Here is a 57,483-nt window from a genome sequence, read left to right as displayed (position 1 = left end):
GCGTCGGCACGATCACATGCTTCTCCGACGTGGCACCTTCGCGAATCTGCTCAATCAACAGATTGGCGGCCGCGACGCCCAGTTCGTAGATATGCACATCGACGCTCGTCAGCGACGGGTTGGACATTTCCGTCAATCGCACATTGTTAAACCCTACCACCGCAATGTCTTCCGGGATGCGGTACCCAAGCTCTCCCGCCGCACGCATCGCACCGAACGCGAACAGATCGTCGGACGCGACCACAGCGGTCGGGCGGTCCGGCAGCGCAAGCAAACGCGTCATGCCGTGATAGCCGCCCTGTTCCATAAACGAACTCGCAAACATCAACCGCCGGTCCGTCGGAATTCCCGCTTCGTCGAGCGCTTGGTTATACCCTTGCAACCGGTCCCGCGTGACCACAAAGCTCTCGTCGCCCCCCAGAAACCCGATGCGCTGGTGTCCAAGCTGAATCAGGTGGCGCGTTGCTTCATAGCAAGCGGCTATGTTGTCGTTGTTCACCCACGCAATCGGCAATTCCACTTCCGGGCGGCCGATCATCGAGACCGGGAAGGGATTCTCCCGCAACACTTGCATCAGCGGGTCCTGCATGCGCGATGACAACAGCAACACGCCGTCGACTCGTTTTCCGTGAATCATGCGCGTGAGGGAACGAACATCCTCTTTGCCCGAATCGGACGTCGAGAGCAACAGGTCGTATCCCTCTCGCTTTGCCACATCGGTGATGCCGCGCAAGACTTCCGGAAAGAACGGGTTCATAAAAAACTCCTCGGTCGTGCTCGGAATCAGCACCCCGATCGCTTCTGAACTTTTCTTGGCAAGACTGCGCGCCAACATGTTGGGGTGGTACCCCAATTCCTCCATCGCCTCCCGAACAGCACGCTTGGTCTTTTCAGAGATGCGCGGATGGTTGGAGATGACGCGCGAGACGGTGGAAGGGGATACCCCAGCACGCGCCGCAACGTCTTTGATCGTAGCCGTCACGTGTGCCAGCCTCCTCTCCCTGTGAAACCTGATTCTAAATTATCCCTTGACGGAACCCGCCATGAGACCGCCGGCAATCCAGCGTTGCATCAGCGAGAACACGATGACAACCGGTACGGATGCCATGACGGCCGCCGCTGCGAATTGTGTCCAGTTCGCCGCAAACTCGTTCTTAATAAATTGTTGCAAACCGACGGCAAGTGTCAAGTTCTCCGGCGATTTCAAGAGCGCCGAGGACAGCACGTACTCGGAGAAGACCCCGATGAACGAGAACAGGAACACCACCGCCAGCATCGGCAGAGACAGCGGCAAAATCACGCGCCAGAAGATCTGCCAAGAGTTCGCGCCGTCCACGGTCGCAGCCTCGTCCAACTCGCGAGGCAAAGAGTCGATGTAGCCCTTCATCAGCCAAATGTTGAACGCGTTCCCGCCGGCAAAGACGAGAATCAGCGCAGCCAAGTGGTCCATGAGGTCGAGTTTGACCAAGATGCCGAAGATCGCGGAGACTGCCATGAAGTTCGGGAACATCTGCAGAATCAGCAGCGCCATCAAGCCGTACTTGCGTCCGAAAAAGCGCAGACGCGAAAACGCGTACGACGACAACGCGGTGAGGATCGTTTGCAAAACAGCGACAGAGAAGCCCAAGATCAACGAGTTTTTCATCCAGGTCGGGAAGTTCGTCGACGTCAGGACATGCGAGTAATTTTCAATCGTAAAGGATTTTGGAATGAGGTTTTCCGAAAAAAACGCTTCGCCCGACGAGAACGAGGCGGTCAAGACGAAGAACAGCGGCAAGATGGAGGCCAACACCGCAATCCAGATGATGATGCGGGAGATCCACAAGTTAAACGCGTCATATCCCTTCATCTCAGTCCACCTCCTCGAAAGCTTTCGTGAATTTCATATTGATGAAGCTGAGCGTGCCGACGATCAAGAAGATGATCAGCGACAGCGCAGACGCGAGATCGTAACGGTTGAAGGTCAAGGTCATCGAGTACGCAGACGAGACCAAGATGTCGGTATATCCGGCAAACTGCGTGTCCGGACGCGGCGGTCCGCCGCCGGTGATCAGGAACGCGGCCCCGAAGTTGTTGAAGTTAAACGCAAACGAAGAAATCAGGAGCGGCAAGGTCGAAGAGGTCAGACCCGGCAGCGTGACGGAGGTGAACTTCTTCCAACGGCCCGCCCCGTCGATGTCCGCCGCTTCGTAGAGGTCTTTCGGAATGGCTTGCAACGCGCCCAAGCAGACGTTCATCATGAACGGATAGCCAAGCCAGATCGTCGTCAAAACGATCGCGAATTTCGCCCAGTACGGGTCGGAAAGCCACGGAATCTTGGAGATCCCGATCTTGGAGAGCAACAGGTTGATTTGACCAAAAGACTCGTTGTACAGCCCTTGCCATGCGAGGATGGCGATCGCCGCCGGCAATGCCCACGGAATGACGAGGATGGCGCGGTAGAAGTTCGATTCCTTCATCCGCTCGTTGTTCAGCAACACGGCGAGAAACAAACCGGCTAAATACGCGATGCCGGTTGACAACAAAGCATACACGACCGTCCAGATGAAGACCGGCCCGAACACTTTGAAAAACGGACCTGCGATGATTTGCTTGTAGTTCTCAAACCCGACGTATTGGAACGTGTCGAAGTGGTTCAAATTGAAGTTGGTAAACGACAGATAGATCGTGTAAATCACCGGCCCCAAACTGAAGACGGCAATCGTCAGCAGCGCCGGGGACAAGTACGCAAATGGAACCCAACCGCTTTGTTTTTTTAGTTTCTTTGTTCTGGCCACGCGGGTTCCCTCCCTTCTCCTAACGAAATAAGGAGCGAGGCACCAAGTGATGCCCCGCTTGTGATTGTCAAAAAGTGACGTGTGCCGTTATTGTTGCGTTGCGATGCCCTCTTTGATTTGGCTCAGGATGTCAGCCGCTGCTTTGTCAGCCGCGGACTTGCCGGAGGTCACCAGTTTGAGGTTGTTGCCTTCCGGGGTCCATACGGAAGCCATTTCCGGGATGTTCGGCATCGGTTCACCGTTGGACGCGATGTTTGCAAACGCGACTGCGGTGGTGTTGTTTTTGAAGGACGGATCTTCAAGCTGTTTCTTGACAACCGGGATACGAGCGCCCGCGTCGAGGAATTTCTTGGAGCCGTTTTCGGAGATGTACTTCAGCAGGTCCCAAGCTTCTTTTTGATGCTCGGACTTGGTGGAGACGATACCGGTTTGGATGCCGACGAAGGTTTTCGGAACGGTGCCGCCTTCAAGAGCCGGAAGCGGAGCGACGGCGAAGTTCACGCCTGCTTTCTTCACAGCTTCTACGTCCCACGGTCCGGAGATGTAGTACGCGGTCGCTTTGGAAGTGAACTTGCCTTTCGCGATGTCGCCGTTCACGTCAGCCGGCATGAACTTGTATTTGTTGACCATGTCGCTGAGCAACTGGTAGCCTTTTTTCGCACCTTCGTTGCCGAGGCCGATGTCGTTGACGTCCAAAGTGCCGTTGTTGTTCTTGAAGACGTAGCCGCCGTTGCCTTGGATGAACGGATAGGAGAAGTAGAAGTTGTTGATGTCGTACATGAAGCCGTTTTGTTGAGCGGATGCGACGAAATCAGCCCAAGTGGTCGGCGGGGTTTTCACTTTGTCGGTGTTGTAGTAGAGGCCGTAGGTTTCCATGGAGATCGGCATTGCGACTTTCTTGCCGCCAACCGTCGTGCCTTGGAACGCTACCGGCGCGTAATCGGATTCGTTGACTTCGCCGGACGGCAGTTCTGCGAGCAGGCCTGCTTTGGCGAAGGAGCCGAGGTTGTCGTGCGGGAGACCGAAGAGGATGTCCGGACCTTTGCCGGAACGAGCTGCGGTCGCGTAGTTTTGGAATTCCTTGTCGTTGTCAATTTGCAGGGTGACTTCGTTGCCGGTTTTCTGCGCCCATTCTTGCGCAACCGATTTCAGAGCTTCGAACTCGGATTCTTTCCAGTAAGACCAAACGGTCAGCTTGACTTTGCCGCCGGTGGTTTGGCCGGTTTGGGTGCCTTGATCGGCTTTCTTGTCATCGCCGGAGCTTGCGCAACCGACCAGCAAAGAAGCCATGACGCCAGCCGTAGCCAGCACGGATACTGCTTTTTTCCAAGACGTGTTCATCTCGTAATTTCCCCCTTAGACAATGGTACAGCCTGTGGTCTGTAGTAAACGTTTTCACTATATCTGATAGATATGCGCGGGGAGGCAAGCGTTTGCACACCCCGCGAAATTTTTTTGAAACCGCTTCCCTATCTTTCAGTGATAGCGTCGAACGTTCTTCTATCTATGAGTATAGACCGCACGTTTGGTTTGGTCAACGGTTCCGGTCCGCACTTTTTAGTGCAAACGATTTACAGCAGTTGCACCGCTGGAAATCAACACCTGTAGTATGCGAACCGGATCTGTTTTCTATGCAAGGCTTGTTCAAATGGGGTCGAACGGCCAGACCGGACGCTTGATTCGGTGGTACGTAAACCGCGAAAGATCAGGCGAGGCGGGGCCTGGAGCGTCTACTTCAAGGATTTGGCGGGCAAACGGTTCGAACGATGCGCGGAAGTGCCCGCGCGATTTGACGACGATCAGCGGCGTGTCCAGCGGATCGATTCCCGCGTGCCGCAAGAGGTCTGCGTCGTTGCACGGATAGCGCACAGACGTGCACACGATTTTCACGCCGTCGACTTCGAGAACGGCCGTTCTTCCCAGGTGCAAAGTCCCCGGTGCCCAAGGGCCGCGCGCGTGGAATCGCCCGTCGGTCAGCACGCGCACCGTCGCCTGCACCCGCAAAGGCGCGCCGTATTGCGGAGCGAATTTCCCGCCGATCCAAAACTCCCCTTGCGCCCCCACCCCGGCTTCGATCGCCCGCTGCACCGTTTCCGGGTCGTAGATGGCGGCGACCACGGCTCCCTGCACCGGGCGTTTCAGCAGTTCGCCGAGCAAGCCGGTCGTTTCGGACGAGCCTCCGCCAAACGCGTTGTCGCTGATGTCGGCGACGACGATCGGCCGCACCAGCGGGCGGGCGAACAGGGCGTCGTAGGCAGAAAGAGGGTCAACAACATCGGAAGGAGCGACTCCGTACGGCACATTTACGCCGGTCGACAGGCCCGCCCTCCCTTGCGTCCCTTGCGTCCCTTGCGTCCCTTGCGTCCCTTGCGTCCCTTGCGTCCCTTGCGTCCCTTGCGCGTCTTCACTTGCAGGTTCCGCATTCTCCTGCTGCAAAAGCCCCTCGATCACCTCCATCGCCCGCTCCACCGGGATCACGTCTTTCAAAAATTGCTCGCGAATCTCCCACGCCCGTGCGGCGATTTCATCGGAGCACTTCTGCGCGAGTTCGCGGTCTCCGTCGGCGGTCGTGACGACGGAAAGCCCCGCGCCGGGGAAGTCGCAATACGGGAAGCCGCCGAAGATCGACACGTTCACGATGCCCGGCTTTCGCTCCCACTCCTGCGCCAACGCAAACAGCTCCCTCATCGGCCCTTCCGCCGTGCGCATGTTGATCGTCGGCGGCATCATCGGCGGATGCGCGGACGCCGTCACCGGATTCGCCTCCCCCGCAAAGATCCGGCGCAGACATTCCGCCGCTTCCCACGCCCGCTCCATCACGTCCACATGCGGGTTGGTTTTCAGCGCGAACACCCCGTCCGCATGCGCCACCATCTCCGGCGTGATGTTCCCGTGCAGATCCATCTCCAGCAGCAACGGTCGCTCCCCGATCTCCGCCTTGATCGCCCGCGCCAAATCGCCCTCCACATCGTCGACATCCTCCGCCATCATCGCCCCGTGCAAAAACAGAAACACCGCGTCCGGCTGCTCCCGCCGAATCGGCTCCAAAATCCGCTCCTTCATCCACGCGTACATCTCCCGGTCGGTCACGCCCGACGAGCCCGCTGTCGCACAGAGCGTCGGAATCAACTCCCACCCCTCGCGCTCTGCCGTTTGCATGAAAGCTCCGACCGGCGTCTCGGAGCCGGGATACAACTCCAAAATCTCCTGCCCCGTATACAACACCCGCCACACATCCCTCGTTGACCCGATCGGAGAGAAATAATTCGTCTCTTGGTTGATGATCCCGACTGCTATCCGCTTCTTCACTGCAACCAACCCTCCCGTAAAAAATTACCAACTCACTTCGCCGCCGCTCCCCCAAACCCCTTGCCCCAAAAGCGACAAAAAAAGGACAAAAAGGCACGCAGCCCTTTTGTCCTCCACACTCCGGTTCTACTTCACCAAAAAAGGAATCGTCGGCGTATCCGCCCACTTCGTCAAACTGAGCGACGCGACGGCGTTGAGGTCGAGATCGTGAAAACGTCCCGCCTCATACATCGGAAACGCGGCGGCGGCGATCATCGCGGCGTTGTCGGTGCACAGGTCGAGCGACGGGAAGTGCACGCCGAACCCCTCTAGCTCCGCCCGCTTCTGAAGTGCGGCGCGCAGTCCGCGGTTCGCCGCCACACCGCCCGCCACGACGACGTTGCGAACGCCGGTCTTGCGGACGGCACGGACCGTTTTTTCCACGAGAACTTCCACGACGGCCGCTTGAAACGATGCCGCGATGTCCGCTTGCTTCCATTCCTCTCCGCGCTGTTCGGCGTTGTGCATCGTGTTCAGCACCGCCGACTTCAAGCCGGAGAAGGAAAAATCCATCGACTCGTCGTCGATCCACGCTCTCGGGAACGGATACGCTTCCGGGTTGCCCTCTTGCGCGAGACGGTCGACCACAGGACCGCCGGGGTACGGGAGTCCCATCGCCCGGGCGACTTTGTCATACGCTTCTCCCGCCGCATCGTCGCGGGTGCGCCCGAGAAATTCAAACTCTCCGTGTGCCGGCATGTGCACGATCTCCGTGTGCCCGCCGGAGACGACCAGCGCCAGCAGCGGCGGCTCCATGCCGCCGGAGAGGAAGTTCGCGTAGATATGCCCCGCGATGTGCTGTACGCCGATCATCGGAATGCCTTTCGCAAAGCAGAGGCCCTTCGCCCACGCGACGCCGACCAGCAGGGCTCCGACGAGACCGGGGCCGTAGGTGACGCCGACTGCGGAGAGGTCGTCGAGCGTCACGCCCGCTTGCGTCAGCGCTTCTTCGACGACGCCGTTGACGTTCTCCACATGGCGGCGCGACGCCACTTCCGGGACGACTCCGCCAAAGCGCTTGTGAATTTCAATCTGCGACGAGACGACGTTGGAGAGAATCTCCCGCCCGTCGCGAATGACCGACGCGGACGTCTCGTCGCAGGAAGTCTCGATGCCGAGGATGACGACCGGCTTTCCGGACGCGCGGTCGGCGTTGTATTTGTCACGCACTCGTTGTTGGTATCCCATATCGCTTGTTACTCCATTTCCACATCCGACGCGGGATCAAGCGCGAGGCGCGGCAGTTCGGCCCACATGATCATGGCGTCTTCGTTGTTGTCGGTGTAGTAGCCCTTGCGGATGCCGTGGGAGAGGAAGCCCATCTTCTCATAGAGATTCTGGGCCACGAGGTTTGATACGCGCACTTCCAGCGTCATCCGATCCGCTCCGTGCGAGATCGCAACCGCCATCAACTGCCGCATCAACAACTCGCCGATGCCGTGCCCCCGATAGTCGGGATGGACGGCGACGTTGGTGACGTGCGCTTCGTCGATGATCACCCACGTCCCGCCGTAGCCGACCACGAGATCGTCCACGACCGCCACCACATACTTCGCAAAGTGGTTCTGCGTCAATTCCAACCGGAACGCTTCTTCCGACCACGGCAGCGTAAACGATTTGTGCTCGATTTCCAAGATGCTCGGGATGTCTTCAAGCGTCATCCGGCGGAATTCCAACGTGCCGGTCATGACGGCTCGCCCTCCTTCGCCGCCTGTTGCGCGGCGAGCCACTTCGCTTCCGCTTCCACCAGTTGCAGGTATTCCGGAGCAAACGTCGCCGGGTCGTGGACTTCGCCCGCTTCCAACAGCGGAATGCCGACATCGAGCAGATGAGCGGCGCGCACGAAATTCTGGGCGGGCGACGTGGCGAAGCGCGCTTTGTCGCCGAGCTTCTCTTGCAGCTCGTCGCGGTGGTTTTCCGCGCCGTCGCCGAGCAGCAACACTTGCGCGGGCTTGGTTTTATCCAAACGGCGCACGACCATCCGCGAGTTGATCGCCCGGATGATGTCGTCGAGCACCAAGAGCTTGTCCTCTTGAATCTTCACAAAAAACCCGTTCTGGTTCTCATACAGCGCCGTGTACGACTGTCTGCGGCGCGCGTCGAGCATCGGCACGACCAGCGCGTCGGAAACCGCGCCGTGGCGGGCGAGGCCGTCGAGCGTCGAGACGCCGACGAGCGGCAGGTTCAGCGCAAACGCCATCGCTTTGGCGGCCGTGACCGCGATGCGCACGCCGGTGTACGAGCCGGGGCCGCGCCCGATCACGAAGCCTTGGAGCTGTGTCGGATCGAGATCGAGGTCGGCGAGCAAATTCTCCACCATCGGCATCAGTTTCACAGAATGGTTGCGCGAAAGTTGCGTCGTCGCTTCGCCAAACAGCTTGCCGCGCTCTCCGACGGCAACGGAAAGCGAAGTCGTGGCGGTATCTAGTGCGAGGTAGGGCACAGTTGTTCCAACTCCTTTAGTCGTGCAGTGGCGTGCGGACCGGTTGCGGTGAAGCGCAACCGGCGGCCGTCGCCCTCGGCGAGCGTGATGTGCAGTTCCAGACGGTCTTCCGGAATCAACTCTTCCAAAAACCCGTACCACTCGATCACAGAAACCCCTTCGCCGTAAAAATACTCGTCATAGCCCAAGTCTTCCTGGACAGCAGCTTCTCCCAGCCGGTAGATGTCCATATGATAGAGCGGGATGCGCCCGTCGTCGTATTCCTTGATGATCGTAAACGTCGGCGAAGAGACAGGCTCTTCAATGCCGAGCCCGCGCGCCAACCCTTGGGTGAACGTCGTCTTGCCCGCTCCCAAATCGCCGGAGAGGCACAGCACGTCGCCACTTTGCACAATCTCGCCGAGTCGTGCCGCCAGCGCTTGCGTCTCCCCGCTCGATGCCGTTTCATACTTCAATGCTTGTGTCACTGCTGCATCACTCCTTAGCCGAAATGGTTGAACCCTCTCGGCTTCAACTCCTGCTTCTGCGCGTTCCGCACCAACGTCACGCCGGGCGTCCCCGCCTCGTCGACGCGCCCGATCACGGTGATCGACAGGGCGTTTTTTGCAAAAAGCGCGGTGAGCGGTGCGACGCCCTCCGGTTTCATGGTTCCGACCAGTTGATAGTCTTCCCCGCCAAAAAGCGCCCACTCCAGCGGGTCTTGCCCCCGCGACGCCGCGTAGCGCCGCACGCTCTCGTGCAAGGGAACACTCTCCCCTTCAAGCACCAAGCGCACGCCGCTCTTCTCGGCAATTTCGTTGCATTCGCTCGCCAGTCCGTCCGACACGTCGTTGAGCGACGTGCAAAACCCCGACTCCAAGAGCAACCGTCCGGCCGACACTTGCGGGCGCGGCTCTTGATGCGCTTGGAGGAGGTGCCGAAGGTCCTCCTCTGCCGCCTCGACGCGCGGTTCGGCTTGCAAGAGACAGTCCAGTCCCGCCGCCGATCCTCCGACAGTGCCTGTCACGAACAGCAAGTCGCCGGGTCGCGCACCGGAGCGCAGCAAAGCCCGTCCCGCTTCGACTTCGCCGATCAACGTCACGGAAATCACAAACGGCCCGCTGGTTTTCACGATGTCGCCGCCGACCACGTGCGTCTGATAGTCCCGGCACACGTCCGCCACGCCCGCATAGAGGTCTTGCAAACGCTCCACTTCCATCTCGACGGGAATCGCCAGCGAGATGACGGCGTGCTTCGGGATGCCGCCCATCGCGGCGATGTCGCTGATCGAGACGGCCAGCGACTTGTACCCGAGCGAGCGGTCGCTGATCGTGTCGCGGCGAAAATGCACGCCCTCGACCAGCATGTCGGTCGTCGTCACCACCTGAGAGCCTTTGGAATAGGCTGTAACAGCCGCATCATCTCCGATGCCGACGACCACGCTGTCGTCTCCTTGATCCAGAAGACCTGTGATCGCATCAATCAAGCCAAATTCCCCGATCTCACGTATCTTCACAAACACTCACCCGCCCTTTACGAACCTTTTCCTATTATACCTATCCTTGCCTCATAAAAAAACATCTGCGAACGAGCGCAAAAAAACGCTTTCCACCGCAAAATCCCGGATGTATTTTCAAAAAATTGCACATTTTGCCCATTTTATTTTGGCGAATCTTCGCGTAAAGTAGAAGTACCTATAAAAAATCTAGGAAACTTATGACGAGGTGAACTTTTTTGGGCAGTATAGGGATGTTTCTTGCAGAGTTGTTTTTCATGGGATCGGTTCTTGCAGGTGCGGGGTTGTTGACCCGGTATGCACTTGAGCAAGCTTTGGATCACAAGGAAACGGGGGTCCGGTCACAAAAGCCGCACCGCTGCTCGTAAACACCAGATCAGCCAGTAACGTCGTCGAGTCTTTGGTCGAAGCAGTCTCTCGCTTGCGGGAGGCTGCTTTTTTTCGTTTACTTTAGAAACATCTCCATCAAATCTTAATTCTCTCCTCATACTTCCTCCCGTGCTGCTTTGCTATCCTGATTTTGACAAGCCACAGTCCCTACATCAGGAGGTGCCAACGAGTTGAATGCTGTCGTGCGCGCGCGACGACGGGGCCGGGAGTTGTGGTCCGCCGGTCCTTTTCTCGCGCCGTCGCTGTTGTTGTTTGCGCTGTTTTTCTTCTATCCGCTCGGCAAGACGGTCTACTTGAGTTTCTTTTTGACCAATGCCAAGGGCGAGGCCAAGTCGTTTGTCGGCTGGCAGCAATACGCGGAGTTGTTCGCATCCCCCGACTTTCAGCACAGTTTGTGGACCACCTTGCTGTTTGTCTTGCTGACCGTCCTGCCGGGGCTTCTGCTCGCGTTGCTCTTGGCGTTGCTCGTGGAAAAACCGCTTCGGGGCATGGCGTTTTTTCGCACGCTGATCATCTCGCCGGTCACCGTTTCGGTCGCGACGGCGTCGACGATCGGACTGCTGTTGTTCAACCCGAGCATCTCCCTGCTTACATACGGTTTGAAATTCTTCGGCGTACCTGACATCGCGTGGTTGACCGATCCGTTCTGGGCGATGATCTCCGTTTCGCTCGTCACGGTCTGGATGGGGCTTGGCTTTCACACGATCCTCTTGCTCGGCGGGCTGCAAGCGATTCCGCAAGAGCTGCTGGAGAGCGCCAAGATCGACGGGGCGGGCTACCTGAAGCGCCTGCGCCATGTCGTGTTGCCGCTGCTCTCGCCAACGTTGTTCTTCGTGCTCGTCGTGTCGGTGATCGGCGCGTTTCAGTCGTTCGGACAGATCAACATCTTGACGGCGGGCGGCCCGTCGCGTTCAACGCACGTCTTGGTGTACTCGATCTACCGCGATGCGTTCTTCAATTTTCAATTCGGCTCGGCCTCCGCGCAGGCGATCGTGCTGTTTGCCATCTTGCTGCTCTTAACTCTCTTGCAATTCACCGTCGTGGAGAGGAAGGTGCACTACCAATGAGCACGCTGCAACCCGCTCTGGAAAAAACAGCCCTGTCTCCCGCCGTTCGCCGCCGCCCCCGAACCAAGCAGGTCACGACGGCGGCGCACTATCTCGTGCTGCTCATCGTCTCGCTGATCATCGCGTTTCCGATTCTGTTCGCGCTCTCCACGTCGCTGATGACTCCGGCGGAATCGCTCTCTTCCCCGCCGCATCTCGTGCCGTCGCACCTCAACTTCACATCGTATCACAACGCGCTGCAAGCAGCGCCGCTCGGGAAGTTTTTGCTGAACTCGGTGATCGTCTCCGCCGTCATCGTCGCCGGTCAGTTGCTCACGTCGTCGCTCAGCGCCTATGCGTTTGCGTTTTTGCGCTTTCCGGGACGCAATCTGCTGTTCTATCTCTTTCTGGCCACGATGATGATCCCGTGGGAAGTCACCCTGATTCCGAACTACTTGACGATCAAGCAACTGGGTTGGCTCTCCACGTACCAAGGTCTCGCCGCTCCGTTTCTCGCGACGGCGTTCGGAACGTTTCTGCTGCGGCAGTTCTATCTGCAAATTCCGCGCGACCTCTATGAGGCGGCGGTGCTGGACGGCTGCGGGCATTGGCGTTTTTTCCTGACGGTGGTGGTGCCGTTGTCCCGTCCGGCCCTGGGGACGCTGGGGGTCTATGCGTTCTTGCAGGCGTGGAACATGTATCTGTGGCCGCTCTTGATCACGAACAAAACCGGGATGCGCACCGTGCAAATCGGCATCTCCATGCTGCAAAACGAAGAGCAACTCGCGTGGAACTTGATCATGGCGGGCGTCGTGCTCGTCTTGCTCCCGACGGTGCTGCTCTTGATCATCGGCCAAAAACAATTGGTCAAAGGTCTGCTGGCGGGCTCCGTCAAAGGCTGACGACCGTTCCAAACTCATCACTCACTCTTGAGGAGGTTTCTCCCTTATGAAAAAAGCTCTGCTCTCCGGTATGCTCGCTCTCTCGCTCGGAACCGCAAGCGTGCTCGTCGGCTGCTCCAACTCCGAAGAAACGTCCGCCGACGCGGCAAGCAACGGCGTCGTGGAACTGACCTTGTGGCACGCGATGGGCGGTGGGGCCGGCAAAGGGTTGGACGCGATCGTCCAAGCGTTTAACGACTCGCATGACAAAATCAAAGTCAACGCGGTGTTCCAAGGCTCCTACGACGACGAATTCAACAAATACAAAACCGCCCAAGGCTCCGATACCGCCCCGGCGCTGATGCAGGTATACGACATCGGCACGCGCTACATGATCGACTCCGAAGCGGCGGTACCGGTGCAGAAGTTTATCGATGCAGAGAAGTACGACACCTCCGACTTCGAGAAAAACATCCTCAACTACTACACGCTCGACGGCAAGCTCTACTCCATGCCGTTCAACTCGTCGAACCCGATTCTCTACTACAACAAGGACGCGTTCAAAGAAGCGGGCCTCGACCCGAACCAACCGCCGAAAACGTGGGCGGAAGTCAACGAAGACGCCAAGAAGCTCACGAAAAAAACAGGCGGCGGCCAAACGGAGCGCTACGGCATGTCGATGGCGATCTACGGCTGGTTTTTTGAACAGTATATGGCGAATCAATTGCAACTGTACGCCAACAACGGCAACGGTCGCCAAGGCCGCGCTACGCAAGCGGTGTTCAACAATGACGCCGGCGTTGCGTTCGTGGATTGGTGGAAGCAAGGCGTGGACTCCGGCACCTTCGGCAATTTCGGGCGCAAGACCGCCGATACGCAGGCGGCGTTTGCAGCGGGCAAGACCGCGATGTTCATCGACTCGACGGCGGCGGTGCGCGGCGTGGTCGACGGTGCGCAAGGCAAGTTTGAAGTCGGCACGGCGGAACTGCCGAAAACCGACGGCGCGCCGGGCGGTGTGATCATCGGCGGAGGGTCGATGTGGATTATGAAAGACCAACCGGAAGCCAAGCAAAAAGCGGCGTGGGAGTTCATTAAATTCATGGCCGACCCGAAAACGCAAGCGGTGTGGCACACGGCGACAGGCTACTTCCCGATCCGTACCAAAGCGTACGACGTGCAAGAGCTAAAGGACTTCGACGCGAAATACCCGCAGTTCCAAACGGCCGTCAACCAACTGCACAACACCAAGCCCTCAGAAGCGACGTCCGGCGCGGTGATCGGCGTGTTCCCGGAAGCGCGCGCGACGGTGGAGACCACCATCGAAGACGTGCTGCTCGGCAAGAAAACCACCAAGGACTCCCTCGACGGCGCTGCCCAAAAAGTCACGGACGCGCTCGGCAAATACAACCAACTCTACGCCAAATAAAACGAAAGCTCCCGACAGCACAGCGATTGTCGGGAGCTTTCGTTTTGAGTTGCTGCAAGCAGGCTTACTTCTTGCCTTCGATGTAGGTGAACTTCAAGTCCATGTCCGGGCCGGAATAACGCGGCGTCCAGTTCTTGACGTACGGCTTCATCGCGAAGGACGAAGCGCTGAAGTAAACCGGGCCGATCGCCATGTCGCCGATCAACATCTTCTCGGCGTCGTACAGCTCTTGCATACGTTTCTTCGCGTCCGGTTCGTTTTGAGCCGCTTTGATCAGCTCGTCGTACTTCGGGTTTTTATACTGCACGTCGTTGAACGCACCGCCGGACACCCACATGTCGAGGAAGGTCATCGGGTCGTTGTAGTCGGCGCCCCAGTTCGCCAGCGCGATGTCGTAGTCGTGCGAGCGGGTTTTTTGCAGGCGCAGTTTGAACGGAACGAGTTCGATGTCGACATCGATGCCGAGGTTCGTGCGCCATTGCTCCTTGATGAACTCCGAGCCTTTCTTGGAGGAGGAGGAGTCGGAGCAGAGCAGTTTGAGCTTCGGCAGTTCGGTGAGGCCCAGTTCTTTCAGGCCGTCTGCCAGCAGTTGCTTCGCTTTCGGCAGGTTTTCCGCGCGCTTGATGAGGTCGCCGTTGTGTTCGCGGAAGTCGCCGTTGCCGTCGGAGATGCCGGTCGGAACCAAACCGGTCGCGCCGGTGGAACCGTCATGATAGACGACGTCGGAGAACTTTTCGCCGTCCATCGCATAGGTGAGCGCTTGGCGGATCTTGACGTTCGCCAGCGCTTTGTTGCTTTCGTTGTAATCGAGGTAGCCTGTAGCGAGGTCGGAGCGGCGGGAGAACTCGCCTTTCTTATCCTTGAAGCGGTCGACTTGGTCTTCGAGGATCCCGATGCGGTCGACTTGGCCGGATTCGTAGAGGTTTTCACGCGCCCCTGCGTCTTTGACAACTTGGAAGTTGACTTTGGTCAGCTTGACGTTGTCTTTGTCCCAGTAGGTGTCGTTCTTCACGATTTCTACCGACTGTTCGTGCGTCCAAGCGGACAGTTTGAACGGACCGTTGGAGAGGACTTTGTCCACGTCGCCGCCGTACTTGTCGCCCGCTTTCTCGACGAATTCCTTCTTCTCCGGGAAGAACGTCGGGAACGCCAGCTGTTCGAGGAAGAACGGCTTCGGAGCGGTCAGGGTGACTTCGAGGGTTTTGTCGTCCTTCGCTTTGACAGCGACCGCATCGGCCGAGCCTTTGCCGGAATTGTACTCGTCGCCGCCTTGAATCCACGCGAGGATGAACGCGTAGTCCGACTTGGTGTTCGGGTCCAAACCGCGCTTCCATGCGTATTCGAAGTCTTGGGCGGTCACTTTGGAGCCGTCCGACCACTTCGCGTCGTCGCGCAGGGTGAAGGTGTAGGTTTTGCCGTCGTCGGAAATCTTCCATTCCTTCGCGACGGCCGGCACCGGTTTGCCTTTTTGATCGAGACGGACCAAACCTTCGTTGATCTGTCCCATTATCGTAAACGAAATCGAGTCCGTGCCGCGCACCGTGTCCAGAGACGGCACTTCGTCGCCAATCGTCAAGTTCAACTCTTGCGGTTCTGCTGCGCCCGTTTTGTCTGTAGTCGAGGAAGCATCGTCCTTGCTGCCGCAACCAACCAGTGCAGCCGACAACATCGTGACGGTCAAGCCTACGCCCATCCATTTGCGTTTGTTCATACACAAGCCCCCTTTTAGATTACTAATTTGTATCTGAAAACTTAGACAAATATACCAAAATTCTGCTTTTTATACAATCATAAAATAGCCGGCAGTCAATCTACTGCCGGCTTTTTTGGATGCTGTTACAGAATTAAAAGATTCGTTTCGCTCCCATGTACTTCGGAGCCCAGTAGGAGTTGCCAAGCGACTGCGTGTAGATGCCTTTGGAAGAAAGCGCCGAGATGAATTGGCCGTTGCCGACATAGATCCCAACGTGCGAGACTTGCCCGTCCATGTTCAGAGAATAGAACACCAAGTCGCCCGGCATCAGTTTGTCTTGCGCCACCGGAGTGCCCCACGTGTACATCGTCGCCGAAGTCGAGCGCGCGATCGACACGCCGTGGGTGGCGAACATGTAGGAGACAAAACCGGAGCAGTCAAAGCCTGCGGTCGTGGAGCCGCCCCATTTGTACGGGATGCCGATGTACGAGGCCGAGTCGGCGACGAGGTTTCGTTTGACCAAAGCGCGGGCGATGTTCTGCTGCGTGATCGGGCCGGCGATGCCGTCGACGCCGAGACCGTATGCCGACTGGAAGTCCTTCACAGATTGCGCGGTGACGGTGCCGAAGTAGCCGGTGATGCTCGGGTAGGTGTAGTAGCCCAGCGTGTTCAGATTCGTTTGCAGAGCGGAGACGGACGGACCGCTCATGCCGATGGAGAGGGAGGCGGCGGGTGTTTCGGCATGGGCTGCCTGCGGGTGCAGGGCCTGTGCCGCCGGAGCGAGTGCGAGCATGGCAAGCGATGCGAGGACCAAGTTGCGAAGACTTTTGTTCATGCGAGGGCTTCCTCCTCTGGGAATCTTGCATAATGAGTGCATACTTGGATTCTAGCACAATTGTTTGGAAGAGTTAGCTAGCAGATTCTTACAGAGAAAATTCTGAACCTTGCCGATTCCGGAGTGTGTATTTTTTTACAGAACGATGCCCCGGCTTTCGAAGACTTCCCGGCTGTAGCGGCGCATCTCGTCAAGCAAACGGTACGCATCCCGGTAGTTCTCGACGCTCAAGTGGTACTCGACGATCTCGTACATCGTGTCGTCCCACTCGCCCGCTTCGCCGAGCCGCTTGAAGACGTCCGCCGCTTTCTGCAAGCGGCGCAGACCCTCTTCAAAACGGCCCCTGCGCAGTTCGATGCGGCCAAACACGCGGTTCACCCAGCCTTGGTGAAGATGCAGCTCCGGGAGCAAGTTGCGCGCCGTCTGGCAGACTTCTTCCGCATGTTCAAGCTCGCCTCGCAACAAGTGGACTTTGGCGAGTTCGACGCACGCGATGCCTTGTTCCTCCCGCTGGCCCAGGGAGCGGAATTCCTCGACCGCCTCTTGGATCTGTTTCACGCTCTCTTCGGCTTGTCCGATGCGGGCAAACAGCACGGCGCGGGTGACTTGGATGCGCAACGTCATCAGCGTGTTGTCGAGTCCCTCGAAGATCGCCAACGCTTTCTCCGAATACTCTTGCGCCCGCTTGAGTTCGTGCATGCGTTGGTAGGTCAACCCCAAGCCCATGTAGACTTCGCCGATCTCCTGCAAGTTCTCAAGCCCTTCATAGAGGGAAGTGGCTTCGTTGTAAAACGCGATGGCGTCGTGCATCAAGCCGAGTTTGGCGTGCGCCGACCCCAAGTTGTGGTAGAGCGTGGCGCGCAGGGAGGAGTCCGCGTCCGGCAAGCGTTCCGCCGTCTCCAGCGCCCGTTGCCAATGGTAGACGGCCAGTTGGTACCGGTGGCGCTTGAATTCCAGTTGGCCGAGGCAGCGCAGGACGCTCAGCATCAGCGGATGGTCTTTGCGCAACATCGCTTGCTCCATCACCGCGTGAAACGCCGCTTCCGCCTCTTCCAACTGTTCCGTGAACAGGTAGCACTCGGCGAGGTCGTACTGGATTTCCAGCATCGGAATCTGCGGGCGCGGGGTGTCGACGAGCTCTTGCAAAAGCGGGATGGCCGACGCGTACTCGCCCGCCGAGACCATCGCGCGCGCCATCTTGTAGGTGGAGATGTACTCCAAGTTGAGGTCGACGTCGACGAGCAACCGCTCCAGCGGAACGTCAAGTTTTTCCGCAATTGCGTAAAGAATCGTGTACGACGGTCGTGCGCGGTCCGATTCGATCTGGGAGATCATGCTCGGCGTGCAGATGGTGCGGGAGAGTTCGATCTGCGTCAAACCTTTCTTCAAGCGGAGTTCGCGGATTCGTTGGCCCAGAGAGAACATGGAAGTGGACACCTGCCTCGTGTTCGGATTTGGTTTGTCTGAATTATACAGTAGAGTAAAATAGCCGTCTAGATTTTGGTTAATAATTTTTATCTTCATCAGAGATGCGGACTTAAATAAAAAAGAATTCAGCGCACACGGTACGGATTGTATCGGATCATTTACAGTTGTGCGCATAAAAAAAGGCCCCTGGTCGCGAGGCCGCGTCCCAAGGGCTGATCAAAGGAAAGTTGTGGTGTGATTCCGTCTCTTTTATCCTACTCAACTTCTAGAAGCAAGTCAATATATTTTCAGAAAATTTACGTTTATTACGAACTAGTTACGCTCATGTTACGGAGTTACAACGATGTGGAAACCGCATCCGGGGTGAGATTGCGGCGGCTGAGCGAGATGCGGCCTTTTTTCAAATCGACGCCGAGGACACGCACGTCGACGATATCGCCGACTTGGACGACATCCATCGGGTTTTTGACGAAGCGGTCCGCCAATTCCGAGATGTGCACGAGTCCGTCTTGCTTGACGCCGATGTCGACAAACGCGCCGAAGTCGACGACGTTGCGGACGGTGCCTTTGAGGATCATGCCCGCTTGCAAGTCTTCCATCTTCAGCACGTCTTTGCGCAGCAGCGGCGGTTCCAGTTCGTCGCGCGGGTCGCGGCCGGGCTTTTGCAGCGCTTCCACGATGTCCTTGAGCGTCGGCACGCCGATTTCAAGCTTCTCGGCCGCTTCTTGCAAGTTGAGGCTCTGCATGCGTTCGTGGACGACGTCGCGCTTGCCGGGGTTGGTGACGTCGGCGACGGCTAGTCCGAGCATGGCGAGCAGTTTCTCCGCGGTGTCGTACGACTCCGGGTGAATCGGCGTGTTGTCCAGCGGATACTTGGCGTCCGGAATCCGCAGGAAGCCGACCGCTTGCACGTACGTTTTCGGGCCGAGGCGCGGGACTTTACCGAGCTGCTTGCGCGAGGTGAATTTGCCGATCTCTTCGCGGTAGGCGACGACGTTCTTGGCGACGGTTGCGGAGAGGCCGGAGACGTAGGAGAGCAGCGACGGCGACGCGGTGTTCAAGTCGACGCCGACGGAGTTGACCGCCGACTCGACGACCGCGCCGAGCTGTTCTTCGAGGCGCTTTTGCGACACGTCATGCTGGTATTGGCCGACGCCGACCGATTTCGGGTCGATCTTGACCAGTTCCGCCAGCGGGTCTTGCAAGCGGCGGCCGATCGAGATCGCCGAGCGTTCGGCGACGTCGAGCGACGGGAATTCTTCGCCCGCCAATTTGGATGCGGAGTAGACGGAAGCGCCCGCTTCGTTGACGATCAGGTACGCCAGTTCGCACCCGGACAGTTCGCCGATCAGCTCGGCGATGAACGCTTCCGTCTCTCTCGATGCGGTACCGTTGCCGATGGCGATGACGGAGACATTGTGTGTTTCGATCAGCGCTTTGAGCGTTTTCTTCGCTTCGGCGGTTTTGTTGTGCGGCGGAGTCGGGTAGGTGACGGCGATGTCGAGCACTTTGCCGGTCTCGTCGAGCACCGCGACTTTGCACCCCGTCCGGTACGCCGGGTCGACCGCCAGCACGGTTTTGCCGCGCACCGGCGGTTGCAAGAGCAAGTTGCGCAGGTTTTGCGCAAAGACTTTGATCGCTTGCTCTTCCGCTTTTTCCGTCAACGCCGCGCGCACTTCGCGCTCGATGGACGGCGCGAGCAGGCGTTTGTAAGCGTCCTCCAGCGCGGCGCGCAAGTGCTCGCTCGCAGCGGTGTTTTTTTTCGGGAGGTGGAGGCGTTCGAGCAGTTGGTGCACGTCGCCCGTCGGCGCGACGATCGAGACGCGCAGCGCCTCTTCGCGCTCGCCCCGGTTCATCGCGAGGATGCGGTGCGGCGGGACTTTGGCGAGCGGTTCTTCGTAGTCGGCGTAGATCGCGTAGACGTCCGTCTCTTCGTCCGCTTTGCCTGTGGCGGCGCTTTTGACCGCGCCTTTTTTCAAGGTGAGTTCGCGGACTTTCTGGCGGGTTTCGGCGTGATCGGACACTTCTTCGGCGAAGATGTCGAGCGCGCCTTGGAGCGCTTCTTCGGCGGTGGCGACCCCGAGGTCATCGTTTATGTAGCGAGCGGCTTCGACAAGCACGTCGCCGGTTGCCGATTTCAAAAGCCAGTGCGTCAGCGGTTCGAGACCTCTCTCCCGGGCGACGGACGCTCTGGTTTTGCGCTTCGGCCGGTACGGGCGGTAGAGGTCTTCGAGTTCGGTGAGCGTTTTGGCGCTTTGAATGGCGGCGGCGAGCTCCGGCGTGAGTTTGCCCTGCTCGTCGATCAAGCGGTGCACTTCTTCTTGGCGCGACGCGAGGTTGCGCATAAATTGCAAGCGTTCTGCCACATCGCGCAGTTGGTTTTCATCCAGTTCGCCGGTCATCTCTTTGCGGTAGCGGGCGATGAACGGGATGGTATTGCCTTCGTCGAGCAACCCGACGGCCGCTTCGACTTGGTTGTGCCGCAGATGGAGTTCCTCGGCGATGCGGCGGGTGAATGTCTGTCGTTGGTCTGTCAAACCTGTTCCTCCTTCGAGCCAAGGGCGTTCGTTTCTGCTGCTTACTCGCCGTGCGTCGGGATGCGCAGCGGGTTTCGCTTGGCGCCCCGGTACATGAACTGGAACACTTCTTCCTTGGTCGGCAGCGCGGGAATCGCGCCGACTTTGGAGACGGTCAGCGCCCCGACCGCCGCTCCGTAGCGGGTCATCTCTTCGATCTCTTCGTGCATCGACAGGGAGTAATCCAGCCCCCGTCCTTGGATGCGGTCCGCCAGTTGGCGCAGGAAGCCCGCGACGAAGCCGTCGCCCGCGCCCGTCACATCGACTTGCTGCACGCGAAACGTCGGGACGCGGCGCCGGTGCTTGTCGGTGATGTAGTACACGCCCTGTCCGCCGAGCGTGACAAACACGATCTTCGGCCCCATGTCTTTGAGCATCTTGGCACCTTGCTCCACGTCGCTTGTGCCGGTGAGAAACGCCATCTCCGATTCGCTGACTTTCAAAACGTCGGTCAAGCCAATCGTGTCGAAGATCTTCTGCTTGCCCTCTTCCTCGCGCCCGCGCCAGATGCCGAGGCGGAAGTTCACGTCAAACGACGTCACCACGCCGTGTTTGCGCGCCAACTCCAACGCTTTGCGCGTGGCGGCAGCGGCTTTGGGCAGCACTTGCGTCACGGAGCCGACGTGCACGATGCGGGCGTTTTGGATCCATTCTTCGCGGATGTCTTCTTCGCTGAGCAGCATGTCGGCCGACGGGTCGCGGTAGAAGTGGAACTCATGCTCGCCGTTGTCGCCGAGCGCGATGAACGCCAGCCCCGTTTTGGCTTGCTCCGTGCGCGCGCAGCCGACCGTGTCCACGCCGTACTGTTCCAGCGTCCCGATCAGAAAGTCGGCAAACGGGTCCTTCGCAAACTTCCCGAGAAACGCGGCGTTGCCGCCGAGCTTCGCCACGCCGACCGCCACGTTGGCGGGTGCGCCGCCGGGCTTTTTTTCAAAAGCGGGGACGTCCGCAAGACCCACGCCGCGCGCGGACGGCGTGAAGTCGATCAGCATCTCTCCGATCGCTAACACGTCAAACATGGGAATCTCCTCCTGTTTTGCTTGCTACCCACCAGTATACCACGCTTGTCCGAGCGCCGCCCCCAAGAGCCCGCAGAAGGACGAGCCGAGCAGATAGAGCAACGCGAGCAGGGGGGTTTTTTGTTCAAAGAGGCCCGCCGCCTCCACGCCGAACGTGGAGAACGTCGTAAACGCGCCCAATACCCCCGTTCCCACCAACAACCACGCCGTCTCGCCTGCCTGCGCGCCGTACAGCGCGCCAAGACAGAACGAGCCGACCACATTGATCCAAAACGTCCCGAGCGGGAACTTGTGCTTCCAAAACTTCGCCGTGAGCCGCGTCGCCCCAAAGCGCAGCGGAGCCCCCAGCATCCCGCCGAGCAACACCCAAAGTACGGCCATCAGGAGGTCACCTCCCGTGCGGGCTCAGCGCCGCCGCCGCGCCGTCCGAGCGCCAGGCCCGCCCACGCGAGCAGGACACCCCCGGCGAGGCTCGCGGCCACGTACAGCGCCATCTCCGCATAGCGGTCTGCATGCAGAAGATTCACCGCTCCCACGCTAAACGTCGAGAACGTCGTAAACCCGCCGAGCACCCCGGTTCCAAGCCCGACGCGCACCCACTCCGGCATGCCGGTGCGGGCGGCCCGCGCGTTTAGAAACCCGAGCAAAAAACAGCCGAGCCAGTTGATCCCCAAGACTTGCCACGGGTCGGCCGCGATCCACGCGCTGACGCCGTAGCGGGCGAGGGACCCCAGCGCCCCGCCGACCATGACGGCGAGATAGTGTTTGGCCATCTGTGTGTCACATCCTTTTTTCCGAAAAAAACGAGCCCGCACGCCTGTTGTGCGGACTCGCTGCCTCTACTTCGCGGACCAGATCGTCCAGCGGTCTTGCTCCGCGATCTCTTGCGGCGGCAGTTTGTCTACGATATAGTCTACCAAATCCGCCAGCTCTTCGTCGTCCAACTCATGCAAAATCGAGCGTCCCGTCCGCGCCAAGAGGTCGGCGCGCAGCTCCTCCGCGGACGCATACACGCGGCGCGTCTCCCAGACCTGTTGCACCGAGATGTCTTGAAACCCCGCCTCGCGCAACGCGGCTTCCATCGTCAGGGCGTCATGCCGCCGTCCGACTTCCTTGTCGCGCAGCCTCGGGAACTTTTCAAAAAAATACCCGCGCACGTGCGTCTCGCTGCCCGCCAGCAAGCAATCCTCCGGCGTGCGGTTTTGCACCAGCAAGACCCCGCCCGGCTTGAGAATCCGCTTCGCTTCCGCAAAGCATGCGCCCAAATCGGACGGCGGCAGGTGGTGTGTCAACGCGCGCTCCAGCACGACGTCTGCTTGTCCGCTCGTCAACCCGGTCGCCAGCGCGTGGCCTTTGACGAACTGCACTTGCGGATACCCGGCGCACTTCTTGCGCGCCGCCTGCAGCATCTCGTCGGAGAAGTCAACGCCCGTCACCTGCGCCGCTCCCAAATCGGCGAGCGCTTTGGAATAGATGCCGCCGCCGCACCCGATGTCGACGACATGCTGTCCCTCCAACGAGATCAAACCGCGCAGGAGATCTCCCCACGCGGCGCTGGCGTCTCGCTCGGCGTATGTGTTGCGGTTTTTTTCGGCATGAAAGTCGATCGGCATGCTCCTCACACTCCTTATTCTTCCAGTTTATCACGAACGGGAGATTCTGAGGAGTTTGCGCTGGCGCTCCAAGCAATATTGGACGATCCGTTTGCGGTGCGCGTCGAGGATTCGGGTGAATTGCAACCCGTGCAGATACAGGTTCGGCTGTGCCAAAAACTCCACCCGGCGCACATGCGCGGTGAATTCCAACTCGATCCCGCGCGCCAACCGGATCATCCCCGCCGCTTCCTGCCCCACGGTCAACAGGGGGGCCCTGCGCTTAAACGAAAACCCGCCGCCGCTCAAGTCGCTGACGGCCACCACCGTGTTCGACCCGTCCTCTCCTTGGATCACGACATCGACTTGCACCGGCACCCGGAAGAAATTTCGGCGTTGCAGTTTGCGTATCTCCTCGGGGCGCGGACGAGACACGAACAATTGCTGCAGTCCCTCGCCCCCCTGTCCTTGCACAACGCTTTCAAACAGGTACAGCGCGCGGTCTGCAATCGAGTAGCCCACCAGCACCTTCGCGCCGGGCGAAAGGAACACGGGATCTGCTTTCGGCCCCAGCGGGCTGTCGAGGACGAGCGTGTCCGGCTGAATTTCCTGCACGCGAACACGGTAGAGAACCTCGCCTCCCTCCGCGTCCCCTTGTAGGTGATACAACGTCACGACTTGCAACGGTTTGGGCAGGGTCATGCGCGCAAGCCTCCTCCTGTATGGTTACAGCAATTCGATCTTCGTCCCGCCTCTGTCAGAGGTTCCCTTGATCCACGCCCGGATCGCATAGGAGCCCAGCGGCACGAGTTGGTGATCGAAACCCCGTTGGTCCCACTCCACTTTGAAGACGCGCGAGTCACCCGGCTGGATGACCAATGTGGAGAGCACTTGCGCAAAAAACTTCCCTGCGCTCCACTGCCATACCACCTGCCCGACCCGTTCCACCGCCACGTCAAAGCGCTGCGCGCTTGCAAACGTCACTTCCTGCGGCACCTCGCTGTCGTTGGTCCACGAAAGCTGGATGCGCACGATCTCGTCCCGGTGGTACACCGGTTTGTCGGTGCGTACGATGAGCATGTCTGCGTCCTCCCTTCTCTTTTCAGACATCCTATTTCGGCGCATGAAAAAAGAGAACTGCCCGGAAGCAGTTCTCTGGAAGAGGACTTATTACGTTGTCGGGGAATTGCTCGACCCCGGTTCCACACAGCGCCACACGCGCCAGGTGCCGACACAACCCATGACCAAAAGCACGACGGCGACCAATCCCCCCAGCGGAGCGGACAAGCGGTGGTGATGACCGACCAGCACGTCTGAAACGGTGTCGCCGCCAAGCAATGCGACCGCCACGCTGCAGGCAGTGCCCAGCAGGAAGACGGCGAGACCGGATCGGCTGCCTCCGAGAATGGAGCGCATCGCCCTACGCAGCGGGGAGGCTTTTTCCGATTTCAAGAACAAGTACACCGACCCCAGCAGCAGCACCGCCAGCAAGCCGAGGAAGAGTTTCATCTCCAAGCCGTGCGGGATGCGGATGTGAAACAGCGTCGAGAGCCATGCGACGACACCAAAGCGCACGCCGCGCCCGATCAGCGTCCCGATGAACAAGGTGGAACGGCGCATCTGAAACACGCCGGCGGAGATCGTGAACAGTTTAAACGGCAGCGGAATCAAACCGGCGACGATCACGGCCCAGACGCCGTATCGGTCGAACACCGCGCGGATTTTGCCGATGCGTTCCTCGCGCATAAATTTGCGCAAGATCGGATACCCGGCTTTCGACCCGAGAAAGTGTCCGAACCAAGCGCCTGCCAAAGAACCGGCCAAGGCGAGCAGTGCATAGAGCAAGGCGAGTCTGTGGTGGGAGCCCGCGATGGGGATCAACAACAAGTCCGGTGCGACCGGCAGAAACGACGCCTCGGCGAACGAGACGAACAACAACCCGATCCAACCGTATTCCAACAAGACGCCCAACATGGCACACCCCTCCCTCTGCGTACTTTATACTCTCTCTATTCTAGCATTGTTTCGACAGCATTCGATACGCAGTTCCGGTAGTCATCCTTGAATTTTTTCTGATACAATGAATCTAGAGCATAGTGTGCCCCACTGGGCGAAAAAGGATGAACGCGGATGAGCCTCGAGATCAAAAAAATAGACGTCTGCATCGGCAACACCGACAAAGGCACCGATTGGGTTCTCGAAGAACTCAAGAAGGAGCACCCGGAGCTCAAAGGCCAACGCTGGGGATGCCTTGGCAACTGCGGGAACTGCTACAAAAAACTGTTCGTGATGGCGAACAACCGCCACTTGATCGAAGCGGACACCAAGGAAGAGCTTTTGGAGACGTTGAAGTCGCAGATGGCAGAAAACAACTGAAGCACACCAGAAAAACGCCTGTCGGGTAGACCGACAGGCGTTTTTGGTGTGCTTATCGAGCATTAGCAACCACAACCGGTTGCCCCGGCACCGTAGCCCGGAACAAGCAGGAAGAACAGGACGAAGATGATCAAGAAGACCACCGCCCAACGGGTGTAACCGCCGAATACGCCGTCCATGAAACAGACCCCCTTTCCGTGATCCATTTCTCAAGCGTCTTCGCGCACTCGCGTCAGCTTGAGTCATGCAATCAGTAGATGCAAAAGGGGGTCGTTTCGTAAGGGACAGGCACCCAAATTGTACCCGTTTGGGCGCCTGTCTTCTCGATCTTAGTTGATCAGGTGGGCTTTGTTCAAGAGGTTGAACAAAACGATTGCAGCAGCTTCACGGGTGGTGGAATCGCCCGGATGGAACTCGAAGCCGCCGTTGACCGCTTCACCGGTCATCAGGCCCGCTTCCGTCACGTTCGAGATGCTGTCCTTCGCGTAGTCGGAGAAGGAAGATGCGTCTACGTACGGTTGGTGCGACGGAGCCGGTGCGCCGTTTTGAACGCCCAAAAGCTTCAGCGCTTTGGAGAGCATGACGGTCAGATCTTGGCGCGAGATGTCCGCGTTCGGATCGAATTGGTCGTTGCCAACGCCGTTGACGAGACCTGCTTCATAAACTGCCGCCACGTCGTTCGCAAACCAGTCGGATGCGCTCACGTCGGTGAACGGAGCCGCTTTGGTTGCGTTCAAGCCCATTGCGCGGGTCAGCATCGCTGCGAACTCCGCACGGGTTACATGATTCTCCGGAGAGAAAGTCGACGTCGAGGTGCCGTAGAGCAGGAACTTGTTGGCGAGGGACTCGATGTTCGCCTTCGCGTAGGAATTGCCGATGTCGTTAAACGCCACAGCATGAGTTGCCACCGCATAGGTGGAGAAGCCAGGGCGCTTGATGGTCACGGTGAACGTGCCGTCATCGTTTTTGGAGAAGGTGGCCGGAACCGAGCGAACTTTGCCGTTCTCGATGAACAGCACACCCGCGTTGGAGAGGTCCGTGTTGCCGTCGACAACGAAGGAACGCTTCACGAAGTCGGTGCCGTTGACGGTGATCGGAGCGGAGTTGCCGCCGGTCATGACGTTCACTTCGTACGAAACCGGAGTGCCGACGACCGTTGCGCCTGCCACTTGGTTGGAGAATGTGCCTGCTTGATCGGCTGCGTTGTTCACCGTGATGCTGATGTCGGAGCCTGCCGGAACGTTTTTCAGAACGGAAGCCGGCAGAGCAACCGAGGAGGTACCCGTAGTGAAGACGACGGAGTTGCCTGCGTTTGCAGCAGAGATCAGGCCGAGTTGTTCAGCGGTCAGCGTGAGTTGCGCTTGCTGGTCGCCCGTTGCCGGAACGACGATGACAACCGCTACAGCGCCGGTAGCGCTGTTCAAGGACGCTTTGAGGTCATCGTTCGTGACCGTTCCCTTGACGGTTTTGCCGTCGACTTTGACGGTGGTTTTCACTTCCGATTTCGATTGGCCCGGTTCTACGACATGATCGACGTTGATCGGCTTGCCGTGGTTGCCGTTGTTGTCGCCGCCGTTGTTCGTGCCGCCGCCGCCATTGTTCGTGCCGCCTCCACCGCCTCCACCGCCGTTGCCGCCGCCGTTTCCGTCCGTGGGATACGGGGTAACTGTAAACGTATCCGTGGCGATGACGGTACTTTGACCGACGACGATCTTGTACTCACCGACAATCGTGTCAAACGGAAGGGTGATGGTTTCCGAGTACATGCCGCCGATAACCGCGACGTCATCATAGAACAGCAAGGAGTTGTCCGGGCGGAACACTTCCACAATCACGTCCGTCAAATTGGTAGCCGTGCCCGCGATGGTGATCGCTTGCCCCTGCATGTGGTTCTTGACATCATTGAGGGTTACGCTTGCGGGCGTACCTGCAAACGCAGGAACGGAGGCCGTCGCCGCCAGCAAGGCTGCGCCTGTAACAAGTGCCAAAAATTTCTTTTTCAAATTGCTTCAACCTCGCTCTCGTAAAACCAATCGAACCTAGTACGTACTAGGTTCGATTGAGTTTTAATTGGTTCTCTACTTGAGGACTTGCGTTTCAGCCACAGCGTTTCCAACGTCGGTCAGATTGCCGGTAAGGGAATCCGAAGCCGAAACTTTGATCCAGTAGTCGGAACCAGCAGCGCTCGGGAATTGTGCCACAACTTCTTCATCCAGATGTACACCGTTTACAGCGGTGATCGCAATCGGGGTGTTGCCCTTCATCAGTTGGAAGACAACCACGATGTTGCCGTTGTAGTTGCTCGGAGTTTCGAGGAACGGAGAATCCTGAACCTTGACGGAAGCGCGCAGACCGAACGTGCGGTCCAGCTTGTTAGCTTTCACGTACAGCGGCTTCGGAGAAACTGCGGTCAACGTAACGGTTGCGCGAGCCGTCGACTTGACTTTCGGGTCGGTTGCGGAGGAAACGGTGACGGTCAAATCGACAGTCGCGTTGCCGGCTTTCGGCAGGGATTTGAGAACGCCGTCGTTGGAAATCAAGGTCGGGTTGCTCGAAGCGGTTACCGCATATTTGAGACCAGCGGTTTCCGGCAGGGTCAACACCGGTTGGTTGATCGCCGTGATGTTGGTCACGTTCGCTTGGAAGGATTCCGCTGCAGCGACGACGGTTTCTTGAGCAGTCGAGTTGTTGGTGATGCCGAAGGAATGCCAAACGTCGTACGAGGCAACGAGGTTGCCATTGTTGTCGAGGACCAACTCACCGTCCTTGTCGATTTGGGTGCCCCAGACCGCAATTTTGTAGGTACCCGGTGCGAGAGTTTTGAGATTGCCTTTCGCGTCGTAGTATTTGTCGGTCAACGGACCCAATTGAATGAGGCCCGGTTGGAACATCGGGTACTCCCCGTTTTGATCCTGTTTGTTCGTTTTCACCAGCATCGTGCCGATGAATTTATCGTCAAGACCGAAGACTTCGACGTCCAGGTAGTTCACGTCGTCCGCCGACAAGTTGACGGTGAGGTCCGTGCTATCCTTGATGCCGTCGCCGTTCGGGGAGATCGTTTCGTTGGTCAATTTGATGTCTTGCAGACCGAAGCCGGACGGTACGCCCTGACCGACGTTGACTACGAACGGCAAGTGCAGAGACGGTTTGCCTTCTGCTTGCAGAAGCACTTCGCCTTCGTACACGCCGTCAGCAGCGCCTGCTTTCGGTGCGACGTTCAGCGCGAACGGTGCGGTGGTGCCTGCCGGAACGAGCAAGGAACCGTCCGTCAGACCGCTCAAGGAGACATCGATGTCGTTCACGTTCGGAGTTGCCACCGGATGGAGAATATCGGAGGTGACGTTCGGGTGCATGACAATCGAAGCCGTGTAGGTCAGCTTTTCATCAGAGGTGTTCTTGACTTGCAGTTTCTCGGTCTTCACATCATCTCCGGCTTTCATCAAGCCAAACGAAGCGTTGTCGTTGTAGTTGATGATGTTTTGCTTGGTCAAGTTTTTGTCCAAGATCGTGATGTTGTCCACCGTTTCCAAAACCGCCGGCGTGTCGATCGCAAGGTCTACGTTCGTACGGCCCGCGCCTTGAGAGTAGACGTCATATTGAACACCGTTCAGGTTCGAAATCTCGGTTGCGGTGTTCGCGAGCGCAGCACGGACATCAAACGGAGTCCAGTCCGGATGCGCTTGCTTGACGAGCAGCGCCATCCCTGCTACGTGCGGGGTCGCCATCGAGGTGCCGGACATGCGTCCGTACGCTTCGTTGTACGAAACGCCCGGGTTCGCTTTGCCGTACGCCGGGAGGGAAGACATGACGTTGACACCCGGTGCCACGAGGTCCGGCTTGATGTCATAGTTGCCGCCAGCCAACGGACCGCGGGAGGAGAAGGACGCCATCGTGTCGCCGCGTTCAGAGGTTTTTACAATGTCGGTCAACGAGAGCTTGAGCGTTTTGTCCGGATTTGCGAGCAGTTGGCGAGCGATTTCACGGCCTTCCTTGCCGCTCATGTCGAATGCCGGAACGTAGTCGTAGCCGTCAGCAAGGTAGCCGTTTGCACCGACGTTTCCATCACGGGATACCAGTGCCGGGTTGCCTTCATCGAGAATAGGTACTCCGGCAGCAGTAGCGTTGCCGTTGAAGATAACGGCAGCTTTCGCGCCGGCAGCTTTCGCGTTTTTCACCTTCTGGTCGAAGGTCAGCTTGCCGCGGGAGATGAACGCGATTTTGCCGGTCATGTCTTTGCCCTTGTAGTCTTGCGTGTCGCCAACTCCCACGTATACAGCATCGATCGGATCCGAGCCCAATTCGGGAGCGAGGTCATCGTGGAACGGAACCCAGCTCATTACGTTGAGTTGGTGGGTCACGTCGGTCGTTACCGTATCCGTTGCTTTAGCGGTCATGTGAGTGGAGGTGGAAGATGCTGCCCCGACGGAAATCGCCAGTTGCGAAGAAGCCGGGGACCCGTTGGAGTAGTAGTACTGGCCCGGTACGTTGGTCGCCGCGTTGCCGTTTGCGATGACGGCGATGACGCCGGAGAGAACGGCGTTGTTGATCGCGATCGCATCCGGAGAGTTCGGGTCTTTCTCGCCGTCGGAACCGAGCGAGAGGTTGATGACGTTCATGCCGTCCTTGACAGCATGTTCAATCCCGTCGATGACTTCAGCGGAGGAACCGGAGGATTTGCCGGTCGCCGGATCATAGCCGAGAACTTTGTAGGAATAGAGTTCCGCTTCGTACGCGATCCCTTTTTGGACGATTTCGGAGGTAGAGTTTGCAGCACGGCCTGCGATGGTGCCCGATACGTGAGTGCCGTGCTCGGTGCCGTCGAGTTTCAGTTTCGCGTTCGGAATGTCTTCGTACGGATCGGTGGTGTGCGTTTTCGCGTTGTAGCCGCCCTTGTAAGCGCCTTTCAGGTCCGGATGCAAGTAGTCGATACCGGTGTCGATAACGCCGACTTTGAGGCCTTTGCCGGTGAAGCCTTTCTCCCACGCTTTGTCAGCGCCGATTTGTTTGAGCGGCACCGCATCGAACGCTTTGTCGGAGTTATCCGCTTCCGCATCCGGAATGTTGTAATACGTGCGGTTTTCAAAGACCGACTTCACGCCCGGAACGGTCGCAAGTTTCGGAATTTGGCTTGCCGGAAGGGTGACAGCCATCCCGTTAAGAACGGTATTGTATTGGCGTTGGACGCTCATGTTGATGCCGAGACTTGCCGCTTTCGAAGCCACAGACGTCTGTTGCGACGCAATCGCGCTTTCAGACGATTCAGCTGCCAAAGCGGAGTTGCCGTTCTTCAGTGCGTACTGGCCAACGGCGACCGGTTGGTTGGTCAGCGTGACGATAACGGACACCAGATCGTCCGAGTCGGTGTCAAGTTTCGGAGAAATGTAAGCGCTCGCCGTTTGCCCGGCAACACCTGTTGCCGTTACAGTCGAGGCGTTAAATTTGCTGTGATCAATGTGCGTAGCCAGACTTTCAACCGTGGAAGCGGATGCTGCACTTTGGAACGGGATCCCGCCGACGAGCAGCGCGGATGCAAGTGCGAGAGACGTAGCTTTCGCGACTTTTTTCTTCTTCAAAAAAATCTCCCCCATTTCTCAAGACACATGTCTTCAGGCTTGTACTAAAAATTTCGAAAGCAGCGAGTAGAACAAATTTCCTATCTGCTGGAATTATAACACTTTTGGAAAAGTTGAGAAACACTGAAAGTTCTTTTTTTCCCAAAAAAATATTACTTTTCTTAGTTGACAAAAAGCCCAGTGTAATATCCACTGGGCTTGTGAGTAGAACGTTTATTAATTTGTCTTCGTTAAAAAAGCTAATGCACCTTCAACCATGAGCTGAACTCCGTAATAAAGCGCTTGTTCATCAATGTCAAAACCTGGGTGGTGAATGTTGTAGCCGACGTGGACGGGATCGGGGTGTTTGCATCCGAGCCAGTAGAAGCAACCGGGCACTTTTTGCAGGTAAAACGCGAAATCTTCGCCGCCCATCGACGGGGGCGCTTCCAGCACGCGCTCGCGCCCGAGCACCTCGCCGGCGACGCGGCGCATCAGGTCGACGGCCGATTTGTGGTTGATCACCGCCGGGTAGTTGAACTTGTAGTCGAGTTCATACCGAGCGCCGTATCCCTTGGTGATGCCGTCGATCAGTTGCTCCATGCGCTTGGGAATGTCTTCTCGCAGGAACCCGTCGAACGTGCGCACCGTGCCGGTCATCTCCACGGCGTCGGCGATCACGTTTTGTCGATACCCGCCGTTGATCGTCCCGATCGACAAGACCGCCGATTGCAGCGGATCGACTTGACGCGCGACGACCGCTTGCAAAGCGGTGATCACTTGCGCGGTGATCTGCACGGCGTCGACCGTCATGTGCGGGTATGCGCCGTGGCCGCCGGTGCCGAGGATGCGCAGCGTGAACTCATCGGCCGCCGCCATCGCTTCTCGTTCCGCAACCGCCATATAGCCCGCCGGGTACACCGGCGCCATATGTTGGCCGAGGATGAAGTCCACCCCGTCCAGCGCCCCTTCGGCGATCATCGGTTCCGCGCCGCCCGGCCCCTCTTCTGCCGGTTGGAACAAAAACACCACATCGCCTTGCAACTCTTCGCGCAGCTCGCTGAGCACCGAAGCGGCGCCGAGGATCATCGTGGTGTGCGCATCGTGCCCGCAGGCGTGCATCGTGTTGGGGACGGTCGATTTGTAGTCGCAGCTCTTCACGTCTTGGATCGGCAGCGCGTCCATGTCGGCGCGCAGAGCGATCGTCTTGCCGGGTTTGCCTCCGCGCAGGCGGGCGACGACGCCGGTTTTCGCCACGCCGGTGCGGACTTCAAGCCCCAGTTCGTTCAACCAGTCCGCGACGATTCGGGAGGTGCGGAATTCTTGGAAGCCGAGTTCCGGGTGCATGTGGAAGTCGCGGCGGCGCTCCACCAATTTCGGGTGCAAGTCGCGGATCCGGTCCGCGATGCGGTCGCGCAAAGTCACGTTCATAAGTACAACCCCCCGTTTGTATGTTTGGATGATTCCCTCTATTGTAGCAAAAAAAGTCAGCAAAAAGAGCAAAAAAACCCCTCGCGCCGCATGGGTGCGAGGGGCTTGCTTTCCCGATTTATCGAGAGGTCTGGGCGTGTTGTTGTTGGCAAGCTTCCACGAAGCCGCGGAAGAGCGCCAAGAACGAGCGGTCTTTGTGCCACATCAGTTCCGGATGCCATTGCACGCCGAGCAAGTACGGGCCGTCCTTGCGCTCGTACGCTTCGATGACGCCGTCATCGGCCACCGCCGTCGCCACCAGACCCGGTGCGAGCTCGCGCACCGCTTGGTGGTGGAACGTGTTGACGGCGATGCGGTCGCGCCCTTCAAACAGGCGGTGCAACGTCGTGTTCGGGGTGATCGTCACGTGATGCGCGGCGTACCAGTGCGGCGCGCGTTGGTCATGCTGAATCAATTCGCCGTCTTTTTGTGCGGGGAGGTCTTGGTAGAGCGTGCCCCCGAGGAACACGTTGATCACTTGCATGCCGCGGCAGATGCCGAACACCGGCTTGCCGAGTTTCTGCATCTCGTCAAACAGAATCGCTTCAATCCAGTCGCGCTCCGGGCAAATTTCGCCCAGGCCCGGGTGCGGCTGCTCTTGAAACGACATCGGCATGATGTCGACGCCGCCGGACAGCAGCAAACCGTCCAGACGCTGCGCCAGATCGCGGACGTCCTGTTCCTTCTCCAAGTACGGGATGATGAACGGAATGCCGCCCGCTTCCGCCAATCCGTTGGTGTAGCCCGCCGCCAGGAAGCAGCCGATCGGACTTGTCGGATTGGGGTGGTTCACTAACTTGCCGGATACCCCGATGATCGGTTTCATGATGTGCAAGTCTCCTCTCCCAAATCTCTCCCGAATTGTGTGACGGCCGATTACTCAGCCCACGAATTCAAGTAGCGCTCTTGCTCTTCGGATAGCTTGTCGATCGCCACATTCCATGTTTTCAGTCGCAATTCCGCCACATAGCGGTCCATTTCAGCCGGAACGGAATAGACGTCCGCTTCGAGGTTGCGGCCGTTTTCCGAGATCCAACGCAGGCCCAGCGCTTGCAGCGCAAACGTCATGTCCATAACTTCCGCCGGATGGCCGTCGCCGGCTGCGAGGTTGACGAGGCGGCCTTCCGCCAGCAAGAACACGCGGCGGCCGTCTGCAAACGTGTACTCTTGGATGTTGCGGCGCACTTCGCGTTGCTTCACCGACATCGCGTTCAAGTCCGGTTTGGAAATTTCCACGTCAAAGTGGCCGGCGTTGCAGAGGATCGCGCCGTCCTTCATCACTTCGAACGCTTCCTTGGTGATGCAGTCCTTGTTCCCGGTGACGGTGATGTAGAAGTCGCCGTACTTCGCCGCTTCGGTGATCGGCATCACTTCATGGCCGTCCATGATCGCTTCCACCGCTTTGATCGGGTCCACTTCGGTGACGATGACGCGGGCACCGAGACCCTTCGCGCGCATCGCGCAGCCTTTGCCGCACCATCCGTAGCCGACGATGACAGCCGTTTTGCCCGCCACGACGAGGTTCGTGGTGCGCATGATGCCGTCCCACACCGATTGGCCGGTGCCGTAGCGGTTGTCGAACAGGTATTTGCAGAACGCGTCGTTGACCGCGACCATCGGGAACTTCAGCGCGCCTTCGTTCGCCAGCGCTTTCAAGCGGAGAATGCCGGTCGTGGTTTCTTCGCAGCCGCCTTGGATGGTTTTCAATTGCTCCGCGCGCGCCGGGTCGCTGTGCAGCGTGGAGACGAGGTCGCCGCCGTCGTCGATGATCACATCCGGGTTGAAGTCGAGCGCTTTGTTGATGTGCATGTGATACTCATCGGTCGACGCGCCGTACTTCGCGAACGCGGTGATGCCGTTCTCAACAAGCGCCGCGACGACATCGTCCTGCGTGGAGAGGACGTTGGACGCGCACACGCAAACGTCCGCGCCGCCCGCTTTGACGACGAGCGCAAGGTACGCGGTTTTCGCTTCCAAGTGCAGGCAGATGACGACTTTCTTGCCCTTGAACGGAAGATCGCGTTCGAACTCCGCTTTCAGGGTGTTCAGGAGCGGCATATGCTGCGCCACCCAATCAATTTTGAGCTGGCCTTGCGGGGCAAGCTTGATGTCTGTAATCATCGAATTTTCAATGGCAGTAGACACGAAATCACCTCTAAACTTGTATTGGATTGCAGGATTTGACTACTTACAGTTTACACGATTTGGAGAGAAAGCCATAGAGTCGCTCCGGTTCCGAAAAATCGGACAGCAAGAGGTCCGGATTCAGGCTTTCCAGCAGCTCATACGAACACCCTCCCGTCGCCACGGCGACGACGCGCGCTCCGATGGCGCGGGCGGCACGGATGTCCCGGTCGGTGTCTCCGAGCACGACGACCTGCTCCGGCGCAAACTCGGTTCCATAGTACGAACCGGCGTTGTCCACTCCCTGTTGCAGCATCACGGCACGGTCGACCGGCGCTTCGCAAAACCCGCCGACGGGGAAGTAGCGGTTCAAACCGTGCACGTCGAGTTTGATGCGCGCGCCCCGCTCCAAGTTCCCCGTCCCCAGCGCGTTGTACCACAACGGCTCTGCGTCGGCGCGCTCCAAAATCGAGACGACACCGGGGAGCAAGATGTTGTCCTCGGTGTCAGCCTCCCGCTCCAATTCTTGATAATAGCGGGTCAAAAACTCATCCAGCCGCGCCGGACCCGCGCTTTGCAGCCCGTGTTTGACAAACGCCGCCTCCAAAAAATGCAAGTCGAGCCCGCCCGCCATGCCGATGCCCCGAAACGCATCTTCCACGCCGTAAATCTGCTGGAACGCTTGCTCCATCGCCCGCTTTCCGCATCCGCGGCAGTGAATCAACGTGCCGTCGATGTCCCAGAGCAAGAGAAGTTTCATAAGAGGTGCACCTTCCTTTGTACCGTAGATCGGTTGGGGTCAGTTTATACGACGCGCCGCGGCTCCGTGCCTTTTTTCATGCCGATCAGGAACCGGACGCTTGCAGTTTGCGCAACAACCGCTCCCGGCGGTGATGCAATTCATGCAGTTCATGCTCGACGGCAAGCGTTCGCAGCACGAGTTTGCGCGACTGCACCAACTCCAGCGTCTCTTCCGTCAGTTGAAGCGCCTGCCGAAAATCGCGGACTTTGTGCTCGTAATACTTCGCCAGTTCCACGCGGGGCGCCGTCTGCCACAGCGCCGGCCCCGTCAGCAATTCGTGCCAGAGCAGCGCCGCTTGCTCATGGCGTTGCAGGCGCTTGTGGTGCAGCGAAAGTTTCCAGAGCGCTTCGCGGGCATACTCGTCCTGCTCCTCCATCTCCGTCACGCGCACGAGGCACGCTGCGGAAACTTCGCCCTGCGACCACTCTTCATACCAGCGCGACAACCCGAACAATTCCTCGGGGTGCGTCGCGGCACAGAGCGGCGCTTCCACCATCAGCCCGATGTGGTGCGACAGCGTGACCAGCGTGAGAATGTCGTGCACGTTGTGCGTGAAGATCCCCGTCAACCGCCGCGCGTCTTGGTCGGTCTGGTACGCGAAGTACAACTCCGGCGCCATCGCGCCCGGCGTGTCGTCCACCCGCGCAAACCCGAGGATCTCCTGTTCCAGCGTGATCAATTTGCAGTTGGCGAGGACTTTCTTCCAAAGTCGCCGCGCGGGCGGAAGCAAGTCGAGATGCACCGTCGGCGCAAGTTCCAAGCGGGCGAGCGTACAGCGCGTCTCCAACAACTTCCAGTCAAACCCCTTACCGTTAAACGACACCATCGCCTGAAAGCGATTCAGCAACTCGCCAAGCGACCACAACAGCGCCCGCTCCTCGGCATACTCCCGCAAGAAATACTGCCGCACGACAAACTCGTCTTCCTCAAAAAACCCCAACCCGAACAAAAAAATAAAATTCCCCGCACCCGACCCAAGCCCCGTCGTCTCCGTGTCAAAAAAGCAGACATCCTCCCACGCGAGATCCTCGGCGTTCCGCACTTTGCAGACTTTCTGCAGAACCGACAGCGGCAAGTGGCGCGTGCGGGCGAGCGGATAATGCCCGTGCATCGTCAGCACGTCAAACCGCACATCGCGGTAGTAGCAGGGGCCGAACGGCGTCTCTTCCACGACGCCCGGAATCGCGACGGGAAGCGCCGACTCCGGCAACCCGGCGACTTCCGCTTCCACCTCTGTCAGAAACGTCTCGATCAACTCCGCATCGAGACTCCGCTCTTCCGGTTTCAGGCCCGTGCCCCCCTCCGGCTGTGCCTCTGTCGCCACCGCCCCCGGGGCGATGTCTTTTTTGTATGTTTTCAATCGGTCCCGCAAACTGCGCATGGGCGGCGGCCTCCTTCGCATCCGTCATCTGTCTTTCAATCCGAACATGTATTCGCCGCTAGAGCCCCGATTCCTGCACACGCAGCTGCAGGTAATCCAATCCATGCTGCCGGAACGTTCCTTCCTCGATCCTGTCCGCTTCCGGCAATCGGTGCAGTTGCGCCGTCCACTCCCGCCGCAAGCGCGCCATGTCGATCCCTTGGTACACGTCGGGCAGCGACTCCAGCACACCGAACGCATACCCGTACAGCTTGCGGAAGCCGCGCATGTAGCCTTGGTTCAGTTTGAACTGCGCCGTCGCCACTTGCACCATCGCTTTATAAAACGACTTCAGCGGCTCTTCCGACTCGGCCTTCCACGCCAACTCGAACAGCTCGTGACACTCGTAGAAATCTTGCTCTTCATTAAACAGCCGCACAAATTCCCGCACCTGTTCGTCCAACCCAATCCCTCCTATAGAACAGCACGCTCACGTCCATACTAGAATCTGGAGGTGATCACCATGCCGCTGCAAATCGTGCATGACTTTCTGCAAGAAACCGAAAACGGCGCCGTCCTCACGCTCTACCTCTCCCATCACAACGATGTCGAGTTCGCCGAGGAGTTGGGACGCTTCGAGGACCCGTTTGACGACCGCAACGTGTACGCCTACATCCAACGCCACTACCCGCAGACCCCGATCAATCACGTTCGCGTCGTCACCGGCGACCACAGAGTCACGACACTCTCCTACATGAGCATCCTCGCTCACAAACGCAGCGCGGGGTGGCAGTAACGGTTTCTACTCCTGCCCCCGCTCTTTCTGCGCCCGCTCCACGATCTCCTCAATAAAAGCCGTCTTGCCGTCCGTATACGCCCCGCGGTCATGCCCGTGCCGCGCGGCAAGGTCTTTTTTTAACGCTTCGTACTCGGCGACGGTCTCCGGGTGCGAACGCAGGTAGTCGCGGAACAGCAGATGCCGCCGATACTCCCGCGAATCCATCGTCAGGATGTGCACGTGATGCGTGCGCGGTACCCCTTTGCGGAAAAAGTGACGGCGGTTCGGGTCGTCGGCGCCCGGCTGGTGACGATAGCCGAGGCGTTGCAGACGCTCTTCGAACACGGTGGCGGGCACCATCTCAGAAAGCCCGATCTGGATGTCGAGGATCGGTTTCGCGGACAGCCCCGGAACGGACGTGCTCCCGATGTGCTCGATCGCCGCGACGTCGCCGCCCAGTTCCTTCAAGAGCGATTCGCGTTCCGCTTCGTAGAGCGCCGGCCACGCCGGGTCGTACGGTGTGATCTCGACTTTCTCCCGCATGTCTTTGCGCATCCGATACACTTCATGTCCGCGCATCCCTTCCTCGTACGCCGCTTCAAACCCCATCTTTTCATAAAAACGGATCGCCCGCGCATTGGTTTTCGCCACGCGCAACTCCAAGCGCTGCACCGCAAACGGACGGAAAAACTGCTCCACATACTCGTGCAGCTGCTTGCCGTACCCCCGCCCGCGATACTCCGGCCGCAAGTAGTACAGATTCACGTAGCCCATCTGCCCGCCCTCGCGCAACGTCAACTCCAACTGCCCGATGCATTCGCGCCCTTCATACGCCAGCACTTGCCCGAGGGGAAACTGCTCGCAGCGCATCGAGAGCCACGACAGATAGTCCTCATCCCGTCCATAGCCCTCATCCGATCCGAAACTGACCACAAACGAATCCCGTCGATGCGGAATGACCAACGCCCGATCCCGCTCCGGGTCGATCGCGCAAAAAGTAACCATGCTGCCTGCCTCCCCCTGCAACTTTGTTAAGAAAATGGTAACACAAAAGGTGAATGGATGGAGCACGGCGAAAGGTAAAAATACCTAATCTGACAAAGGATGTGAACTTAGTATGATACGCACGCTTGTCCCTGCGGACGCTGAGGTCTATTGGGAGCTGCGCCTGCGCGCGCTGCAAGAACACCCGGAAGCGTTTGCGGATTCGTATCATGAAGCGCTCGACCGTCCGAACCCGATTGAAAACTATGAGAAGCGCTTCTCTTCCCCGGAGACGACGTTCACGCTCGGCGCGTTCAACGACCAAGACCAGTTGGTCGGCGTGGTGACGATTCGCCGCGAAGAACTGCGCAAACTGCGCCACAAAGCCAACTTGATCGCGATGTACGTCGCGCCGGAAGCGCGAAGCCTTGGATTCGCCCAAGCGTTGATCCGCGCCGCCGTCGAGAAAACCAAAGCGGATTTCGAAGACGTCGAACAGATCAACTTGGCTGTCGTGCAAAAAAACACCGCTGCCCTCAGCCTCTACACCAAGCTCGGCTTCCAAACCTACGGCACGGAAAAACGCGCGCTGCGCATCTGCGACCTCTACTTCGACGAGAGCTTGATGGTGTTGCCGCTGAACTAAAAACCCTCGCTGCCCAACCGGCAGCGAGGGTTTTTTCAATCGATTTGTTATTTATTCGATCAGGAAGCCAGCACCTGCACCGCTTCTCCGCGATAGACGAACGCTTTGCCGTTGATCCAGAGGAGGTTCAACCCCGACGATTTCAGCAGACGACTCAAGTGACGGTAGCTCATGTGATGCTCACGGGCGAGATCGACGACGCGGACGACAGATTCGGTCGAGACGTTTTTGAGGCGCGCGTAGAACGCTTTCAGCACTTGTTCGTGGGTCATGTGAAATCCCTCCAGATTGTGGTCTATGGTATAGAGTATGACCGCTTCTAGCAAAAGTATTCCTCCGCTTTGCTAGTTTGCGAGAAATTTTTTCTCACAATTTTGAAGGTGCGTGAATACACATATTGCAGGAGGATTCCGCCCGACGGAGGAGGGGTGATCCGGGTGCGCATTTCGTGGGGATTTTCGCTGTACCTCTTGCTCTACACGCTGCTTTGGCTGGCGTTAACCGTCATCGGGTTCCGCACGTTTCTCGTGGACGGCGGGAACGGCGATCTGTGGGCGGCGGGGAGGTATTTTTTTCTGGCGGGGTTGTTTTGGTGTGTGTGCTGCGTGGTGCGCTCCGTGAAGATGCGCGCGCCCAAAGACCTCTACGATCCCGTCAGCGGAAGTTTGGCTCTGACCGGTGTGCTGTTGATCTTGTACGCCAATCTGGCTTGAAAGCGCTTGAACTGCATGCAAAAAAAGAGCCCCGTCAGACGGAGCTCTTTTTCTCTGTGAGCACAGGGATGTGCGTGAGGCGTACCGACAGCAGCAGCGCCAAACCCAGGAGGCAGACGATCGCCGCCACGACACCGCCCCAGCCGAACGCGATCCAAAACGTCCCGCCGACCGTGCCGCCGATGCTCGACCCCGCGTAGTAGAAAAACAGATAGAGCGACGAGGCTTGCGCTTTATCGTGCGCGGCACGGCGGCCGACCCACGACGACGCGATCGAATGCCCGCCGAAGAAGCCGAACGTGAACACGGCGATGCCCGCGATTTTCAGCGGCAAGTTCGTCGTCAACGTCGCCGACGCGCCGGCCAGCATGATGGAGAGCGCAATCCACAATACTTTGCGCCGGCCGCAGCGATCCGCCAAACGCCCCATCCACGTCGACGAGAACGTCCCGACGATATACACGATAAAAATCCAACCGACCAGCGTCTGGGAGAGCGAAAACGGCGGGGCGATCAACTGATAGGAGATGTAGTTGTAGAGCATCACGAAACTGCCCATCAACAAAAAGCCGATGCCGTACAAACAAAGCAAGCCCGGATCTCGGAGATGCGAAATCATCGAGCGCAGCAGGGGTTTGACTTTCAGCGGCTGCGCGTGGAAGTTGCGCGATTTCGGAAGCGTCACCCAGAAAAACAGCGACGCCACGATCGCAAGCACGCCGATGCCCGCCAGCGCCACCCGCCAGTTGAAAAAGTCGGTCAGCATGCCGACGATAATCCGTCCGCCCATGCCGCCGATCGAGTTGCCGCTGATGTAGAGCCCCATCGCCACGCCGAGCGTCCCCGGTTCCATCTCTTCGCCCAAGTACGCCATCGCGATGGCGGGCAGTCCGGCGAGGACGATGCCAAGCAACACCCGTGCCGCGAGCAAGATGTGAAAGTTCGGCGCAAACGCCGTGATCACCGCAAGGATCGCCGAGCCGGCGAGGGCGGTCGTCATCACCGGCTTACGTCCCCACGATTCGGAGAGCGAGCCGACCAAGAGCATCGAGAACGCCATCGCGATCGTGGACACCGACAGCGACAGACTCGCCACCGTCGGCGAGATGCCGAATTCGCGGGAGAACTCCGGCATCAACGGCTGCGTGCTGTAGAGGATCGCAAACGTGTTCAAACCGCCGGCAAACATGCCGAACGTCGCTTTTTTAAAATCGGACGTGCCCTGCTGGATGTAGGTCATGAGTGGTTCACCGCTTCCAAAAAGCGTTTCGTCACCGCTTTGCCGTTCTCCCCGACGATCTCCACCGGACCGACGCACGACGGGCATCCCGCCTCACAAGGACAGCCGTCGAGCATCGCGAGCGCCGACGCAAACAGCTGCGTGCGCACGCCGTATAATTTATCGGCGAGGCCGATGCCGCCGGGATACGAATCGTAGAGGAACACCGTCGGGGCTTGCGTGTGCACGGCGCGCACTTGCGGCTGGACGTGCAGGTCGCCCGGCGCGCACATCAGGTAGATCGGTGCGACACCCTTGAGCAAGTTCGCCGTGCCGACGAGCCCGCTTTCGATGTCCTCTTTGCTCATGTCTTTGGTGAATGATTCGTCGTAGGAAACCCAGTACGACATCGTGTGCAGTTCGGCTTCGGGCAGGTGGATTTTGCCCCAGCCGAGGTTCTCGTGCGTGTCGAACTTGATTTTTTTGTAGATGGTGGGCAAGGCGTTGACCGACACTTCGCCGAAGCCGTGCTGGACGTTCGGTTCCTCGACGTGCTTGAACTCGTCGAGGACGGTCAGTTGGACGGCGAGTTCGGCGTCGGTGTAGTAGTCGCTGTCTACTTTGCGCACAAACGCTTTGCCGTATTCGAGATCGAGCTTCTCCACTTGGAACTGGATGCCTTCGTGGATGTAGATCGCTTTTTCATGCAGGGTGGTCAGAGCGGAGAAGCGGTCGGTTTCGCCGATAACGCGGTTTTGTTCCGTCATGTCGATGATCAGGACGTTTTCTTGAGCGGCGGAACGAAGCGAGATGTTATGGCTTGGGAGCGAGTCGTTCATCCAATAATAGCGCTCGTCGGACGCTTTGTTCAGCACGCGCTCTTCGACGAGGAAATCGAGCACTTCCTCCGTCGTCGCCACGCCGAACTCTTCGCCCTTTTCAAACGGCAACTCGTACGCCGCGCACTTGATGTGGTCGACGAGGATGATCAAGTTCTCCGGATGCACCCACGCGTGTTCCGGCGATCCTTCGAAGAAATACTCCGGGTGCTGGATGATGTACTGGTCAAGCGGCGCGGACGAGGCGACGAGAATCGTGACCGCTTGCCCGTGACGGCGTCCGGCGCGTCCCGCTTGCTGCCAAACGGACGCGATCGTTCCGGGGTAGCCGGTGATCACGCAAGCTTCAAGCGACCCGATGTCGATGCCCAGCTCCAGCGCGTTGGTCGAGACGACGCCGCGCACGTCGCCGTTGCGAAGCCCGCGCTCGATTTCACGGCGTTCGCCCGGCAAATACCCTCCGCGATACCCGCGAACAGACTTTTGCGGCACGACGCCGGCGGTGCTTTCCTTGAGATACGTCAGCATCACTTCAACTTGCGTGCGGGCTTTGGTGAACACGATCGTTTGGATGTCGTTCGCAAGCAGGCTCGTCGCGATGCGCCGCGCTTCCAGCAACGAGGAGCGGCGGATGCCGAGCTGCTGGTTGACGACCGGCGGGTTGTAGAAGATAAAGTGCTTCTCGCCGCGCGGAGCGCCCGATTGGTCGATCAAGTCGAAGTCCTCGTCAAACAGCTCCACCGCCAATTCGCGCGGGTTGGCGATCGTCGCCGAACAGCAGATGAATTGCGGATTGGAGCCGTAAAATTTGCAAATGCGCTTCAAACGGCGGATGACGTTGGCGACGTGCGAGCCGAACACACCGCGGTACATATGAATTTCGTCGATGACGACATACTGTAAGTTCTCAAACAGTTTCACCCACTTCGTGTGGTGCGGCAGAATCCCGGAGTGGAGCATGTCCGGGTTGGTCACGACGATATGCCCCGCTTGGCGGATCGCTTGACGGGCGGTGACCGGCGTGTCGCCGTCGTAGGTGAACGTCTTGATGTCTTGCTCCAAGTGCTCGACCATCTCGTGCAATTCCTTCATCTGGTCTTGCGAGAGCGCTTTGGTCGGGAACAGGTAGAGCGCGCGGGCGCTCGGGTCGTGGAGCAGGCGGTTTAAGACGGGCAAGTTGTAGCACAGCGTCTTGCCGGACGCGGTCGGCGTGACCACCACGGCGTTGCGGCCCTGCTGCACCGTCTCAAACGCTTGAGCTTGATGCGAGTAGAGTTGGCGAATGCCTTTTTTCTTCAACGAGTCTTGCAAGCGTTCGTCCATGCCGGACGGGAAGTCCGCATAGACGGCTTCTTGCGACGGATACACGCGCCAGTGCGTGACGTTGCGCATGAAGGAATCGGTGCGCTTCCACTCGTCGAGCAACAGATCGAGGTTCATGGTTCTCTTCATCTCCTTGACCGATACCCTTCGCTTCAGGGGTGTACAAATCCTCTTGGAAATATACAACTTTAACCACAAGCAAAAATCGAGTATAGTAGAGAACAGTAAAGTTTGTAAACTGAATCGTTACTTTGACTTCCACCAAAAAAGATAGACGCCAAAAAGGAATGTCCTACGTGAACCGCAAACTGCCCACCGTGTTAAAGCTGTTGCTTCCCGCTTTGCTGTTGCTCTGCACGACCATTCTCCTGGTGTTCGTGGCGTTTAACGCCCTCTATCAAGAGAAGCAAGAGAAGCTTTCGGCGATGTCTCTGTTGTTGCAACATCGGATGGGGTCCGATCCCGGCCTTTCGTTTGCGATGTCCAGCGGCAACGATGCGCTTTTGTACCAGCGTTTTCAAGCGTTGCTGGACGAGACGTTCCCGGCTGACAACGACTTGAGCGGTTCGCTCTACATTCGGGCGACCAACCAAGTGGTCGCGTACGCGCCGGTCCAGCGCAACCCGCGTCTCCTGCCTTATACGCTCGAATCGGTGGCTCCTGAGACGGAGACGTTGCTCAAGACCGGCCAGCCTCAGTTTTACTTCACGATTTCGAAGATTCGCAATGTCCGCGTGTACAACTATTCCATCCCGCTGTACCGGGACGGTTCCGTGTACGCCGTTTTGAATGTCAACCAATCCACGGAAAAAATCGAAAGGCAGCAAACCTTCATCTGGGTGTCCGGGTTGGGAGTCTGCCTCGTTTCGTTGACCGTCTGGCTCGCCATGGGCCTGCGCTCAGAACGCCATGAGCGGCATCTGCAACGGGAGCAAGAGAAGCTGATCGAATGGGTGAAGTCGTATGACGGCGACTCGTTCTCCGGCGAAACGCTTGACTCAAAATTCGAACTGCTCAAAGACCTGCCGCAAGCGTTCCAAAACGCCGTCGATCTCGCCCGCCGCTACCGCCACCAGCAGCGCAATGTGCTGGATCAGGTGCCGCTCGGCTTGTTGACGTTTGACGCGACGGGTCGGGTCAACTATGTGAACCCGTACCTCTGCGAGATGTTCGGCTATCCCCAAGAGCAATTGCTCACGTGGGACGGCACGGAATACCGTTCCCGCTTCCGTTTTTTGGACGGGACGTATCCGCTGGATGAATTGCAGGCCGGAAAGCGCGTGGAAAACCGCGTCGGCGTGGGCCGCAATTCGGACGGAGAAGAGATTCCCTTCTCGTTGTCGATCCGTCCGTTTCCGTCGACGGGCAACGGAGCGCCGGCGTGGTTGGTGCTCGTCTACAACCGCTCGCAGGAATTCGCCATCGACCGCTTGACGCAGCAGACGCAGGTGTTGTTGCAATCGGTGGCGTTAAACGTGCTGTTGGTCGACGCCAATCTGCAAATCGAGCACATCTCGCCGGAGTTGTGCTCGCTGGTCGGGCGGCGGGAAATGGACTTGATCGGCAAGAAGTTGCCCGATGTGGAGCTGTGGCAGTTCCCGGAGAACGGGCAGGCGCTCGGCCTCGCTTTGGAGCGCGTGCTGCAAACATGCCGCCGCGAACACCTCGAACAGCAGAGAGCGTTGATGCACGGGCGCGAATATGTGTTGGAACTGGACTTGTTCCCGATTCGCAACCCGTTGTCGCAGGAAGCGGACGGGTGCATGGTCTTCGTCAAGGACATCACGCTCTATCAGGAATGGGAGCAGTTGTCCCGCCGGGTGGACGCGCACTCGCACTATGTGCAGATGGCGGCGACGATTGCGCATGAAGTGCGCAACCCGATGACGTCGGTGCGCGGATTTTTGCAGCTCTTGGCCAAGAAGATGGAGGGCGGAGAGCACCAGATGTACCTCGACGTGATGCAGTCGGAGATCGACCGGATGAACGCGATCCTCAGCGAGTATTTGAGCATGGCGCGGCCGGCGCAAGGTTCGGAACAAGTCGATCTGGCGTCGCTGGTTCGCGAGACGTTCCTCGTGCTGGAGGGCGAAGCGAACTACCGAGGGGTGCAGTTGGGCTTGGAGCTCGAAGAAGGGTACCGCTTGGAAGGCAACGCCCGCGAGTTGAAGCAAGTCTTGATCAACTTGGTGCGCAACGCGTTTGACGCGATGAACGGCACGGACGGCAAGATCGACATCCGCTTGCACGGCGGAGTGATCGCTGTGGCGGACAACGGCTGCGGGATGAACCCGGAGCAGATGGAGCGGATCTTCGAGCCGTTTTTCACCACCAAAGCGGCGGGCACCGGCCTCGGCCTGCCCGTCTGCCGCAAAATCGTCGAGTCGCACGGCGGGACGCTGGAAGTGACAAGCGTTCCGGGTCGCGGCACGGTGTTTACGGTACGGTTTGCATGAGAAAAGACCTTGGCGCTGTTGAGTGCCAAGGTCTTTTTGGGGTCAAAAACGAGCCTCGGCGCGGGGTGCTGATGTGAACTCATGGCTCACTTGCCTGCCGAAGTATTTTTCTCTATTCCCGCAACGCCGGAACGCCCTCCGGCGCTTCGTTGTGCTCCAAGAGCTTCGCGCGGATCTCGTCCGACATCTTCACGGCTTTCTTCGTGCCGAAGTCATACCCAAGCAGCACCGCTTTGCCTCTCGCGACCCATTCGCCGCGCTCGTTTTGGATCGCTTGTTCGACGTCGACGCTGGACGAACCCAGGCGGCCGATCCAAGTGAGCACCGTCAAGTTTTCCGCGTAGACGGCTTCTCTTAAATAGTCGCAACGCGTAGACGCGATGATCATATTCCACGAGTGCACATCCAAGCTCGGGTTGAACAGGCGGAACAGTTCCTTGCGCGCCTCTTCAAAAAACGTCAGATACGTCGCGTTGTTCACATGCCCCAACGCGTCGCAATCGTTAAACCGCACACTCAATTCATTTCGATACATAAAAAGTCAATCTCCTCTCTATCAAGTCCCTGCTTTCATGTTGCCCAAGTTTTTGCACGTTGTCAAAGGAAAGGTTTTGGACACCCTACGGGTATCTGCACTCCTACTCTTTTTTCAAGGAGGTACCTCATGAAAGCACGCATTCCCGCTCTGCTCCTGACAGGCACTCTGCTCGCCTCGCTGTTCGCGACACCCGGCGCCGAGGCGCAGACTCCTGCTCTGAAAGACTTGGGCGCTTCGTACGCCCAGACGGAAATTCAAGCGCTGGTCAGCGCCGGCATCATCTCCGGGTACGAAGACAACACGTTCCGCCCGGCTGCCACGATGACCCGCCAAGAGTTTGCCACCCTGTTGTCCAAAGCGCTGAAACTCACGCCCAACGCCGCCGCTTCGGCGAAATTCACCGACGTGGAATCGTGGGCGCAACCGTACGTCGGCGCGCTCGTCACGGCGGGGCTGACCTCCGGTACGAGCGCCACGACGTTTGGCGCGAACGAACCGATCACCCGCGAGCAATTGGCGGCGTTTTTCATCCGGGCGATGGGCCGGGCGAACGAAGCGACTTCGTACGGCTTGACGTCGACGTTCTCCGATGAAAACGCCGCCTCCCCCTACGCCAAACCGCTGATCGCTCTGACACAGCACATCGGGTTTATCAAAGGCAGCCAAGACGGCAACGGCGCGTGGACGTTCGACCCGCAAGGCAACGCCGAACGCCAAGCCGTCGCCCGGCTCGCGTATGAATTTTACACCCACCGCGACACGTACACGTCCAAAATCGACACGATCGGACGCACGATCTCGCTGCTCGACGGCACAGACGCCGCGATGAACAAGATCACGTCCTTCCACATGTCGGAGTCGATGAACGCCCCCGACACCGCGATGACCGCCGAGGGCGACTACGTACAAAGCCCTCTGTCCGTCCATCAATCCGGCTCGATCACCTCCACGGACACTTCCGGCCAGAAAGCGACCGACCCAATGGAGTTCTACATCGCAGGCGGCACCGAGTACATCAAGGCGCCCGACAATACTTGGTACAAGCAAACGTTCCAAGGCAACTTGGAAGACATCATTCCGTCGTACAACAACGGCGCGAAGAACAGCCACTACCTCGCCCCGTTCTTGACGGTCACCGACAACGGCGACACCTACACCCTGAGCGGCACTCTGCCCGGCGCGGTCATGAAAAAAGCGCTCCTCGACCAAAGCGGACAGTTGCCCGCCGGATCGGAGGACCTCGGCGACACGGTCTACCGCATCGTCCTCGACAAAAACACGCTCTACCAAAAGTCTGTCCACACGGAAACCACATTCGGCGCGACTTACAAGTCCACGTTCGACCTCACGCTGTCCAACTACAACAACGTCGCGCCGATCACCGTTCCCGCGAACGTGAAAAACAGCGCGCAAAGCACCTCGTAATCCCGGCGTTCCCGCCCAAGCACGAAAAAAAGACCCGCCTCCGCATGAGGCCGGGTCTTCTTTTTCCAGCGCGGCTATTGGAAGTTCTGCTGCAGGAATTGCTGGGTCTTCTGCTGCGTCTGCGCGTACTGCTGAATTTGTTTGTCCAGTTCTCGGCGCTGCGCTTTCGACGAAGCGTTGTACATGTTGGCTTGCTCCATCGACTTGTAGAGATGCCCTTGCAACGTCAGCGTGTCTTGGAGCAGCTCCGTGAACATCTGGCGCACCATCGGGCAACTCGATTCCATCACCGCCGTGCAGTACTCGCGCGCCGTGCGCTTCTGATCGGCGAGAATCGTGTAGAGCAGGTCTTGGTCCGGGAGCAACGGGCGATGGCGGTTTTGCACCGCTTGGAACGACTGGGGTTGAAAGGTTTGTTGTGGTTGCATCTGTTGGGTCTGTTGCATGCGGATTCCTCCTCTCTTACATCGGTTGGGTGGGAGCCAGTTGCTGATGCTGCTGGAGCGTGTTCAGCAGGTAGTTGTAGTGCGTCTGATGACGCCCCGCCATCTCCAGAGCGATTCTTGCCAACTGCGGGTTTTGCACAGACGCGGCGGCGGCGGTGCATTGCTTGATCAGCAGGTCTTCGTTGGACATCGAGTCGACGATGTACTCAAGTTCCTTTGCGGTCAACGGTTGCATGTGCGATTTCGACCTCCTTCGTATGGAGGTAGTATCTGCCAATCAAAAAAAGACCATGCAACACGCGCATGGTCATTTTTTGATAAACCGCAGCGACACCATCGCGGCGACGCCGACGAGGGACGCGATCCCGAACACCGTGTACGTGCCGAAGATCCCCACGCGGTCGAGCAGCAACCCGCCGACCATCGTGCCCGCCATCGAACCGAGACCGTTGCCGATCGCGGAGTAGATGCCAAGCGCCGTCACGCGGATTTCTTCCGGGGTGTTGCGGCGCACGAACTCCGCCGCCGCCGGGATGTAGATACCGGTGGAAAGCCCCTGCACGAACAGAAGCGACATCACGAGCACCGGAGACGGTTCCATCCCGTAGAACAGCCAGCGCAGCGCCGCGATCGAACCGGAGAGCACCAGCGCCCCGATCAGTCCCGTGCGGGAGATCAAGCGCCCGGCGAACTTCATTACCGGCGCCTCCGAGCCCGCCGCGATCAGAAATGACAGGCCGACGCCCGCCACGTTGCCGCCGATGGCGGTGAAAAAAATCGAATAATAGCTGTTGTTCGCTTGAATCGTCCCGAAGATCAAGAACGTCCCGAACAAAAACACCAAAAACCGCGGCAGGCGGATCAGCTTGCCAAGCCCTTTGAGCAGCTCAAACTTCATCTCCGCCGGTTCTTTCGGCAGCGCGCGCGTCAACAGCACACAGGACGCCATCGCCACCGCATACACATAGAAGATCGCTTGCAGCCCGGAGAGGTCGGACAGTTTCCCCGCCACCCACGACGCGACGGCAAATCCGATCGCGCCCCAGAGCCGAAGCGAGCCGTAATCGCCGCCGTGCTTCGCCACCGTGCGCAGCGAGATCGAATCGAGGATCGGCACGCCGGACGAGTGAAACGCCGCCATCCCGGCAAACAGCAGGAGGAACAGCGCATAACCGCCGACTTGCGGATACAGAAGCGACAACAACGCCGCCACGGAAAGCGTCGTGAACAACACCAGCCGCTGGGCTTGCCAACGGTCGACGATCATGCCCCAGAGCGGTTGAAACAGCACCGTCATGATCGGGCCGATCCCGGTGATGATGCCGATCTGCCCGCCGCTCAAGCCGTTTTCGCGCAAGAACAGCGGCAACATCGGATACAACGCCCCGAATCCCACGAAAAAGAAAAAGTAGTACGCCCCCAACACACGCGTCTTGCCGCGCGCTCTTGGCAGGCTTTCTTGTGTAACCTCCAGAATCTAACACCCTCTTCCTTGTGGTATACTAGGGAGTAGGTTTGGAAAGGAGTGCTTTCATGCCGCACGAACACGATCATTCCCACGATCCCTGCCATCACGATCACAGCCATGATCACATTCATACGCATAGCGTTCCGAATACCAAGGACAAGTTCCTCGATCGTCTCAAGGAGCAGGGCTTCAAGCTGACCGGCAAACGCCGCAGCATCGTGGAGATCCTCTTGGAGGAAGACCGCTACATCAGCGCCAAGGATTTACTGGAGCGCCTCAAGGCGCAATTCCCGCGCTTGAGCTTCGATACGGTCTACCGCAACCTCCACCTGCTCAAGGAGGAGCGCTTGATCGAGGAATCGGTGTTCGGCGACGGCGGGAGCAAATTCCGCATCGCATGCGACACGAATCACCACCACCATCACTTCATCTGCACCGTGTGCGGCAAGACGCAACTTGTCGCCGGATGCCCGATGGATGCTCTGCAATTGGAAGCCCCGACCGGGTTTCACATCGAAACACACCGCTTTGAAATCTTCGGACACTGCGCGAACTGCTGTCAGTCAGCGTCGGCCCGTTGACCCATCGCCTCGTCCGCTCGATCCAACACCGCGTCCAAGAGACGGGGATGTTGCCCGAGCGGCGGGGCGATTTTCATGTCCAGACCGGGTGCGGCCTCGCGTGCCAGCTTCACCGCCTTGCGCATCAGATACCCCTCCGTCAGAAAAAAAGGCGCGACCGTCACCCGGTCGACACCCGCTTGCACGACAGACGCCACCGCTTCTGCGATCGACGGGCTCTGGAAGCTCAAAAAACCCACTTCCACCGGGCCTCCGCTCTCTTCCCGCAAAAAAGAGGCGAGCTTCGCGAGCGCCTCTTCCGGATCCGGAAGTTGACTTCCGTGCGCCACGATCACGATGCCGCACTTCGACATCTCCCCCGCCTCCTACTCTTCGCTTCTGGAAACACTTTACCCCTTTTTGCTCTCCGCGTCCACCCAACCGTTGCGAATGGCGAGAATCGCCGCTTGCGTGCGGTCTTCCACGCCCAGTTTCGCCAAGATGTTCGAAACGTGCGTTTTGACCGTCTTGATCCCGATATAGAGAGTTTCACCGATCTGCTGGTTGGTCATCCCCCGCCCGATCAAGCGCAGCACATCCATCTCCCGCTCCGTGAGCGTCTCGGCAGTTGGCGTGGGGCTTTTCGGTTTTTGCAAGTTCGCCACGACCTTGGCGGCGACTTGCGGCTCCAGCACCGTCTCGCCGCGGTGCACTTTGCGAATCGACGTCGCCAATTCCTCGCCGAGCACCGTTTTGAGCTGATAGCCGGATGCGCCCGCCTCAAGCGCCGGGAGCACTTTGTCATCTTCCAAAAACGAAGTCAGGACGAGCACTTTGGTCTGCGGGCGCTCCGCCAAGACGCGCCGTGTCGCTTCCACGCCGTCGATGCCGCCCATGACGAGGTCCATCAGCACGACGTCGGGTCCAAGCTCCGACACCCGCTTCACGCCCTCCTCACCTGAACCCGCCTCGCCGACGATCTCGATGTCCGGCTCCGTCATCAAATACGTGCGCACGCCCAAGCGCACCATGTCGTGATCATCCACCAATAACACGCGAATGTTGCTCATCTCGTGGTTCTTCCTCCTTGCCGTACAAACTCACCCAGACGCGGACTTCCGTTCCCTCGCCGGGTCGCGACAACACTTCCATCCGCCCGCCGACTTCTTCGGCGCGCTCTTGAATCGATTGCAGCCCGTAGGAGCCGCCGCGTTGCTGCTTCGGATCAAACCCGCGCCCGTCGTCGCTCACGGCGAGGCAGACGCGCTCGCCCTCGCGCATCAACTTCACACCAAGCTTCGTCGCCGAGGCGTGGCGCACGACGTTGGAGACCGCCTCTTGCGCGATGCGAAACAGATGCGCTTCCATCCCGTCGCTCAAGCGAATCACGCCGTTGAGTTCCATGTCGTAGCGAATCCCGTGGCGCGGACAGACGTCTTGCAAGAAGCGATCGAGCGCCTCCGCCAGCGAACGCCCTTCCAATTCCACCGGACGCAGATGCAACAACAGCGCCCGCATCTCCGCTTGCGCTTTGGACGCCATCTCTTCGAGTTGCGCGATCAAGGGGCGCACCCGCTCCGAGTCCCGTTCGTACAACTTCGCCACCGCCCCAGACGTCATCCCGATCGCAAACAGCTGCTGTGAAACGGAATCGTGCAAGTCGCGCGCCAAACGCTGGCGCTCTTCCATGGTGGCAAGCCCGGCTGCCTGTTGCGCGAGTCGTTCGTTTTTGTCGACGAGACGGCCGAGCGCCAAGACTTGGTCTTCCAGCCGTTCCGCCATGCCGTTCAGGGCGCCGGCGAGTTCGAGGATTTCGTTTTCGTCGCCGACGACTTCGATGCGGTGTCCGAGGCGGCCGTTCGCCCAGAGCAGCGTCGCTTCCAGCAGCGTCCCGATCTGCTCTTGCTGCGCGCGCGACGTGGAATAGCCGCCGACCAGACCGACGACGAGGATGGCGATGAGACCCGAGCCAAGCAAGATCGCCGCCAGCACCGCCCATTGGCCCCCCGTCAACCCGTCCGGTGTCAGCAGCGGCTTCGACGACAGCCAGTTGTAGAGCGAGAACGCCCCGCCCGCAAGCCCGACAAACACAACCAGCGCCGCAGCCGTTGTGCGCACAAACGCGAGCAACAACGACCAGCGGACGCTTTTGAACCGGCTATCCAACGCGCGTAACATGGATGTCACCGAACTTCACCAAAATGTGCAAGCGGACTTTTCGTTCCGCCTCGTCATAGCCGGGGGTCTGGTAGACGGCCTGGCCGTTGGGAGTCTGCATTTGAAACACGCGGGAGTTTCCGAGTTTCACCCGCGATTCCACGTGCACGTCCAAGCCGTCCGGCAAGTAGACGTGCACGTCGCCCGCTTTGCACTCGATGTCGAGCACCGTTTCGCCCTCGGGGATAAACGTCTCGCGCAAGTCGAGGCGGATCGTACCCATTTTTTGCTCGATGCGCGTGCTCTCCAGTTTCCAGTTCGGGCCGCCGAGCTTCAATTCGCCCGCCTTGGTCGAAATGACGCGATCCGTTTCAACCGGTTGGAGCGACTTCGCGGGTTGGGGGAGGTTCTCCAACACGGAGTCTTCCGCAACCGAGGTTTCGGCATAGCGGATCGAGGCGCGCGCCGTTTTTTTCCCGGAGCGGCCGAACAGGAGCAGAAAGCCCAGCACGATCAGCGCGCCGGGGATCAGCAGGCTCGACCACGACGTGTTGCCGAGATAGTCAAGATTGTCGAGCAACCAAAAGCTGCCGAGTCCCAGCACCACGAGGTTCCAAAACGCGCCCATCACCGAGCGGCGCACGAGATCGCCGATCAATCCGACCAGCCCGAAGTAGATCAAGATGGCGGGCCAGTAGGTGAAAAACACCGAAGAGATCGTCTCGCCCTCCCACACGCCGAAATTCACAAGGGCCAGCACCAAGCCGACCAGTAGAAAAAAGCCTCCAAAAGTCCTCATCGCGTCCTCCGCTTCCTTTCCTCACACTACCAATTTCTCTGTTGCCTTCAGTATACCTCCTCTGCCTCGTCCGTGCCCCCCGCGTAAGTCGGTTCGACGCCTCCGTCCGCAGACGGAGACAGAAAAAACCCCGCCGCAAGACGCGACAGGGATTCCGCATTTCCGTACCTCTGTATGTCGGGATCACCGCACATAAAACCACTCGCCGACTCCGTCCTCCCGCCACCCGTCCAGCCGATGCAACGGGTGAAACCCGTACGCCTGCAAGAGCGGCCCCGCGCCGGGCTGGTCTTCCGGAGCGAACGCGAAGACGCGGCGCAACGAGGCGGCACGATCGGCAAAGTACGACGCCATGTCCTCCAGACCCGCTTGCAAAAGCGTGCCCGCCAAGCCTTGCCGCCGGCGCGACGGGATGATGCGCAAGCCGGTCAATTGCGCGATCCCCGAATGAACGCCCTCGCGAGCTCCCCAGCTCAGCGTCCCGAGAATCAAGCCGTCTTCTTCCATCAGCCACGTGCGGTCGCACGTCAAGTTCAGTTCGGCGTACCGCTTTGCTTCTTCGATGTGCGGGCTGAAATACTGCAAATACTCCCGCACCAAAAACATATGGTCTCCCTCTTCCGCCATTCGAATCTTCATCGTGCTTCCCCCTCCGCTTGTAAAAAACAAACATGTTGAGTATAGCACCGATGCGCATTCGAACATACACAAAAAAGTATCGGTCGTTACACAGAAGAAGAACGCAGAAAAAGCGCCCCCGCCGCGAAAGGCAGAGACGCTTTTGGAAAAAACGGACGCTTAGACCAGCATACCCGCCACGAGGTCGGCCGCTTTGTCGAGCGCTTCCTGCAGTTTGGAGACATCCTTGCCGCCCGCTTGTGCGAGATCCGGACGCCCGCCGCCGCCGCCGCCGGTGACCGCTGCGACTTCTTTGACCAGTTTGCCCGCTTGGATGCCTTTGCCGTTGAGGTCTTTCGTGACCGCGACGACGAAGTTCACTTTGTCCGTGCCTTGCGCCGCGCCGAGCACGACCACGCCGGACGCGAGACGTGCTTTGAGGTCTTCGGCGATCGCGCGCAGGCCGTCCATGTCCACGCCGTCGAGTTTCGCCGCGAGGAACGGCACGCCGCCGACTTCGCGGATTTGCTCGACGAGGTTTTTCACTTCACCCGCTGCGAGTTTGCCTTTGAGAGACTCGATTTCTTTGCCGAGTTCCTTGATGTTGTTTTGCAGGTTGTCGATGCGCGACGGAACGTCGTTGACGTTTGCCTTCAGCTTGCCCGCCGCATCGGTGAGCAGGCGGTCGCGTTCAACGACGAACTCGTACGCCCCCTTGCCGGTGACCGCTTCCACGCGGCGCACGCCGGCTGCGATGGACGATTCCGACACGATCTTGAACAGGCCGATTTCCCCGGTGGAGCGCACATGGCAGCCGCCGCACAGCTCGATGGAATAGTCGCCCGCTTTGACGACGCGCACGACATCGCCGTACTTCTCGCCAAACAGCGCCATCGCGCCGAGCGCTTTCGCATCGTCGATGCCCATCTCGTTGATCTCGACGATTTCGTTTTGCCAGATTTGCTCGTTGACGCGGCGTTCCACGTCGGCGATCTCTTCCGCCGTCATGCCGGAGAGGTGCGAGAAGTCAAAGCGCAGTCGATCCGGTCCGACCAGAGAGCCCGCTTGTGCCACGTGCTCGCCGAGCACTTGACGGAGCGCTTTGTGCAGCAAGTGCGTCGCGGTGTGGTTGCGGGTGATCGCGACGCGGCGCTCGTAGTCGATGGACGCTTCCGCTTCGTCGAGCACGTTTACGGTGCCGGAGAGCACGCGCGCTTTGTGCAGGTTGTAGCCGTTCGGCGCTTTTTGCACGTCGAGAACTTGGACGATCGCCGCTTCGCCGACGTGGATCAGGCCGATGTCCGCCACTTGACCGCCGGACTCTGCGTAGAAAGGCGTCTGCGAGAGGAACAGCGCGATCTCGTCGCCCTCATGCGCTTCTTCGACGATTTCGCCGCCGGAGATGATCGCGAGCACTTGTGCGGACGTTGCCGCTTCGGAGTAGCCGACGAAGTTCGAGCGGATGTCGAGTTCGTCGTAGAGTTCCGTTTGCACCGACATGGTGGAGACGTCCTTGCGTGCGGCGCGCGCGCGTTGACGCTGCTCGTTCAGCGCTTTTTCGAACCCTTCACGGTCGATTTCGATGCCTTGCTCCACGCAGATGTCTTCGGTGAGGTCGATCGGGAAACCGTAGGTGTCGTAGAGGCGGAAAGCTTCTTCGCCCGGCAGGACGTTTTTGCCTTCGCCCTTGACGCGCTCCAACACGTCGGCAAGCAGGGATTCGCCGTCTGCCAGCGTCACGTGGAAGCGCTCTTCTTCCGCTTTGATGACGCGCTCGATGAACTCGCGCTTCGTGACGATTTCCGGGTAGTACTCGCCCATGATGTCGCCGACAATCTTCACCAGCGTGTACATGAACGGCTTTTCAATGCCGAGCACCTTGCCGTAGCGAACGGCACGGCGCAGCAGTCGGCGGATGACGTAGCCGCGGCCTTCGTTGGACGGAAGCGCCCCGTCGCCGACGGAGAACGTCACGGTGCGGATATGGTCGGCGATGACTTTAAACGCCACGTCGAGGTTCAGGTCGGTGTGGTATTGCTTGCCGGACAGACGAGCGGTTTCTTCGATGATCGGCAGGAACAGGTCGGTGTCGAAGTTGGTTTCGCCGTTTTGCAGCAGCGAGCACAGACGTTCCAGACCCGCGCCGGTGTCGATGTTTTTCTTCGGCAGTTCGGTGTAGGAACCGTCTGCGTTGTGGTTGAATTGCGTGAACACGAGGTTCCACACTTCGAGATAGCGCTCGCCGTTGTGGTTGTCCGGGTGGAACACGTCGTCCTTGCCCATTTCCGGGTTGCGGTCGTAGAAGATCTCCGAGCACGGGCCGCACGGACCTTCGCCGATGTCCCAGAAATTGTCTTCTTCGGTGCGGCAGATGCGGTCGGCCGGAATGCCGACGACGTTGGTCCAGATCTCGAACGCATCATCGTCTTCCGTGTGAATCGTCACGTAGAAACGGTCCTTGTCGAACTTCAGCTCTTCGGTGAGGAATTCCCACGCCCACGGGATGACTTCTTTTTTAAAGTAATCGCCGATGGAGAAGTTGCCGAGCATTTCGAACATCGTATGGTGACGGGCGGTCTTCCCGACGTTTTCAATGTCGTTGGTGCGGATGCACTTTTGCGAGTTTGTGATACGCGGGTTCTTCGGAATCTCCGACCCGTCAAAAAACTTCTTCAGCGGCGCCATGCCCGCGTTGATCCAAAGCAAGGACGGGTCGTTGTACGGCACAAGCGATGCGCTCGGCACGATCTCGTGGCCTTTGGATTCAAAAAACTTCACAAACCGTTGGCGAATCTCAGCAGATTTCATGTGAGTAACTCCCTTCAGATAATAAAAAAAGCCCCTCGTCGCCGGAATGAAAAAACATTCCAGGGACGAAAGGCTGTTGAGCACATTCGCGGTACCACCCTGGTTACCGTGCTCCACGGGACAGCCCGCTGGACAACACGATCACCTCGGCGTGCGGTAACGGGCACGGACCGGCAGGGTTCACCTGCACTCAGAAGCAGCGTTCAAGCATCCTTCACCGAAGCGTCCTCTCAGCCTGTGGGTCGCTCTCTCTGACGGCGGACTATGCCCTACTCCTCTTCCTCATCGCATTAGTTTCCATTATAGGGGCAGAGCCTCTGTTCGTAAAGTAGTCTCTCCTCATTTGGGCAGACTGATACAAACGGCAAGAGAAATACGTCCCGAATGTGAAACTTTTTCCTCCGTCTTGCGTCCTATATAGAGAAGGGATTAAAGGCGGATGCATGTCTCAACATATCCGCTCTATAATATAAACAGATGGATCGATTACAATCATCCTTAAGAAGCACTCAAGCCCTTCAACAAATTCACTTTCACAGAATTTGTGCCAACCGTTACAGACCGCTTCGCCAAAGGGCTGTAATATTCAAAATTCATTTGAAATTGGCTGATTTCTGTGATATATTCATCGTGATGATGAATGGCATTTAAATTATTTATCATCCAGCGTTACCAAAGGAGGAGTTTCTCATGAAAAAAGCATTTGCTTTCGTAGGTCTTGCCCTGGCAGCTGCACTTTTGGTGCCTGCGACCACTCAGACCGCAGACATCCCGGTCGCTCCTTCCGCAACACATCAAGTCAACAAGGACATTCCGATCGTGTCGAAGGTTTCCTACATCGTGCGTGAAGGTATGCCCGGGGATGACGTAACCGCGTACATCGTTCGTGGCAAGAAGAACGGCCACGACATCGAAGTACAACGCGACATCCCGATCTCCCCGCGCGAAACCGCGTACATCGTTCGCGGCTTTGGCCCCAACCCGGGCGACGATCAGGGTGAAAACTCGATCCAAACCGCGTACATCGTCCGTGAAGGACTGCCGACCGGTAACAGTGTCCAAACCGCGTACAT

Annotated in this window: 54 protein-coding genes (1 of these 54 only partly in view); 11 read left to right on the top strand and 43 right to left on the bottom strand. The window is 58.7% G+C overall.

Translation table 11 applies throughout. The features are described from left to right. The 10 genes from EL26_RS16035 to thiL all read right to left on the bottom strand — a co-directional run. Positions 1–982, bottom strand: partial view of a LacI family DNA-binding transcriptional regulator gene (locus EL26_RS16035; protein ID WP_038091088.1) — the 5' portion only. 38 nt of this gene lie to the left of the window's left edge; the window shows 982 of its 1,020 coding nt (coding positions 1–982); the start codon lies at positions 980–982; the stop codon falls past the left edge of the window. 39 nt (positions 983–1,021) lie between these two features. Continuing rightward, positions 1,022–1,849 (bottom strand): sugar ABC transporter permease, encoded by an 828-nt coding sequence (locus EL26_RS16030; protein WP_038091087.1) that lies wholly within the window; start codon positions 1,847–1,849, stop codon positions 1,022–1,024. A 1-nt stretch (position 1,850) separates the two neighbouring features. Continuing rightward, complete coding sequence (locus EL26_RS16025) at positions 1,851–2,777, bottom strand: carbohydrate ABC transporter permease (RefSeq protein WP_038091086.1); 927 nt, start codon at positions 2,775–2,777, stop codon at positions 1,851–1,853. 87 nt (positions 2,778–2,864) lie between these two features. Then, positions 2,865–4,118 carry a sugar ABC transporter substrate-binding protein gene (locus EL26_RS16020; RefSeq protein WP_038091084.1) on the bottom strand — a complete coding sequence of 418 codons (1,254 nt, stop codon included), beginning with the start codon at positions 4,116–4,118 and terminating at the stop codon, positions 2,865–2,867. A 303-nt stretch (positions 4,119–4,421) separates the two neighbouring features. Beyond that, positions 4,422–6,086 (bottom strand): M81 family metallopeptidase, encoded by a 1,665-nt coding sequence (locus tag EL26_RS16015; protein WP_038091082.1) that lies wholly within the window; start codon positions 6,084–6,086, stop codon positions 4,422–4,424. A 126-nt stretch (positions 6,087–6,212) separates the two neighbouring features. Continuing rightward, entirely contained in the window at positions 6,213–7,313 is a 1,101-nt protein-coding gene (tsaD, locus tag EL26_RS16010; protein ID WP_052036472.1) for a tRNA (adenosine(37)-N6)-threonylcarbamoyltransferase complex transferase subunit TsaD, read from the bottom strand. Between the two features lie 8 nt (positions 7,314–7,321). Continuing rightward, entirely contained in the window at positions 7,322–7,813 is a 492-nt protein-coding gene (rimI, locus tag EL26_RS16005) for a ribosomal protein S18-alanine N-acetyltransferase (RefSeq protein ID WP_052036471.1), read from the bottom strand. Then, complete coding sequence (gene tsaB / locus EL26_RS16000; RefSeq protein WP_038091080.1) at positions 7,810–8,568, bottom strand: tRNA (adenosine(37)-N6)-threonylcarbamoyltransferase complex dimerization subunit type 1 TsaB; 759 nt, start codon at positions 8,566–8,568, stop codon at positions 7,810–7,812. Before tsaB ends, rimI begins: the two co-directional genes overlap by 4 nt. Continuing rightward, positions 8,550–9,035, bottom strand: a complete 486-nt coding sequence (gene tsaE / locus EL26_RS15995) for a tRNA (adenosine(37)-N6)-threonylcarbamoyltransferase complex ATPase subunit type 1 TsaE (protein ID WP_338010864.1) — start codon at positions 9,033–9,035, stop codon at positions 8,550–8,552. Before tsaE ends, tsaB begins: the two co-directional genes overlap by 19 nt. A gap of 14 nt (positions 9,036–9,049) precedes the next feature. Next, complete coding sequence (gene thiL / locus EL26_RS15990; RefSeq protein WP_202962862.1) at positions 9,050–10,063, bottom strand: thiamine-phosphate kinase; 1,014 nt, start codon at positions 10,061–10,063, stop codon at positions 9,050–9,052. Between the two features lie 560 nt (positions 10,064–10,623). On the opposite strand from thiL, the gene EL26_RS15985 reads away from it, so the two are divergent. From EL26_RS15985 to EL26_RS15975, 3 genes are read left to right on the top strand one after another with little or no spacing between them, the layout of a single operon-like run. Next, on the top strand, positions 10,624–11,520 hold the full coding sequence (locus tag EL26_RS15985; RefSeq protein WP_038091076.1) for a carbohydrate ABC transporter permease: 897 nt from the start codon (positions 10,624–10,626) through the stop codon (positions 11,518–11,520). Next, positions 11,517–12,401 carry a carbohydrate ABC transporter permease gene (locus EL26_RS15980; RefSeq protein ID WP_081857262.1) on the top strand — a complete coding sequence of 295 codons (885 nt, stop codon included), beginning with the start codon at positions 11,517–11,519 and terminating at the stop codon, positions 12,399–12,401. The genes EL26_RS15985 and EL26_RS15980 overlap by 4 nt, the downstream gene beginning before the upstream one ends. 46 nt (positions 12,402–12,447) lie before the next feature. Continuing rightward, positions 12,448–13,806, top strand: coding sequence for an ABC transporter substrate-binding protein (locus EL26_RS15975; RefSeq protein WP_038091074.1), 1,359 nt, complete (start codon positions 12,448–12,450; stop codon positions 13,804–13,806). A gap of 64 nt (positions 13,807–13,870) precedes the next feature. On the opposite strand, the gene EL26_RS15970 is transcribed toward EL26_RS15975, so the two are convergent. The 11 genes from EL26_RS15970 to EL26_RS23965 all read right to left on the bottom strand — a co-directional run bounded on the left by EL26_RS15970 (position 13,871) and on the right by EL26_RS23965 (position 24,923). Continuing rightward, a complete protein-coding gene (locus EL26_RS15970; RefSeq protein WP_038091072.1) occupies positions 13,871–15,517 on the bottom strand; it encodes a peptide ABC transporter substrate-binding protein in 1,647 nt (548 codons plus the stop codon). Positions 15,518–15,650: 133 nt separating this feature from the next. Beyond that, positions 15,651–16,334, bottom strand: coding sequence for a C40 family peptidase (locus EL26_RS15965; protein WP_038091070.1), 684 nt, complete (start codon positions 16,332–16,334; stop codon positions 15,651–15,653). A 135-nt stretch (positions 16,335–16,469) separates the two neighbouring features. Continuing rightward, positions 16,470–17,759: a helix-turn-helix domain-containing protein gene (locus EL26_RS15960; protein ID WP_038091068.1), complete on the bottom strand. Its 1,290-nt coding sequence runs from the start codon at positions 17,757–17,759 to the stop codon at positions 16,470–16,472. Positions 17,760–18,097: 338 nt separating this feature from the next. Next, positions 18,098–20,299: a Tex family protein gene (locus tag EL26_RS15955; RefSeq protein WP_052036469.1), complete on the bottom strand. Its 2,202-nt coding sequence runs from the start codon at positions 20,297–20,299 to the stop codon at positions 18,098–18,100. A gap of 41 nt (positions 20,300–20,340) precedes the next feature. Then, entirely contained in the window at positions 20,341–21,357 is a 1,017-nt protein-coding gene (locus tag EL26_RS15950; RefSeq protein ID WP_038091064.1) for a carbohydrate kinase family protein, read from the bottom strand. A 24-nt stretch (positions 21,358–21,381) separates the two neighbouring features. Further along, the gene (locus EL26_RS15945; protein WP_038091063.1) at positions 21,382–21,738 is read right to left on the bottom strand and encodes a fluoride efflux transporter FluC; all 357 of its coding nucleotides are present in this window, start codon (positions 21,736–21,738) and stop codon (positions 21,382–21,384) included. Next, positions 21,738–22,130: a fluoride efflux transporter FluC gene (locus EL26_RS15940; RefSeq protein WP_038091062.1), complete on the bottom strand. Its 393-nt coding sequence runs from the start codon at positions 22,128–22,130 to the stop codon at positions 21,738–21,740. Before EL26_RS15940 ends, EL26_RS15945 begins: the two co-directional genes overlap by 1 nt. Before the next feature lie 66 nt (positions 22,131–22,196). Further along, positions 22,197–22,970: a class I SAM-dependent methyltransferase gene (locus EL26_RS15935; RefSeq protein ID WP_038091061.1), complete on the bottom strand. Its 774-nt coding sequence runs from the start codon at positions 22,968–22,970 to the stop codon at positions 22,197–22,199. A 30-nt stretch (positions 22,971–23,000) separates the two neighbouring features. Then, positions 23,001–23,651: a flagellar brake protein gene (locus EL26_RS15930; RefSeq protein WP_038091057.1), complete on the bottom strand. Its 651-nt coding sequence runs from the start codon at positions 23,649–23,651 to the stop codon at positions 23,001–23,003. A 24-nt stretch (positions 23,652–23,675) separates the two neighbouring features. After that, on the bottom strand, positions 23,676–24,029 hold the full coding sequence (locus tag EL26_RS15925) for a BsuPI-related putative proteinase inhibitor (RefSeq protein ID WP_038091056.1): 354 nt from the start codon (positions 24,027–24,029) through the stop codon (positions 23,676–23,678). 90 nt (positions 24,030–24,119) lie between these two features. Continuing rightward, positions 24,120–24,923, bottom strand: a complete 804-nt coding sequence (locus tag EL26_RS23965) for a YqaA family protein (protein WP_052036468.1) — start codon at positions 24,921–24,923, stop codon at positions 24,120–24,122. Positions 24,924–25,079: 156 nt separating this feature from the next. Here EL26_RS23965 and EL26_RS15915 point away from each other — a divergent pair, with 156 nt between their 5' ends. Then, positions 25,080–25,325 (top strand): YuzB family protein, encoded by a 246-nt coding sequence (locus tag EL26_RS15915; protein WP_038091050.1) that lies wholly within the window; start codon positions 25,080–25,082, stop codon positions 25,323–25,325. Positions 25,326–25,654: 329 nt separating this feature from the next. Here EL26_RS15915 and EL26_RS15910 read toward each other — a convergent pair whose 3' ends face one another. From EL26_RS15910 to EL26_RS15875, 8 genes are all read right to left on the bottom strand, one after another. Next, entirely contained in the window at positions 25,655–27,328 is a 1,674-nt protein-coding gene (locus EL26_RS15910; protein ID WP_038091048.1) for an S-layer homology domain-containing protein, read from the bottom strand. 75 nt (positions 27,329–27,403) lie between these two features. After that, entirely contained in the window at positions 27,404–30,898 is a 3,495-nt protein-coding gene (locus EL26_RS15905; protein WP_274518891.1) for a S8 family serine peptidase, read from the bottom strand. A gap of 216 nt (positions 30,899–31,114) precedes the next feature. Then, entirely contained in the window at positions 31,115–32,308 is a 1,194-nt protein-coding gene (locus EL26_RS15900; protein ID WP_052036467.1) for a M20 metallopeptidase family protein, read from the bottom strand. A gap of 118 nt (positions 32,309–32,426) precedes the next feature. Next, positions 32,427–33,173: a gamma-glutamyl-gamma-aminobutyrate hydrolase family protein gene (locus EL26_RS15895; protein ID WP_038091047.1), complete on the bottom strand. Its 747-nt coding sequence runs from the start codon at positions 33,171–33,173 to the stop codon at positions 32,427–32,429. A gap of 50 nt (positions 33,174–33,223) precedes the next feature. Beyond that, a complete protein-coding gene (locus EL26_RS15890) occupies positions 33,224–34,468 on the bottom strand; it encodes an adenosylhomocysteinase (protein WP_052036466.1) in 1,245 nt (414 codons plus the stop codon). A 67-nt stretch (positions 34,469–34,535) separates the two neighbouring features. Then, on the bottom strand, positions 34,536–35,231 hold the full coding sequence (locus EL26_RS15885; RefSeq protein WP_038091039.1) for an HAD hydrolase-like protein: 696 nt from the start codon (positions 35,229–35,231) through the stop codon (positions 34,536–34,538). Positions 35,232–35,316: 85 nt separating this feature from the next. Further along, the gene (locus EL26_RS23960) at positions 35,317–36,654 is read right to left on the bottom strand and encodes a ribonuclease H-like domain-containing protein (RefSeq protein WP_052036465.1); all 1,338 of its coding nucleotides are present in this window, start codon (positions 36,652–36,654) and stop codon (positions 35,317–35,319) included. 58 nt (positions 36,655–36,712) lie between these two features. After that, a complete protein-coding gene (locus tag EL26_RS15875; protein ID WP_038091038.1) occupies positions 36,713–37,096 on the bottom strand; it encodes a DUF309 domain-containing protein in 384 nt (127 codons plus the stop codon). A 60-nt stretch (positions 37,097–37,156) separates the two neighbouring features. Here EL26_RS15875 and EL26_RS15870 point away from each other — a divergent pair, with 60 nt between their 5' ends. Further along, on the top strand, positions 37,157–37,429 hold the full coding sequence (locus EL26_RS15870) for a hypothetical protein (RefSeq protein ID WP_038091037.1): 273 nt from the start codon (positions 37,157–37,159) through the stop codon (positions 37,427–37,429). 6 nt (positions 37,430–37,435) lie between these two features. Here EL26_RS15870 and EL26_RS24640 read toward each other — a convergent pair whose 3' ends face one another. After that, a complete protein-coding gene (locus tag EL26_RS24640; protein ID WP_081857256.1) occupies positions 37,436–38,416 on the bottom strand; it encodes a bifunctional GNAT family N-acetyltransferase/GrpB family protein in 981 nt (326 codons plus the stop codon). A 112-nt stretch (positions 38,417–38,528) separates the two neighbouring features. On the opposite strand from EL26_RS24640, the gene EL26_RS15860 reads away from it, so the two are divergent. Next, the gene (locus EL26_RS15860) at positions 38,529–39,041 is read left to right on the top strand and encodes a GNAT family N-acetyltransferase (protein ID WP_038091033.1); all 513 of its coding nucleotides are present in this window, start codon (positions 38,529–38,531) and stop codon (positions 39,039–39,041) included. A 59-nt stretch (positions 39,042–39,100) separates the two neighbouring features. Here the strand turns inward: EL26_RS15860 and EL26_RS15855 are convergent, their stop codons facing one another. Then, entirely contained in the window at positions 39,101–39,313 is a 213-nt protein-coding gene (locus tag EL26_RS15855; RefSeq protein WP_038091025.1) for a hypothetical protein, read from the bottom strand. Between the two features lie 165 nt (positions 39,314–39,478). Here EL26_RS15855 and EL26_RS15850 point away from each other — a divergent pair, with 165 nt between their 5' ends. Continuing rightward, positions 39,479–39,754, top strand: coding sequence for a hypothetical protein (locus EL26_RS15850; RefSeq protein ID WP_038091023.1), 276 nt, complete (start codon positions 39,479–39,481; stop codon positions 39,752–39,754). A gap of 34 nt (positions 39,755–39,788) precedes the next feature. Here the strand turns inward: EL26_RS15850 and EL26_RS15845 are convergent, their stop codons facing one another. After that, positions 39,789–40,994, bottom strand: a complete 1,206-nt coding sequence (locus EL26_RS15845) for an MFS transporter (protein WP_038091021.1) — start codon at positions 40,992–40,994, stop codon at positions 39,789–39,791. Beyond that, positions 40,991–43,264 (bottom strand): DEAD/DEAH box helicase, encoded by a 2,274-nt coding sequence (locus EL26_RS15840; RefSeq protein ID WP_038091019.1) that lies wholly within the window; start codon positions 43,262–43,264, stop codon positions 40,991–40,993. The genes EL26_RS15845 and EL26_RS15840 overlap by 4 nt, the downstream gene beginning before the upstream one ends. 167 nt (positions 43,265–43,431) lie before the next feature. Here EL26_RS15840 and EL26_RS23955 point away from each other — a divergent pair, with 167 nt between their 5' ends. Further along, positions 43,432–45,591: an ATP-binding protein gene (locus tag EL26_RS23955; RefSeq protein ID WP_161780744.1), complete on the top strand. Its 2,160-nt coding sequence runs from the start codon at positions 43,432–43,434 to the stop codon at positions 45,589–45,591. A 112-nt stretch (positions 45,592–45,703) separates the two neighbouring features. Here the strand turns inward: EL26_RS23955 and EL26_RS15830 are convergent, their stop codons facing one another. Further along, positions 45,704–46,126: an acyl-CoA thioesterase gene (locus tag EL26_RS15830; RefSeq protein WP_038091017.1), complete on the bottom strand. Its 423-nt coding sequence runs from the start codon at positions 46,124–46,126 to the stop codon at positions 45,704–45,706. A gap of 129 nt (positions 46,127–46,255) precedes the next feature. Between EL26_RS15830 and EL26_RS15825 the strand changes: the two genes are divergently transcribed. Beyond that, positions 46,256–47,554 (top strand): S-layer homology domain-containing protein, encoded by a 1,299-nt coding sequence (locus tag EL26_RS15825; protein WP_038091016.1) that lies wholly within the window; start codon positions 46,256–46,258, stop codon positions 47,552–47,554. 74 nt (positions 47,555–47,628) lie between these two features. On the opposite strand, the gene EL26_RS15820 is transcribed toward EL26_RS15825, so the two are convergent. The 3 genes from EL26_RS15820 to EL26_RS15810 all read right to left on the bottom strand — a co-directional run bounded on the left by EL26_RS15820 (position 47,629) and on the right by EL26_RS15810 (position 49,426). Further along, positions 47,629–48,000 (bottom strand): spore coat protein, encoded by a 372-nt coding sequence (locus EL26_RS15820; RefSeq protein WP_052036463.1) that lies wholly within the window; start codon positions 47,998–48,000, stop codon positions 47,629–47,631. 16 nt (positions 48,001–48,016) lie between these two features. Next, positions 48,017–48,235 (bottom strand): hypothetical protein, encoded by a 219-nt coding sequence (locus tag EL26_RS15815; RefSeq protein ID WP_038091015.1) that lies wholly within the window; start codon positions 48,233–48,235, stop codon positions 48,017–48,019. A gap of 72 nt (positions 48,236–48,307) precedes the next feature. Further along, on the bottom strand, positions 48,308–49,426 hold the full coding sequence (locus EL26_RS15810; RefSeq protein WP_274518890.1) for an MFS transporter: 1,119 nt from the start codon (positions 49,424–49,426) through the stop codon (positions 48,308–48,310). A 107-nt stretch (positions 49,427–49,533) separates the two neighbouring features. Between EL26_RS15810 and EL26_RS15805 the strand changes: the two genes are divergently transcribed. Next, positions 49,534–50,049, top strand: a complete 516-nt coding sequence (locus tag EL26_RS15805; protein ID WP_081857253.1) for a Fur family transcriptional regulator — start codon at positions 49,534–49,536, stop codon at positions 50,047–50,049. Here EL26_RS15805 and EL26_RS23950 read toward each other — a convergent pair. The 6 genes from EL26_RS23950 to alaS form a co-directional block, all read right to left on the bottom strand. Next, positions 50,028–50,402 carry a sirohydrochlorin chelatase gene (locus EL26_RS23950; RefSeq protein WP_052036462.1) on the bottom strand — a complete coding sequence of 125 codons (375 nt, stop codon included), beginning with the start codon at positions 50,400–50,402 and terminating at the stop codon, positions 50,028–50,030. The genes EL26_RS15805 and EL26_RS23950 overlap by 22 nt on opposite strands. 36 nt (positions 50,403–50,438) lie before the next feature. Then, a complete protein-coding gene (locus EL26_RS15795; protein WP_038091013.1) occupies positions 50,439–51,098 on the bottom strand; it encodes a response regulator in 660 nt (219 codons plus the stop codon). After that, entirely contained in the window at positions 51,067–52,206 is a 1,140-nt protein-coding gene (locus tag EL26_RS15790) for a HAMP domain-containing sensor histidine kinase (protein ID WP_038091011.1), read from the bottom strand. The genes EL26_RS15795 and EL26_RS15790 overlap by 32 nt, the downstream gene beginning before the upstream one ends. After that, the gene (liaF, locus tag EL26_RS15785) at positions 52,187–52,984 is read right to left on the bottom strand and encodes a cell wall-active antibiotics response protein LiaF (RefSeq protein ID WP_038091008.1); all 798 of its coding nucleotides are present in this window, start codon (positions 52,982–52,984) and stop codon (positions 52,187–52,189) included. Before liaF ends, EL26_RS15790 begins: the two co-directional genes overlap by 20 nt. A 183-nt stretch (positions 52,985–53,167) precedes the next feature. After that, positions 53,168–53,623, bottom strand: a complete 456-nt coding sequence (locus EL26_RS15780) for a GNAT family N-acetyltransferase (RefSeq protein ID WP_038091007.1) — start codon at positions 53,621–53,623, stop codon at positions 53,168–53,170. Positions 53,624–53,782: 159 nt separating this feature from the next. Next, on the bottom strand, positions 53,783–56,410 hold the full coding sequence (gene alaS / locus EL26_RS15775; protein WP_038091006.1) for an alanine--tRNA ligase: 2,628 nt from the start codon (positions 56,408–56,410) through the stop codon (positions 53,783–53,785). A 690-nt stretch (positions 56,411–57,100) separates the two neighbouring features. Here alaS and EL26_RS15770 point away from each other — a divergent pair. Next, the coding region (locus tag EL26_RS15770; protein WP_038091005.1) for a hypothetical protein at positions 57,101–57,483 on the top strand (383 nt) is incomplete at its 3' end.

This window comes from Tumebacillus flagellatus, assembly GCF_000714935.1.
GTDB classification, from domain to species: domain Bacteria; phylum Bacillota; class Bacilli; order Tumebacillales; family Tumebacillaceae; genus Tumebacillus; species Tumebacillus flagellatus.
This window is presented reverse-complemented; position numbering and strand designations above follow the sequence as displayed.

Excerpts from the sequence above, each read along its gene's own strand:
- EL26_RS16030 (WP_038091087.1), bottom strand. The coding sequence starts at position 1,849 with ATGAAGGGATATGACGCGTTTAACTTGTGGATCTCCCGCATCATCATC.
- EL26_RS16020 (WP_038091084.1), bottom strand. The coding sequence starts at position 4,118 with ATGAACACGTCTTGGAAAAAAGCAGTATCCGTGCTGGCTACGGCTGGC.
- tsaD (WP_052036472.1), bottom strand. The coding sequence starts at position 7,313 with ATGGGATACCAACAACGAGTGCGTGACAAATACAACGCCGACCGCGCG.
- rimI (WP_052036471.1), bottom strand. The coding sequence starts at position 7,813 with ATGACCGGCACGTTGGAATTCCGCCGGATGACGCTTGAAGACATCCCG.
- EL26_RS15980 (WP_081857262.1), top strand. The coding sequence starts at position 11,517 with ATGAGCACGCTGCAACCCGCTCTGGAAAAAACAGCCCTGTCTCCCGCC.
- EL26_RS15975 (WP_038091074.1), top strand. The coding sequence starts at position 12,448 with ATGAAAAAAGCTCTGCTCTCCGGTATGCTCGCTCTCTCGCTCGGAACC.
- EL26_RS15970 (WP_038091072.1), bottom strand. The coding sequence starts at position 15,517 with ATGAACAAACGCAAATGGATGGGCGTAGGCTTGACCGTCACGATGTTG.
- EL26_RS15965 (WP_038091070.1), bottom strand. The coding sequence starts at position 16,334 with ATGAACAAAAGTCTTCGCAACTTGGTCCTCGCATCGCTTGCCATGCTC.
- EL26_RS15960 (WP_038091068.1), bottom strand. The coding sequence starts at position 17,759 with ATGTTCTCTCTGGGCCAACGAATCCGCGAACTCCGCTTGAAGAAAGGT.
- EL26_RS15950 (WP_038091064.1), bottom strand. The coding sequence starts at position 21,357 with ATGTTTGACGTGTTAGCGATCGGAGAGATGCTGATCGACTTCACGCCG.
- EL26_RS15945 (WP_038091063.1), bottom strand. The coding sequence starts at position 21,738 with ATGGCCGTACTTTGGGTGTTGCTCGGCGGGATGCTGGGGGCTCCGCTG.
- EL26_RS15940 (WP_038091062.1), bottom strand. The coding sequence starts at position 22,130 with ATGGCCAAACACTATCTCGCCGTCATGGTCGGCGGGGCGCTGGGGTCC.
- EL26_RS15935 (WP_038091061.1), bottom strand. The coding sequence starts at position 22,970 with ATGCCGATCGACTTTCATGCCGAAAAAAACCGCAACACATACGCCGAG.
- EL26_RS15930 (WP_038091057.1), bottom strand. The coding sequence starts at position 23,651 with ATGACCCTGCCCAAACCGTTGCAAGTCGTGACGTTGTATCACCTACAA.
- EL26_RS15925 (WP_038091056.1), bottom strand. The coding sequence starts at position 24,029 with ATGCTCATCGTACGCACCGACAAACCGGTGTACCACCGGGACGAGATC.
- EL26_RS23965 (WP_052036468.1), bottom strand. The coding sequence starts at position 24,923 with ATGTTGGGCGTCTTGTTGGAATACGGTTGGATCGGGTTGTTGTTCGTC.
- EL26_RS15915 (WP_038091050.1), top strand. The coding sequence starts at position 25,080 with ATGAGCCTCGAGATCAAAAAAATAGACGTCTGCATCGGCAACACCGAC.
- EL26_RS15900 (WP_052036467.1), bottom strand. The coding sequence starts at position 32,308 with ATGAACGTGACTTTGCGCGACCGCATCGCGGACCGGATCCGCGACTTG.
- EL26_RS15895 (WP_038091047.1), bottom strand. The coding sequence starts at position 33,173 with ATGAAACCGATCATCGGGGTATCCGGCAAGTTAGTGAACCACCCCAAT.
- EL26_RS15890 (WP_052036466.1), bottom strand. The coding sequence starts at position 34,468 with ATGATTACAGACATCAAGCTTGCCCCGCAAGGCCAGCTCAAAATTGAT.
- EL26_RS15885 (WP_038091039.1), bottom strand. The coding sequence starts at position 35,231 with ATGAAACTTCTCTTGCTCTGGGACATCGACGGCACGTTGATTCACTGC.
- EL26_RS23960 (WP_052036465.1), bottom strand. The coding sequence starts at position 36,654 with ATGCGCAGTTTGCGGGACCGATTGAAAACATACAAAAAAGACATCGCC.
- EL26_RS15870 (WP_038091037.1), top strand. The coding sequence starts at position 37,157 with ATGCCGCTGCAAATCGTGCATGACTTTCTGCAAGAAACCGAAAACGGC.
- EL26_RS24640 (WP_081857256.1), bottom strand. The coding sequence starts at position 38,416 with ATGGTTACTTTTTGCGCGATCGACCCGGAGCGGGATCGGGCGTTGGTC.
- EL26_RS15860 (WP_038091033.1), top strand. The coding sequence starts at position 38,529 with ATGATACGCACGCTTGTCCCTGCGGACGCTGAGGTCTATTGGGAGCTG.
- EL26_RS15855 (WP_038091025.1), bottom strand. The coding sequence starts at position 39,313 with ATGACCCACGAACAAGTGCTGAAAGCGTTCTACGCGCGCCTCAAAAAC.
- EL26_RS15845 (WP_038091021.1), bottom strand. The coding sequence starts at position 40,994 with ATGACCTACATCCAGCAGGGCACGTCCGATTTTAAAAAAGCGACGTTC.
- EL26_RS15840 (WP_038091019.1), bottom strand. The coding sequence starts at position 43,264 with ATGAAGAGAACCATGAACCTCGATCTGTTGCTCGACGAGTGGAAGCGC.
- EL26_RS15830 (WP_038091017.1), bottom strand. The coding sequence starts at position 46,126 with ATGTATCGAAATGAATTGAGTGTGCGGTTTAACGATTGCGACGCGTTG.
- EL26_RS15825 (WP_038091016.1), top strand. The coding sequence starts at position 46,256 with ATGAAAGCACGCATTCCCGCTCTGCTCCTGACAGGCACTCTGCTCGCC.
- EL26_RS15820 (WP_052036463.1), bottom strand. The coding sequence starts at position 48,000 with ATGCAACAGACCCAACAGATGCAACCACAACAAACCTTTCAACCCCAG.
- EL26_RS15815 (WP_038091015.1), bottom strand. The coding sequence starts at position 48,235 with ATGCAACCGTTGACCGCAAAGGAACTTGAGTACATCGTCGACTCGATG.
- EL26_RS15805 (WP_081857253.1), top strand. The coding sequence starts at position 49,534 with ATGCCGCACGAACACGATCATTCCCACGATCCCTGCCATCACGATCAC.
- EL26_RS23950 (WP_052036462.1), bottom strand. The coding sequence starts at position 50,402 with ATGTCGAAGTGCGGCATCGTGATCGTGGCGCACGGAAGTCAACTTCCG.
- EL26_RS15795 (WP_038091013.1), bottom strand. The coding sequence starts at position 51,098 with ATGAGCAACATTCGCGTGTTATTGGTGGATGATCACGACATGGTGCGC.
- EL26_RS15790 (WP_038091011.1), bottom strand. The coding sequence starts at position 52,206 with ATGTTACGCGCGTTGGATAGCCGGTTCAAAAGCGTCCGCTGGTCGTTG.
- liaF (WP_038091008.1), bottom strand. The coding sequence starts at position 52,984 with ATGAGGACTTTTGGAGGCTTTTTTCTACTGGTCGGCTTGGTGCTGGCC.
- EL26_RS15780 (WP_038091007.1), bottom strand. The coding sequence starts at position 53,623 with ATGAAGATTCGAATGGCGGAAGAGGGAGACCATATGTTTTTGGTGCGG.
- alaS (WP_038091006.1), bottom strand. The coding sequence starts at position 56,410 with ATGAAATCTGCTGAGATTCGCCAACGGTTTGTGAAGTTTTTTGAATCC.